Below are 56,770 nucleotides of genomic sequence, written 5' to 3'. Positions count from 1 at the left end.
CGTATATCTGGCGTGGTTCGGGCCCGGGATGGTGAAAGTCGGCATCACCGCCCTTGAGCGCGGCTCGGCACGGCTGCTGGAACAGGGCGCGGTCTGCTTCACCTGGCTGGGCGTCGGCCCACTGATGGCGGCCCGACGCGCCGAGGAGCTGTTGCGGGCGGCCCTGCGGGTGCCGGACCGGATCCCGTACGCCCACAAGCGGGCGGTGCGCTCCACGCTCCCGGCATCGCCGGCCGAGCGGGCGGCCGAGGTGGAGGACCTGCACGCCCGCGCCGTGGCCCTCCCCGGCTGGCCGGAGTCACTCGACCGTGAGCCCTGCCAACCGGTCGATCACGCCGGGGTGTTCGGGCTCGGGGAGCTGCCGGACGCGGTCGGGGAGGTGACCGAGCTGGTCGCGGGCGGGGTGGTGAGCGGGCGGTTGGTGGCGGCTGCGGGGCCGGATCTGCATCTGGTCGCCGGGGGCGGGGTCGTCGTGCTGGATACGCGGTTGATGCGGGGGTGGGAGCTGAATGCTGTCGAGGGGCTCCCGGGTGGGGGTGAACTCACCTTGCCGACAAAGGAGTTCAAGCATGAGGTGAGCGCACAGGACAGCTTGTTCTGATCCGGGAGGCGGACGGACGGGCGGGCAGGTAAAGAGTTGGATCCCTCCGGGATCCCTTTCGGCAAGGAACCTGGACGCCGCGCGGTGCGGGGCCCGACCGTAGACGACATGAGCGATCACCGCATTGCACCTGTCGTCCCTGTTCCTGCTCACGAACCTCCGTACTACGCCGTGGTGTTCACCTCCGTACGCACCGAGGGCGACGGCGGATACGGTGCGACCGCCCAGCGGATGGGCGAACTGGTCAGTGAGATCCCGGGCTTCATCGGCGAAGACTCCGCCCGCACTCCGGGCGGCCTCTCGATCACCGTCGCCTACTTCCGGGATCTCGCCGGCATCGAGCAGTGGCGCGACCACGCGGAGCACCGCGCGGCCAAGGCGCACGGGCGCGCCCACTGGTACGAGCGCTACTCGCTGCACATCGCCAGGGTCGAGCACAGCAGTGGGTTCGAGCGGGCGAGCACCCTGACCGCGGGGCCCTGCCAGGTCCTCTCTCCGGACGGTGTCCAGGAGTGAGGTGAGGTGGCTGTGGGCCGATCGACGGGGATCGGCCCACCGATCAGTCGCGGCAGCGATGAGTTCCGGCCGGTTCGGGAGTCTGTTCCGGTGAGTGTCGTAGGACGCGCATGACTGACGTCGTACGGCGCTGCCCGGCCCGAGACACCACGGAGGACACCATGACGACCACGCCGGACGACCCGACCACCGCGCTGCCCGGCCGCCCACCCGTGGTCGACCTGGCCACCTGGCAGACCGCCCGTGACGAGCTGCTGGTCCGCGAGAAGGCCCACACCCGTGAGGGCGACGCCATCGCGGCGGCCCGCCGCCGGCTGCCGATGGTGGAGTTCGACGGGGTGGTCGAGGTCGTCGGAGCCGACGGCCCGGTTCCGTTCCTGGACCTGTTCCAGGGGCGCGACGAGCTCGTGGTCTACCAGCACATGTGGTACGACGGCGCGCCGCACCAGGGGCAGTGCGAGGGCTGCACGACTACGGCCTGGCATCTGCAGGACGCCGTCTACCTCAACGCCCGTGGAGTGTCGTTCGCCGTCCTGACCACGGGCCCCTGGGACGAGGTGGCCGCCTACGTCGAGTTCATGGGTTACACCCAGCCCTGGTACTCGGTGCGCGACGTGGACGCGCCGGTCGGCGGCGAGATGGGTTACCTCACCTGCTTCCTGCGCGACGGTGACCGCGCCTTCCTCACGTACTCCACGACGGGCCGTGGCAACGAGCGGGTCAACGGGTCCCTCGGCCTGCTCGACATGACGCCCTACGGCCGCGGCGAGGCATGGGAGGACAACCCCGAGAACTGGCCCGAGGGAGGCAGCCCGTGCTGGTCCTGGCGCTCGGACGCGGACGGCAACGCCACCTGGGGCCCGACCAGCCGCCCCGTGCCGCAGTGGACCCGCCCCGGCGCGACCCCCGTCAAAACCCTCGGCCGACACGGCCACCACCACTGATGCGCCATGACCTGCGGGTTTCTGGGCGAGGGGGCTCCTGGAGCCCTCAGGGGCCCTCAGGGACCCGCAGGTCTGTCGTGTCGATCACCCAAGCGCCCCCTGAGAGTCTCCTGTGCGTTTCTTAGGAAAATCACAGCCTGCGGAAAGCGTGTTCTAAGAGGACACCGACAAAGTTTCCAGCATGACCACGACCTCGCCCCAGGGGCGCACCGAACTGCTGAGGCCGGACGGGAGCCCCGTCCGAGTGCTTGTGGTGGACGACGAGCTGTCGATCACCGAACTTCTGTCGATGGCCCTTCGCTACGAGGGCTGGCAGATCCGGAGTGCGGGGGACGGCCAGGGGGCCGTCCAGACCGCGCGCGAGTTCCGGCCCGACGCCGTCGTCCTGGACATGATGCTGCCCGACATGGACGGGCTGACCGTCCTCGGGCGGCTGCGGCGGGATCTGCCGGACGTGCCGGTGCTGTTCCTGACGGCCAAGGACGCCGTGGAGGACCGTATCGCCGGACTCACCGCGGGCGGGGACGACTACGTCACCAAGCCGTTCAGCCTGGAGGAGGTCGTCGCCCGGCTGCGCGGACTCATCCGCCGTTCCGGTGCCGCCGACCGGCGGTCGGACTCCGTGCTCGTCGTCGGGGACCTGACGCTTGACGAGGACAGCCACGAAGTCGCGCGGGCCGGGGAGAACATCCACCTCACCGCCACCGAGTTCGAGCTGCTGCGCTTCTTGATGCGCAACCCGCGGCGCGTGCTCAGCAAGGCCCAGATACTCGACCGCGTGTGGTCGTACGACTTCGGCGGGCAGGCCAATGTCGTTGAGCTCTACATCTCCTACCTGCGCCGGAAGATCGACGCCGGTCGCGAGCCGATGATCCACACCCGGCGTGGTGCCGGTTACCTGATCAAGCCCGCGGCGACATGAGCGGGCGACGACGACCGCGTACGCAGAAGAGGCGAGCGGGCCAGCCGCGCACCCTGCGGGCACGGCTCGTCGTCGCATCGGTCGTACTGATCGCCGTGGTCGCCGCGGTGATCGGCACGGTGACCACGCTCGCCCTGCGGTCCCATCTGTACGACCAGTTGGACAGCCGACTGCGCGAGGTCGGCGGACGGGCCGCAGAGGGCTTCCGCGGTCCTCCCGGGGGCAACCCCGACACGACGGGCACGACCGAGAAGCCGGACCAGAACTTCACCCTCGATCAGTTCGTCACGCGCGGACCCGACTCGAAGAACATGGTCGCCGCCAAGGTCCAGAACGGCGTCATCACCGAGGCCAAGGTCAGCAAGAAGTCGTCCGACAGCACCGACTTCAGCGGCATGAAGGCCGTCGACCTGAACGAGGCCCAGATCGCCGCGCTCAACGAGGTCACCCAGGACAAGGAAGAGCACACGGTCGAGCTCCCGGGCCTCGGGGACTACCGCGTCACGTACCGAAGCGGCGCCAACGGCAGCTACTACGTCGCGATTCCGACCACGGACGCCGACAACACGCTCAGCACCCTCATCCTGATCGAGGCCAGCGTCACCGCCGCCGCCCTCGTGGCCGCCGGCATCGCAGGCACCGTCATAGTCGGCGTGGCCACCCGCCCCCTTCGCCGAGTCGCGGCCACCGCCACCCGCGTCTCCGAACTCCCCCTCCACACCGGCGAGGTCAACCTCAGCGAGCGCGTCCCCGAGTCCGAGACCGACCCGCACACCGAGGTCGGCCGGGTCGGCGCCGCGCTGAACCGCATGCTGGACCACGTCCACGCCGCCCTGCACTCCCGCCAGCAGAGCGAGATGCGGGTGAGGCAGTTCGTGGCCGACGCCAGCCATGAGCTGCGCACCCCCCTCGCCTCCATCCGGGGCTACGCCGAGCTGACCAGACGCGGCAGAGAAGAGGTCGGGCCCGACACCCGGCACGCACTCGGCCGTATCGAGTCCGAGGCGGGCCGGATGACGCTGCTCGTGGAGGACCTGCTGCTGCTCGCCCGGCTCGACGCCGGACGTCCGCTCCAGTTCGAGCAGACCGACCTGATCCCGCTCGTCGTGGACACCATCAGCGACGCCCGCGCGGCCGGCATGGACCACAACTGGCGCCTCGACCTGCCCGACGAGCCCGCACTCGTGTCGGCGGACGCGGCCCGGCTGCAACAGGTCCTCGTCAACCTGCTCGGCAACGCCCGCAACCACACCCCGCCCGGGACGACGGTCACAGCCCGTGTCCAGCGGCGCGGACCATGGATGTGCGTGGACGTCGAGGACAACGGCCAGGGGATCCCGGCCGAGCTGCTCCCGCACGTCTTCGAACGGTTCGCGCGCGGCGACTCCTCGCGCTCGCGTGCCTCCGGCTCGACCGGTCTCGGCCTGGCCATCGTGCAGGCCGTGGCGACCGCGCACGGCGGCGCCGTGACCGTCGACAGCGTGCCCGGACGCACCGTCTTCACGGTGCATCTGCCGGCGCTGCCCGTGCCGCCGAGCCCCGAAATGAGCTGGCAACAGCACTCACAGGCACAGCACAGCGTCACCACATGGGTGGAACAGGGCGCCTGACAAAAGTCGGCGTCATGCGAACCGACTCTTCTCCCGGCACCCTGCCGGCGCGGGAGCACCTCCCGGCCGGCGACGCCGGTACGCCTGTCCTGGACGTAGTGATCCCCGTCTACAACGAGGAGAAGGACCTCCAGCCGTGTGTGCTGAGACTGCGTGATCACCTCAAGCGCACCTTCCCGTACGCGTTCCGCATCACGATCGCGGACAACGCGTCGACGGACACCACCCCCCACGTGGCGTCGCGGCTGGAGGCGGAGATACCGGAGGTCAAGTCCTTCCGGCTGGAGCAGAAGGGCCGCGGCCGGGCGCTGCGGACCGTCTGGTCCGCCTCGGACTCCCCGGTCCTCGCCTACATGGACGTGGACCTGTCCACCGACCTCAACGCCCTGCTGCCGCTGGTGGCGCCGCTGATCTCCGGTCACTCGGACCTGGCGATCGGCTCCCGGCTGGCCCGCACCTCCCGCGTCGTACGCGGGTCCAAGCGGGAGTTCATCAGCCGCGCCTACAACCTCATCCTCCGCGGCTCGCTCCAGGCCCGCTTCTCCGACGCCCAGTGCGGCTTCAAGGCGATCCGCCGCGACGTCGCCCAGGTGCTGCTGCCGCTGGTGGAGGACACCGGCTGGTTCTTCGACACGGAGATGCTGGTGCTCGCCGAGCGCGCGGGGCTGCGGATCCACGAGGTGCCGGTCGACTGGGTCGACGACCCCAACTCCACGGTGCACATCGTGAAGACGGCGACCGACGACCTCAAGGGCGTGTGGCGGGTCGGCAAGGCGCTGGCCGGCGGTTCGCTCCCGCTGGACCGGCTCACCCGCCCCTTCGGCGACGACCCGCGCGACCGCGAGATCAAGGACATACCCAAGGGCCTGGCCCGCCAGCTCGTCGGCTTCTGCGTCGTCGGCGGCCTGTCCACCCTGTTCTACCTCCTCCTCTACAGCGGCTTCCGGGTGTTCACCGGCTCGCAGATCGCCAACGCGCTCGCCCTGCTGGTCTCCGCGATCGCCAACACGGCGGCCAACCGACGCCTGACCTTCGGGGTGCGCGGCCGTGGCGGCGCCGTACGGCACCAGGCGCAGGGCCTGGTCGTCTTCGGTATCGGCCTCGCCCTGACCAGCGGTTCGCTCGCCGCTCTGAACGCGGCCAGCCCCAGCCCCGCGCACTCCACCGAACTGGCGGTCCTCATCGCCGCCAACCTCGCCGCGACGGTGCTGCGCTTCCTGCTCTTCAGGGCGTGGGTGTTCCCGGACCACGGCGACGGCGACTCCGGCTCGACGGCGGTCGCCTCGCACCACCCGTCCCACGCCCCGGCCCCCAATCCTTCCTCGCGGTCCTACTCCGCGGTCTCCGCCGCGCCCTGCGGCCACGACGGCCCGCTCCCGCAGCATCCGGTGGCCCGGCGCGCGCCCCAGTACACGTACGAAACCGCTCAGTTCCGCGCCGCTGAAGCCGCGGACGGCACCTGGCGGGACGCCACCCTGCAGCTGCAGCCGGTGCACCCGCACGACACCGACTCGAGGGACTCCCGATGACGACCCACTACGACCAGACCGCGCACGACAGAGAGGCGAGTCCCGACACCTGGGGCCGCCCCCCGACACCCCCGCCCGCCGCCCCGGTTCCCGACGCCGGTGAACCCAAGCAGCCCTTCGTACGGCGGCTGTGGCGCGGCCGCCCCGAGGACCCGCGCTGGGCGCGCCCGGCCTTCCTCGGCCTGCTCCTCGCCACGCTCCTCCTCTACCTCTACAACCTGAACGCCTCCGGCTACGCCAACTCCTTCTACTCGGCGGCCGTCCAGGCCGGCAGCCAGTCCTGGAAGGCCTTCTTCTTCGGCTCGCTGGACGCGGCCAACGCCATCACCGTCGACAAGCCCCCGGCCGCCCTGTGGCCGATGGCCCTGTCGGTGCGGCTCTTCGGCCTCCACTCGTGGGCGATCCTCCTGCCCGAGGTCCTCATGGGCGTCGGCACGGTCGCTGTCGTCCACGCCTCCGTACGCCGCCGGTTCAGCCCTGCGGCCGGTCTGATCGCGGGCACGGTGCTCGCGCTCACCCCCGTCGCGGCGCTGATGTTCCGGTTCAACAACCCGGACGCGATGCTGGCCCTGCTGATGGCCGTGGCCTGCTACTTCGTCATCCGGGGCCTGGACGACGGCCGTACCAAGTGGCTGGTGTGGGCCGGTGTGGCCATCGGCTTCGCCTTCCTCGCCAAGACGCTTCAGGCCTTCCTGATTCTGCCGCCGCTCGCCCTCGTCTACGGCGTCTGCGCCCCGGTGTCGGTGAAGAAGAGGATCGGCCGGCTCGCCGCGGGCCTCGCCGCGATCGTCGTCTCCGGCGGCTGGTGGGTCGCGATCGTCGAACTGTGGCCCGCCTCCTCCCGCCCCTATATCGGCGGCTCGCAGAACAACTCCTTCCTGGAGCTGACCTTCGGCTACAACGGCCTCGGCCGGCTCAACGGCGAGGAGACCGGCAGCGTCGGCGGCGGCGGTGGCAACGGTGGCGGCAGCTGGGGCGAGACCGGCTGGGACCGCCTGTTCAGCTCCAGCATCGGCGGCCAGATCTCCTGGTTGATCCCGGCCGCGCTGATCTTGCTGATCGCGGGCCTGGTGGCCACGCGCAAGGCCAAGCGGACGTCGGTGACGCGTGGTTCGTTCCTGGTCTGGGGCGGCGCGCTGATCACGACCATGCTGGTCTTCAGCTACATGCAGGGCATCTTCCACGAGTACTACACGGTGGCCCTCGCCCCCTACATCGCCCCGCTGATCGGCATGGGCGCGGCCAAGCTCTGGGAGGAGCGGGGCAAGATGTGGGCGTCGCTGTCCCTGGCGGCCGCGATGACGGCCATCGCGGCCTGGGGCTACGTCCTGCTCAACCGCTCCTCCGACTATCTGCCCTGGCTGAAGTGGGTCGTACTGGTCGGCGGTCTGGCCGCCGCGCTGGGCCTGGTCTTCGCCTCGAAGCTGGGGCGCCAACTGACCATGGGAGTCGTCGGGTTGGGCCTCGCCGCGGCACTGGCCGGTCCGACCGCGTACACCCTCACCACGCTGAGCGAGGGCCACACCGGCTCGATCGTCACCGCCGGCCCCGCGGTCGCGGGCGGCCGTGGCGGCCCCGGTGGCGGCATGGGTGGCCCCGGCGGGGGCGGCATGCCCGGCCAGAACCAGCAGGGTCAGCAGGGTCAGAACAACCGGCAGGGCGGCCAGAATCAGCAGAACGGCAACGGCTTCCCCGGTGGCGGCATGCCCGGCCAGCAGGGCCAGAACCAGCAGGGCGGCCTGCCCGGCGGTGGTCGGACCGGCGAAGGCGGCATGGGCGGCGGTGGCGGCATGGGCGGTCTGCTCAACGGCGCCGGCGTCAGCGACGAGGCCAAGAAGCTGCTGGAGACCAACGCCGACGACTACACCTGGGCCGCCGCGGCCATCGGCGCCCAGAACGCCGCGAGCTACCAGCTCTCCACCGGCGCCCCGGTCATGGCGATCGGCGGCTTCAACGGCACCGACCCGTCCCCGACGCCGGCGCAGTTCAAGGAGTACGTGGCGGACGGCAAGATCCACTACTTCATCTCCAGCGGCTCCGGTGGCGGCATGGGCGGCAGCAGCAGCGGTACGTCCTCGCAGATCACCTCGTGGGTCGCGGCCAACTTCAAGAAGGTGACGGTCGGTTCGGCCACCTTCTACGACCTCACGCAGAAGGCGAGCAGCTGACGGAGGTCTCGAGGCCGACGTAGGCCTTGAGGCTGGATGAAGAAGGGCGGCGTCCGCTTGGGTCGCCGCCCTTCCGGCTGTGGCGGCCCTTCCCGGCCGGCTCCGGCCGGAAACCGCGTTGTACAGCGTATGGGGACTGTTCTACGGTGTACGGCATGACCGCTCCCGTCTCCGTCACCGTCTCCCAGGGCCACCCCCAGCGCTGGCTGATACTCGGCGTCATCTGTCTCGCCCAGCTCACCGTGCTGCTCGACAACACGATCCTGAACGTGGCGATCCCCTCGCTGACCAGCGAACTCGGCGCCGCCACCTCGGACATCCAGTGGATGATCAACGCGTACTCGCTGGTGCAGTCGGGGCTCCTGCTCACCGCGGGCAGCGCGGCCGACCGCTACGGCCGCAAGAAGATGCTGGCCGCCGGACTGGTGCTGTTCGGTGTGGGCTCGCTGGTCGCGGGCCTCGCGGAATCCACCGGTCAGCTGATCGCGGCGCGGGCCGGGATGGGCGTCGGCGGGGCGTTGCTGATGACCACCACGCTCGCCGTGGCCATGCAGATCTTCTCGCCCGAGGAGCAGCCGAAGGCGATCGGCATCTGGGCGGCGGTGAACTCGCTGGGCTTCGCGGCCGGCCCCCTCCTCGGCGGCTTCATGCTGAACCACTTCTGGTGGGGCGCGATCTTCCTCATCAACCTGCCGGTCGCCGCGCTCGCCCTGATCGCGGTCGTGATCCTGGTCCCCGAGTCGAAGAACCCGCAGGGCGACCGCCCCGACCTGTTCGGCGCCCTGCTCTCCACGATCGGGATGTCCTCCCTGGTCTTCGCGATCATCTCCGGACCCGAGCACGGCTGGACGTCCGGCCGGGTGCTGGCGTCGGCGGCCGTCGCGGTCATGGTGCTGGCGGGCTTCGCGTACTGGGAGAGCCGGATCCCGTATCCCATGCTCGACATGCACTTCTTCACGAACCGTCGTTTCACGGGAGCGGTGGCCGGGGCGGTGCTGATCACCTTCGGGATGGGCGGATCGCTCTTCCTGCTCACCCAGCACATGCAGTTCGTGCTCGGCTACGGCCCGCTGGAGGCGGGGCTGCGCACGGCGCCGCTCGCGTTGATGATCGTGGCCCTGAACTTCACCGGTCTGTCGGCCAAGTGGTCGGGCAAGCTCGGAACTCCCGTCTCCATCGGGCTGGGCATGACGGCGATGTCCGCCGGCCTCGTCTCGATCGCGACGCTCACCGAGCACGGGTACCCGGGCACGCTGCTGGGTCTGGTGCTGATCGGCGCGGGCGCCGCGATCGCCAGCCCGGCCATGGCGCACGCGATCATGAGCGCGATTCCGCCGGAGAAGGCCGGGGTCGGCGCGGGCATCAACGGCACGGTGGCGGAGTTCGGGCAGGGGCTGGGCGTCGCGGTGCTGGGCGCTGTGCTGAACTCGCGGTTCGCGGCGTTGATTCCGGTCGCCGCGGTGTCCCTGCCGGGGGCGTTGGCGGAGGCGGGGTCGGATGCGGAGAGGGTGCGGATCACGGAGGCGTTCGCCTCCGGCTTGGAGGCCAGTCAGTTGGTGGGGGCGGGGGCTGTATTGGCTGGGGGGTTGGTCGCGGCGGGTCTGCTGCGCAGGGCTGAGCGGGCGGGCGCCTAAGAGCTCGGGGGCTGGGTAGTTGTGCGACTGCGGGCCTCGTTGTGGCTGGTCGCGCAGTCCCCGCGCCCCTGAAGGTGCGCCTAGCATGACCGGCATCAGAACGTCGAGGAAGGTGCGCCATGGCTAGGGCAGCGCGGCAGTCCGCGCGGACCAGCGTCTGGCTGGAGGGCAAGGAGCGGCGCGGCGGGCGCGGCGGGGGGCAGCCCTCCGGGCTCGATCGGGACCGGATCACCGCGGTGACCGTTCGGCTGCTGGATGCCGACGGGCTGGCCAAGTTCTCCATGCGGCGGCTGGCCGCCGAGCTGAACGTGACCGCGATGTCCGTCTACTGGTACGTCGACACCAAGGACGACCTCCTCGAACTCGCCCTCGACGCGGCGTTCGGCGAGCTGACCCTGCCCGATCCGGAGGCCGACGAGGACTGGCGCGACCAACTGCGCGCGCTGGCCCGCGGATACCGCGACCTGCTGGTCCGCCACCCTTGGCTGTCGCCGCTGATCGGCACCTACGTCAACATCGGTCCGAACAGCCTTGCCTTCTCCCGGGTCGTGCAGCGCGTCATCCGCGGGACGGGCCTGCCGGCGCACGGTCTGGTGGCCGCCATCTCCGCCGTCTTCCAGTTCGTCTACGGCTTCGGCACGATGGAGGGCCACTTCATCACCCGCAGCGCGGCGTTCGGCATGACCCCGGACGACTACTTCCAGCACGCCATGAGCACCGTCTCGCAGGCCCCCGACACCGACGACATCGTCCAGGACGCCTCGGAACTCATGGCGGCCCGAGGCGGCGACACGGTCGAGGAGATGTGGGAACGCGACTTCGAGTTCGCCCTGGACCTACTGGTGGCGGGCATCGAGGCGATGGTCCAACGCCCCTAGGGGCGGGACTCTGTTTCCGACCTGCGGCTGCTAGGCGTCACCCTCGACAAGCCGAGAAGGAAACCCTCCGGTCGCCACCGGTCCCCACTTCTCCGGCGTCACCCGAATGATCGACTTCCCCTGCTTCAGCATCGCCGCCCGGTACTCGTCCCAGTCCGGATGCTCCCCGGCGATGTTCCGGTAGTACTCCACGAGCGGCTCCACGGACTCCGGCGAGTCGATCACCTCCGCGGAACCATCGACCTGCACCCAGGGCCCGTCCCAGTCATCGCTGATGACCAGGACACTCACCCGAGGATCCCGCTTCGCGTTGCGCGTCTTGGCCCGCTCGGGATACGTGGAGACCACGATCCGCCCCGAGTCGTCGACCCCGCAGGTCAACGGCGAGGCCTGCGGGCTCCCGTCCGCCCGCCGGGTGAGCAGGATGGCGCGGTGACGGGGCCGTACGAAGTCCAGCAGCTCTTCGAGCGAGACTCGGGTATTCGTCGCGATGTTCGGTGCCATGGGGCTCAGCCTAGGGGCTGGCCGGCTCTCTCAGCGTGACCCTGTCGTGCGTACCCTCGCACCCGCCGCGACGATCTGACGTCAGCTTCCCGCCGGCGGGAGCGCTTCTCCCTGCACCGCCTGGATGTCCAGCTCCACCTTCAGCGTCGTACCGATGGCCGCGATGCCCGCCTGCACCACCTGGTTGTAGTTCATGGCGAAGTCGTCCCGATGGAGTTCCGCCGTGGCCCGGAACGCCGCCCGCGTGCCGCCCCACGGGTCGGCCCCCGTGCCGAGGTAGGCCAGGTCCAGGTCCACGGGTCGTACGACTCCGTGCATGCCCAGCTCACCGTGGACCGTCCAGCGGTCCGAACCCGCGGCCGCCGTCACCCCCGTCGACCGATAAGTGATCTCGGGGTACTGCTCCACATCCAGGAAGTCCGGCGACTTCAGATGCCCGTCCCGCATCCCATTCCCCGTGTCGATCGAGTCGGCCCGGATCACCGCCTCCACCCGGGACTTGGTGACGTCGTCCGGCGCGATCTCGATGGCGCCGGAGAAGTGGGTGAAACGGCCGTGCACGCTGGAGATGCCCAGGTGCTGGGCGACGGCGGCCACGCTGGAGTGCGCCGGGTCGATGGTCCAGGGCCCCGGCGGCGGCAGTTCCGTGCCGCCCTGCCGGGCCAGCGTCACCGTGCCGACCTCGGCCCGCCCGCTCGCCGTGACGATCGCGCTCGCGGCGGCCGGCGCGTAGCCGACGGCGGTGACGATGACGGTGTACGCGCCCGGGGGCAGGGGAGCGGCGTCCCGTACGGCCCCCTCCGCGTCCGCCTCCGCCCGCAGCACCTGCGTCCCGGTCATGTCGGTCACCGTGACGACCGCGTGCGACACGGCCCATCCGTCCCGCGTGCGGATCCTCGCGGTCAGTCCCATCCCGTCCAACTCCCTGCGAATACTTGCAAATTGCTCGTAAAGAGACCGACCCGTGGCGCGACGCACCTCCGCTCGGAGCGCGCCACCCGCCACGGGCCGGAGTTTCGCTACTCGCCCGGGTGGGCCAGTTCGATGTCGTGGTCGTCGACGCCGCCGCCGGTCACGGTCAGAGCCGTCGCCACCGGGGGGTAACCCGTCGCGATGACCGTGTACTCGCCGCTGTCCAGGTCGGTGAAGGCGTACGCCCCGTCCGCGCCGGTGGTGGCGGTGCCCACGACGTTGCCCGCCGCGTCGACCAGGGTCACGCGGGCGTCGGCCAGCGCGCCGTACGGTGCCCGGACCACGCCCTGGACCTGGGCGCCCGAGTCGAGGTCGACCTCGATCCGGGTGACCCCGGTGCCGCCGATCTCGACGGGCAGGGCGCGCGGCCGGAACCCGGCGGCGTTCACCGCGACGGTCACGGCACCCGGCACCAGCTCGGCGAAGCCGAACTCGCCCTGCTCACCCGTGGCGGCGGTGGCCAGCAGATCCCCGCGGACGTCGGTGACGATCACCATCGCGTCCTTCACGGGCAGCGCGCTCCCCGCGGCCCGGACCACACCGGTCAGGCCGCTCGTGCCGCTGAGCAGGACGTCGTACGACACCGGCTCGTCGCCGTTCACGACGACCGTGGAGGCCTGCGGCTGGAAGCCGTCGGCGGAGGCGATCAGGACGTACGACCCCGCGCCGGGGGCGTCGACGGCGTACGAGCCGTCGGCCCGCGCCACCGAGCGGCCGAGCTGCCGACCGGCGAGCGAGATCAGCGTGACCGCCGCCTGCGGCACGGGCGCGCTCTCGGCGCCCCGCACGAAGCCGCGGACCGGGACGCCGCCGGACGAGCCGGTGGACTCCTCGGAACGGGCCACCGTGGCCACGGCGGCGAGCCTCTGGGTGCCGTCGGGAGCGGCCTCGGTGTCCGACGAGGCGGCGGCCCAGCTCGGGACCCGCTCGTGCGCGGCGGCCGGCGCGGCAGCCTCGGCCGCCTGCGGCGCCTCGGACTCGGCGGCCTGGGCCAGGGCGCCCTTCGTCTTCAACGGGACCTCCTTGATGAACAGGGCGAACAGGAGGGCGAGGAAGGCGATCGGCGCGGCGTACAGGAAGACGTCCGCGACGCCGTGGCCGTACGCGCTCTCGACGACGGTGCGCACCGGGGCCGGCAGCGCGTCGAGGTCCGGGATCTCCCCGTGGCCCGAGGAGCCCTGCACACCGAGCTTGGCGAGGCCCTCCTCGGCGTAGTGCGTGATCCGGTGACTGAGGACCGCGCCCAGGGCCGAGACGCCCATGGCACCACCGAGGGAGCGGAAGAAGTTCACCACCGAGCTGGCGGCGCCCAGGTCGCTCGGGGCCACCTGGTTCTGCGTGGCGAGCACCAGGTTCTGCATCATCATGCCGATGCCGAGGCCCAGCAGCGCCATGAAGACGCCGACCTTCCAGTACTCGGTGTCGTAGCGGATCGTGCCCAGCAGGCCGAGGCCCGCGGTGACCAGGACACCGCCGGAGATCAGCCATGCCTTCCAGCGTCCGGTGCGGGTGATGACCTGGCCGGAGACGGTCGACGACACGAACAGGCCGAGGATCATCGGGATGGTCATGACGCCGGACATGGTCGGCGACTTGTCGCGGGCCAGCTGGAAGTACTGGCTGAAGAAGATGGTGCCCGAGAACATCGCGACGCCGACGAAGAGGGAGGCCAGCGAGGCGAGGGTGATGGTGCGGTTGCGGAAGAGGCGCAGCGGGATGATCGGCTCGCTCGCCCGGGTCTCGACGAGCACGAAGACGAGCAGCAGGGCGAGCGCGCCGCCGGTCATCGCGTACGTCTGCCAGGACAGCCAGTCGTACTTGTCACCGGCGAAGGTCACCCAGATCAGCAGCAGGCAGACCGCGGCGGTGATGAAGAAGGCGCCCGCCCAGTCGACCTTGACCTTCCGCCTGACGACCGGCAGGTGCAGGGTGCGCTGGAGCACGATCAGGGCGATGACGGCGAAGGGCACGCCGACGTAGAAGCACCAGCGCCAGCCGAGCCAGTCGGTGTCGGTGATGACACCGCCGATCAGCGGGCCGCCGACCATGGCGGTGGCGAAGGTGGCGCCGAGGTAGCCGTTGTAGCGGCCGCGCTCACGCGGGGCGATCATCGCCGCCATGATGATCTGGGCCAGCGCGGACAGGCCGCCCATGCCTATGCCCTGGACCGCGCGGAAGGTGATCAGCATGCCGGCGTTCTGCGACAGACCGGCCGCCGCCGAACCGAGGACGTAGATGACGAGGGCCAGCTGGACCAGCAGCTTCTTGGAAAACAGGTCGGCGAGCTTGCCCCACAGCGGGGTGGACGCGGTCATCGCCAGCAGCGACGCGGTGACCACCCAGGTGTAGGCGCTCTGGCCGCCGCCGAGGTCCTTGATGATGTCGGGCAGGGCGTTGGAGACGATCGTCGACGACAGGATCGCGACGAACATGCCGAGCAGCAGCCCGGTCAGCGCTTCCAGGATCTGCCGGTGCGACATCGGGGCGCCGTCGGCGGGGGCGCCTCCCGAGTGCTTGGCGTGGGCCCGCACACCGGCTGGTGTGGTCGTTGCCATGGGCTTCCTTCTCTTACAGGCTTCTACTGGGTGATCGCGGGTGTACGGCAGTCGTCAAAGCTGGCCCTGAGCCGAGCCATGAGCCGGGTGAGTTCGGCGACGTCGTGGTCGGTCCAGTCGCTCAGCCGCTCGGCGAGCAGCTGCGTGGTCCGCCGGGACATCTCCCGCACCCGGTCCTCACCGGCCGGGGTGAGGCGGAGGATGCGGCTTCGCTTGTCCGCCGGGTCGGGGGAGCGCTCGATCCAGCCGCGCTCGGCGACGTGGGCGACATGGCGGCTGGTGACCGACATGTCCACGGCGAGCAGCTCCGCTAGCTTGCTCATGCGCATCTCCCCGTGGCGGGCCAGCAACGTCAGTACGGCGGCGGAACCGGAGGGGCAGTCGGACGGCAGCGTCCGTCCCATCTCCCGTTTCACGGCGCCGAAGGCGCTGAACTGGCGCACCAGCTCCTCGTACTGCGCCTGCTCGGCCATCACACCTCCGTCGTTTGTTGCTTAGGGCAACCATAGGAGTTATTGGTTGCTACAGGCAAACAAAACGGGCTCGGTGTGCCGCAAAAACTTGGCAAAGGCAAGTATTGCGACCGTAAATGTGCAGGTGGGGTGGGTCCTGTGACCCCCTGTGCAGGGCGGGAGCCCCCACTTGGGCCGAACGGGCGGATTCGCTAGGGTCTCAGGCCATGGCTAACACCCAGGGCCCCCAGGGCAACCACGACCCCGCAGGCAGCACCCAGATGTTCCGCGCGTTCGTCGACGAGGGCCCGCAGGGCGGTCGGCAGCAGCAGGCCTCCTCGGGCCCGCGCATCGGTCTGATCGTCGGCGTGATCGCCGCCGTGGTGATCGTGGCGGCGGTGGCTTGGCTGGCGCTCAAGTAGTCACTGCCGGATCCACTTCCGGGTTCACTGCCGGGTTCACTCCCGGGTCAGTTCCATCGGACGGTGACGTCCCGCGTCTCGATGTGCATGCCCAGGGGCACGCGCCAGGCGTCCACACACACCGTCCAGGTCTTCTCCTTGCGTGCCCCGGCCCCGATCGGCGCCGGGAGTTCCTCCGTGGACTCGACCGTCGCCCAGTCGATGCCGAGCGCGCCGATGACGTGGGTGCCGAAGGTGACGGTGCCGGAGCGCACTGCTGTGCCACCCGCGTTGTGGAAGTCGAGGGTCACCTTCTCGCACCAGCGCTTGTCCGTGGGCTCCCGTTCGGGGTCGCTCACGGTGAGCTTCGCCGGCGCGGATGTCGAGGGGGCGGATGTCGAGGGGCTGGGTGAACCGCTGGGCGGGGCGGCCGAGGCGGACGGCGTGGCCGCTGGGCTGTGGGTGCCGCTGCCGCTCGGGAGGGGGGCAGGCCTCTCCGTGCCTTCGCGTTCTGTTCCCTGAGGGGGTGCCGGCGCCCGACTCCCGTCCCGCCCGGGGAAATCGCCGGAACCGCCACCTTCACCGCTGCCGCTGACGCCGCCGCTCTCCGGCCCGTCGAGCGGCACCAGCGTCACCTCGCCCGTCGGCGCGACAGCCGTACCGGAGACGCGGGGGGCTCCTCCCGCCGCCCCCGTGGCGACGTAGCCGTCACCGCTCCCGCCGCTCCCGCACGCGGCCAGTACCCCGCCCAGGCAGACGACGGCCGTCGACGCGCCGAGTAAGGCGCACCGACGGCCATGTGTCCAGGTCGTCCACGTCGACCATGTCGCGCGAAGCATCCGGCCATGGTGGCTGACGCTCCGTCAATTATGAAGGGGCCGGGCGGGATCAGTCGGAGATGAGTCCCTCACGCAGCTGCGCCAGGGTCCGGGTCAGCAGCCGGGAGACGTGCATCTGGGAGATGCCGACCTCCTCGCCGATCTGCGACTGGGTCATGTTGGCGAAGAAGCGCAACATGATGATCCGCCGCTCGCGGGGCGGGAGTTTGGCCAGCAGCGGCTTGAGGGACTCGCGGTACTCGACGCCTTCGAGGGCGGTGTCCTCGTAGCCGAGCCGGTCGGCCAGGGAGCCCTCGCCGCCGTCGTCCTCCGGGGCCGGGGAGTCCAGCGAGGAGGCCGTGTAGGCGTTGCCGACCGCGAGGCCGTCGACGACGTCCTCCTCGGACACGCCCAGCACGGTGGCGAGTTCGGTGACGGTCGGGGAGCGGTCCAGCTTCTGGGAGAGCTCGTCGCTGGCCTTGGTGAGGGCCAGGCGCAGCTCCTGCAGGCGGCGCGGCACGCGCACCGACCACGAGGTGTCGCGGAAGAACCGCTTGATCTCGCCCACGACCGTCGGCATCGCGAACGTCGGGAACTCCACGCCCCGTTCGCAGTCGAAGCGGTCGATCGCCTTGATCAGGCCGATGGTGCCGACCTGGACGATGTCCTCCATCGGCTCGTTGCGCGAGCGGAAGCGGGCCGCCGCGTAGCGCACGAGGGGGAGGTTGAGCTCGATCAGCGTGTCCCGGACGTATGCGCGCTCGGGGCTGTTCTCGTCCAGGGTGGCGAGCCGCAGGAACAGGGAGCGGGAAAGGGTGCGGGTGTCGATATTCGCCGTGGCCGGCCAGGCCGGGACGTCATCGGCCGGGACGGCCGGTGCCGGAACGGCCTCAAGGGCCGGTACCTCGTCGAGCGCGGCGTCGGGCGCGGACTCGCTCTTCGTGAGCGTGAGCACCTTCGAGCTGCCCTGATCTGCGGACATGCCACCCCCTTTGGGTCGCGGGACGGTCGCGGCGAACGCTCCGATCGAGGAACGCCAGCCTTCACCTGAATACCGGAGCCGAAGCCACGGCAAACGCGCTAGCCGAAGAATGTCACATGTCGGCAACACGCTGTAGTGACATGTCGACATGTGAGACCCGAATCCGCCCTGGATAAAGGGGGTCTGACGGTCTTTCAATGCAGAACTGTCGGGATCCGCCCTGGTGAGCGATTCGCTCGGGACGGTTACCGGTCGCTCGTGTTTGCGGTTAGGCGTCGATCCGGTTCGCCGAACGCAGTCGCTGGAAGCTACGCGCGAGTAGCCTCGAAACGTGCATCTGGGAGACCCCGAGTTCCGCACTGATTTGCGACTGGGTGAGGTTGCTGTAGTAGCGCAGAAGCAGGATTCTCTGCTCGCGTTCGGGGAGCTGCACCAATAGATGCCGGACGAGATCCCGGTGTTCCACGCCGTCCAGCGCCGGGTCCTCGTAGCCCAGCCGGTCCAGCAGCCCGGGCAGCCCGTCGCCCTCCTGTGCGGCCTCCAATGAGGTGGCGTGGTACGACCGTCCGGCCTCGATGCAGGACAGCACCTCGTCCTCGGTGATGCGCAGCCGCTCGGCGATCTCGGCGGTGGTGGGGGTGCGCCCGAAGGTGGTCGTCAGGTCCTCGGTCGCGCTGTTGACCTGGACCCACAGCTCGTGCAGCCGGCGCGGTACGTGGACCGTGCGGACGTTGTCGCGGAAGTACCGCTTGATCTCGCCGACCACCGTCGGCATCGCGAAGGTCGGGAACTGCACGCCCCGGTCCGGGTCGAAGCGGTCGATGGCGTTGATGAGCCCGATGGTGCCGACCTGGATCACGTCCTCCATCGGCTCGTTGCGGGAGCGGAAGCGGGCGGCCGCGTAGCGCACGAGCGGGAGGTTCGCCTCGATGAGCGCCCCGCGCACGCGGTTGTGCTCCGGAGTGCCCGGCTGCAGCTCCTTCAGCTCGCCGAAGAGCACCTGGGTGAGCGCCCGGGTGTCGGCGCCGCGACTGCGGGGCGGTGTGGGCGCGGGCGGGTCCGCGGGAGTGTCCTCCTGGGCCGGGGCTTGAGGCGCAGTACTGGCCGGCACGGTCAACTCCACCTCGTGATCCATCAACTCACATCAACTCATCCGTCAAAAGCGGTCATAGCATCACAAGACATGTCCACCGTGTGCAAGCACCGCATAAAGCCGTGTTGGGGATGGTTCCGGGGGCGGATCCGAGGGCCGGGCATGCGAAAGCCCCCCGCCGTTCCGGCGGAGGGCTCCGGGAGGACCGGGCGGATCCGGGTGGATCCGGGGCGCCGGGGCTCAGTATTCGTAGTCGGCGATCACCCAGGTGGCGAACTCCCGCCACAGTGTGACGCCCGCCTGGTGCTCGGGGTGCTCCGCGTAGGCACGCAGGGCGGCCACGTCGTCGAAGGCGGAGTTGATCGCGAAGTCGTAGGCGATGGGGCGGTCGCTGATGTTCCAGCCGAGCTCCCAGTGCCGGATCTCGGAGATCTTGCCCTCCAGCGAGCGGAAGGCCTCGACACCCTCCACGACCCGCGGGTCGTCGCGCTCGACGCCCTCGTTGAGCTTGAAGAGGACGAGGTGGCGGATCATGAGTACTCCCTCGGGCAGGACCTAGCTGTCGCCTCCGTTGGCGATCCACGTCATGAAGTCGCCGATGGCCTTGGCGGCGTCCGATATGCCCTCGAACCCTATCTGGACGTAGTCCGCGGCCTTGCTCGGGTCCGTGATGATCACGTACAGCACGAAGACCACGAGTACGTAGACGGCGGCCTTCTTCGAATTCACCGCCATCGCGGCCTCCCCTGTCACTTTTGCCCCATCGACCGCACATGATCGCACGAAGGGCCCCGTCTTTCGACGGGGCCCTTCGGAGAGCGGTAGCGGAGGGATTTGAACCCTCGGTGACTTGCGCCACACTCGCTTTCGAGGCGAGCTCCTTCGGCCGCTCGGACACGCTACCGAGGGAGACCTTACAGCACGGTAGGCCGTGCTCTGAAATCCGTTTCCCGACGAGGCCCCGGTCAGGAGCCCGGCACCGGGTCAGTGGCCGCCGCGGAAGAAGTCGGTAAGGATCTGCGCGCACTCGTCGGCGAGCACGCCCTCGATGACCTCGGGCCGGTGGTTGAGCCGCCGGTCGCGTACGACGTCCCAGAGGGAACCCGCCGCGCCGGCCTTCTCGTCCCGGGCGCCGTAGACGACCCGGTCGACCCGGGACTGCACGATCGCGCCGGCGCACATGGTGCAGGGCTCCAGCGTGACGACGAGCGTGCAGCCCGAGAGCCGCCACTCGCCGGTCTTCGCCGCCGCCCGCCGGATCGCCAGCACCTCGGCATGCGCGGTCGGATCGCCGGTCGCCTCGCGTTCGTTGTGGCCGACCCCGAGGACCGTGGTGCCGTCGGCGGCCAGCACGACGGCGCCGACGGGTACGTCCCCGCCCCGGACGGCCAGTTCGGCCTCGTCCAGGGCGAGCCGCATCGCGGCCCGCCAGCGGTCGCGTATCGGGTCGGGCACCTCGGGCGCCGACCCCTGGTCGAACGAGGTCAGCGGACGGTCTCCAGGACCTCCGAGGCGCCCAGCGCCTCGGCGATCGCGCCCAGCGCGTCGTCGGCGTCCAGGGCCTTCAGCTCCTTCTCGCTGACGCCGAGGTCGTCGAGGATCTCGGTATCGCCGACGGGGCTGTGCGGAACGGCTTCCGCGGAGCCGCCGTCCTCGTCGTCGTCGGAGTCGCCGTCCGGCTCCTCCGTGCCGTCGAGGTCGAGGGCGTCCAGGTCGGGGCCGTCGTCGCCGGGCTCCCTGCCGAGCAGTTCGTCGGTGAGCAGGATCTCCCCGTAACTGCTGCGGGCAGCGGCGGCGGCGTCCGAGACGTAGATCCGAGGGTCGTCCTCGCCGTCGATCCGGACGACGCCGAACCAGGCGTCCTCCTGCTCGATGAGCACCAGCACCGTGTCGTCCTCGGGGGAGGCTTCACGGGCCAGGTCGGCCAGGTCCGACAGGGTTTCCACATCGTCGAGCTCTGTGTCGCTCGCTTCCCACCCGTCTTCGGTGCGCGCGAGCAGTGCGGCGAAGTACACCGTGACTCTCCCACTGGTCATAGGCGTGCCGGTTGGGGGTCCCCCCGGCGGAGGTTGGGGTGGGGAGAGCTGTGCTCCGAGCCCACCCACTCGGAATCGTGGCAGAAACAAGGCGTTCAGGGGACGTCTTCGGCTCCCTGTGTCCGGCAGTTTTGATCGCGTTGTCCCGGGAGAGGCGCGAGCACCTCCGTAAAGGACCGACCAGCACAGTCGTTGCTGCCACGTGCGGATCGTACGCGGCTTTTCCAGGTGTCCACGCACGCCCACCGCCGCAACGCACCCGCGGACCGCAGATCTTCCCCGACGCCTCCCTCTACCAGCGGAACGTCCGCATACGCAGCGCGTGACGCAGGCGGGCCGCCTTGGCGCGCCTCGGCTGGACGCGGTCGCGCAGTTCGCGGGCCTCGGCGAGTTCCCGCAGGAACCGGTCCCGGCGCCGACGGCGCGCGACGTCGGTCTCCTCCGGCGTGTCCTGCGCGGGATCCGCTGGGGACTCAGGATCAGGCATCGGCTCACCACCCCCGGTACGTCCCTCCCACTTTCCCTCCGATGGGCGGTTTGACGCCAGCTCGGATTCAAGAGGGGCGAGGGCGGAGCCCTCTCGAGCAGGGCGGTGGTGGACGACGGGTGGGCGCGCGAGCACCGTTACTGTTGTGGACATGCGTCTCCACGTCGTCGACCACCCTCTGGTCGCCCACAAACTCACCACGCTGCGCGACCAGCGCACCGACTCCGCGACCTTCCGGCGGCTCGCCGACGAACTGGTCACCCTGCTCGCCTACGAGGCCACGCGGGACGTGCGCACCGAAGCGGTCGACATCACGACCCCGGTCACCGACACCACCGGCGTCAAGCTCTCCCACCCGCGGCCCCTCGTGGTGCCGATCCTGCGGGCCGGCCTCGGCATGCTGGACGGCATGGTCCGGCTGCTGCCGACCGCCGAGGTGGGCTTCCTGGGCATGATCCGCAACGAGGAGACCCTCGAGGCCTCCACGTACGCCTCGCGCATGCCGGAGGACCTTTCCGGCCGTCAGGTGTACGTGCTGGACCCGATGCTGGCCACGGGTGGCACGCTGGTCGCGGCGATCCGGGAGCTGATCAAGCGGGGTGCCGATGACGTGACCGCCGTGGTGCTGCTGGCCGCGCCCGAGGGTGTGGAGCTGATGGAGCGGGAGCTGGCGGGGACGCCGGTGACGGTGGTGACGGCCGCGGTGGATGACCATCTGAACGAGCACGGGTACATCGTCCCTGGGCTGGGGGACGCGGGGGATCGTCTTTACGGGGCGGCGGAATAGGGCCGACGAACGCCCTTCCGCCGTAGGCGTGCGGTTGTGTGGCGGCTGCGGGTTCGTCGTGGCTGGTCGCGCCCATGCGGCGGAGCCGCATATCGGCACAGCCCCGCGCCCCTTGAGGGGGCGCTTCAGCAGCTCTTCTTCTTCGAAGCGGCGGACGTCGGCTCAGGGCTGGCCAGTGCGGTCAGTGCCCTGTCGGCGTCCGTCTTCTTCGTCAGGCCCTTGAACTTGTCGCCGATGATCAGGTCGACGGCCGTGCCCTTGCGGGCGGCGTCGGTGCGGCTCTCGGCGTTGGCGAGCTGGGTGGCGAGGACGGGCAGCGAGGTGTCCAGGGCCGAGTCCGGGCCGAGCAGCAGCCCGGTGCCCCTGACCTTCTTGTCGAACTGCGTCGTCGCGTTGCCCACGTCACCGATCTTGAAGCCGCGCTTCTTCAGCTCGTCCGCGGTCTGCTTGGCGAGGCCGCTGCGGGTGGTGGCGTTGAAGACGTTGACGGTGATCTTGCCCGGCTCGGGGGCAGCCCCCGTGGCCGTGGGCGTGGCCGACGGGGTCGCCCTGGTCCCGCAGTCCGCCTTCGTGCCGGCCGCCGAAGCCCTTCCGCCGCCCCCGGTGAACAGGTCGATGAGCTGCAGTGTGCCCCACCCGATCATGCCGAGTACGGCGACGGAGGCGACGGCGGCGGCGACGAGCCTGCCGCGCCGCCGACGGCGTCGCATCCGCGGGTACTTGTCCCCCTTGATCCGGTACTGGCCGCCCATGCCGGGGGGAGTCAGCATGCTCATGGGCGCAGCGTAGTGCTCCTGGGCGGCAATGCCTACTAGATGATCATTCGATCCCGCTCAGTCCAACCCGAAAGGGCCAACTGTGCGGGCGTGGGGCGTCGGCCCCGGGTCAGTCCAGTTCCAGGACCCTCGCGTGCAGCACCTGGCGCTGCTGGAGCGCCGCGCGCACCGCGCGGTGGAGGCCGTCCTCCAGATACAGGTCGCCCTGCCACTTCACGACGTGCGCGAAGAGGTCGCCGTAGAACGTCGAGTCCTCGGCGAGCAGGGTTTCCAGATCGAGCTGGCCCTTGGTCGTCACGAGCTGATCGAGGCGGACCGGGCGCGGCGCGACGTCCGCCCACTGCCGGGTGCTTTCCCGGCCGTGGTCGGGGTACGGCCGGCCGTTTCCGATGCGCTTGAAGATCACACGGAAAGCCTACCGGTCAAGACCTTCCGGGCGCAGCCATGGCGACGGAGTGCGGCACTGGAAAAGATGCGACAAAAAGGGATGGAACGGGATGGGGTGGGGGAACGGCGGCCCGATCGGAAGCCGGAACGGACCCGAACGGACGCCGCGGACGGCGGCCGGGACCGGGCCGAACGCCTGATTCGCTCGAAAGGAGACGGCCTCTGCGCGGGCGGTATGCACAGGCTGTGGACAGGGAGTCGATCGGTACGCGGATCGGTACTGCGGATCGGCGTGAGATCACCCGGTCGGTCCTCGGGACGGTGTGGCGGAGGCAGGGGTCCCGTAGGAGGCCCGCCTCCGCCACGTCGGCGTCAGCCGCGCTGCCGTTCCTTCGGCGGCTGCTGCGGCTTCTCCTTCTGCACCTGCGGTTTCGGGGTGTTGCGTACGGCCTCCGCGCGCAGCAGGGCGCGCAGGACCGCGTAAGGGTCGGTGGGCATTGCTGTGCTCCTTGTGGTCGTGCCGGCTGACCTCGTCGCGGGGTCTGTCAGCAGCGCAGGACCACAGTGCGCAGGACGTGCGGGACGTACGGCGACCGCGGCGGCGCGGGGCGGGCAGGGCAGGCCCGGACGCCGGGCGGCGCCTGCTTCGGCAGGGGCGCGGGACGCAGCCGTACCGTGTTGCGCCGGTCGGGACGGGCCGGTGGCCGCAGGAGTGTGTCGAGGACGTCGTGCTCGGCGAGCTCGGCGGAGGCACCGGCCGCCATGGGCACGGCGTGCGCCTGCGTGTGCGTGCCCGGCACCAGCAGGGCGAGCAGCAGCACGAGGACACGCAGCCAGGCGTGGCTGAGCAGGGGACGTCGTGCGGTGCTCACGGAAGGTCATCTCCCCGGCGGCCGTACGGCGTTCATCGCGCCGGACGTGAGATCCGCCCGCACGGCGTACCGGGGCGCGGCGGGTATCACAGCTCGTGCGGGACCTGGCGGGCCCGCTCCCGCATCCGGAGGCCGGTGACGAGCTCGACGATGCCGACCGCCACGAGCCACCATCCGGCGAGCAGCATGAGCACGGTGACCGACTCGATCGGGGAGTCGATCAGCACGATGCCGCCGGCGAAGGTGATGACTCCGAGGAAGATCTGCCAGCCGCGGGCCGGCATGGACTTGTCGGAGGCGGCGGCCAGGGTCTGGGTGATGCCGCGGATGAGCCAGCCGATGCCGATCCACAGGGCGAGCAGCAGGATCGACTGCATCGGGCGGCGGAAGCAGAACAGGCCGAGGAGCACCGACAGGGAGCCGCTGATGAAGGCCAGCACCCGCAGCGAGGTCGTCCGGTGCGTGCCGAAGGCGGCGACCAGCTGGAACACGCCGCTGATCAGGAGGTAGAGGCCGAAGAGGACAGCGGAGACGAAGAGCGGGGCGCCCGGCCAGACCAGGACCAGGATGCCCAGCGCCAGGGAGGCGACGCCGGTGAGCAGAACGATCTGCCAGGCGGCGCGGGAGAGGGCGTGCAGCGGCCCCTCGAACGGCGGCTCGGGCTCGTGGGACGTCCCCGGCCCGGTTGGCCCGGGTGGGTGACCGGCGTGGACCCGGCGGTCGTCGTAGTCCCGGCCGTAGGGGGAGCCGGTCGGTGCCTCGCTCATGCTCCATGCTGCGAACGAGGCGACGGGCTCCGCCATCTGAAGCGGTCCACTCGACTGACGTCCGGCGTGGGGGTGTTTACGGGGCGGTCGGCTGCGGCCGGGCCGCCGCTCTCGGGCCGGGCGGTTGCCGCCGTTCCGATTTCCGCGCCTGATGCTGACGCTGGGCCGATTCCGGGGCCGTTGGCTACGGCCGGGCTGTCCTTGGGCGGGGCGGCGTTCGAGGCGTACGGCGAAGGGGGCGCGCGGGTCAGCGCACCCCCATGTCGTGCGTGCGCAGCCGGGGTAGCCGGGCTGCCGCTCCCGGGCCGTACGCCGGACCGTCGCCGGCAGGCCGGCGCTCGCGGGTCGGGTGGCCGGTGCTGGGTTACTTGCCGGAGGCCTTCGCTGCCTTCAGTTCCTGCTTGTGGGCTCGTACCTTGGCCAGGGACTCGGGGCCGGTGATGTCGGCGACGGAGCGGAAGGACTTTGGCTCGCCGTAGGGACCCGCGGCCTCCTGCCAGCCCTTGGGGCGTACGTTCAGTTGCTTGCCCAGGAGGGCGAGGAAGATCTGGGCCTTCTGCTTGCCGAAGCCGGGCAGGTCCTCCAGGCGGCGCAGCAGTTCCCGGCCGTCGTCGACGCCCTTCCAGACGAGCTCGGCGTCACCGTCGTAGTGCTCGACGAGGTACTGGCACAGCTGCTGGATCCGCTTGGCCATGGAGCCCGGGTAGCGGTGTACGGCCGGTTTCTCGGACAGGAGGGACGCGAAGGTCTCCGGGGACTGGGCGGCGATGTCGTGGGCGTCCAGGTCGTCCGTGCCGAGGCGGTCCGCGATCGTGCGGGGCCCCTTGAACGCCCACTCCATCGGAACCTGCTGGTCCAGCAGCATGCCGACCAGCGCGGCGAGCGGGCTGCGGCCGAGGAGTTCGTCGGCCTCGGGGTCCTGGGCGAGGTGCAGGGTGACGTCCATGACCCCGATCATGTCGTGGCCGGCGTCAGTTCTCCACGTGAGGACTGGTGAGGGCGGCGCCGAAGCCGGCCTCCATGCCCCGGACCGTGACGCCGGCACCCTTGCCGCACAGGTTGACCGAGCCGCTCGTGACCGGGCCGGAGGCCGAGCCGCGGGCGACCCAGACGCAGCCGTCGCTGTTCTCGCCGGGTGCGCCGACCACCGCCTCGGCCTTGCCGTCCCTGTTCAGGTCGGCGAGGTGGACGGTCCCGCCGAACTGGTCACCCGTCTCGACGGAGCCGGGCACACCCGCCGTGTCCTGGGTGTACCCGGCGGCCCTGGCGGTGGTCAGGCCGGTGGCGGAGCCGCGGAGGAGGACGGCCGTGCCCGCCGAGGCGCGCGAGCCGACGGTCTCCTCGGGGGAGCCGACCAGGACGTCGGCGTACCCGTCGGCGTTGACGTCGCCCACGCTCAGGGACTGGCCGAACCAGTCGCCCCACTCCGCGCTGCCGGGGACACCGGCCGTGTCCTGGTGGAAGACCTTCGGCTTCTGCTCGGGGGTGATGCCCTGGGCGCTGCCGTAGAGAACCTGGATCTCGCCCCCGCGACGGGCCGCCGGCGTGGGCGCGTTGAAGTGGGAGTCGTCGCCCGCGATACCGGTGACGAGATCGCCGTAGCCGTCGCCGTTGATGTCGCCGATCTGACCCGCGTGGCCGTCGGCGTACGGCAGTTCGACACCCTGGTTGACGAGGGGGTCCTCGGAGCCGGGGGCGCCGGCGTCGAGGGTCACCGGTCCGCGGATGTCGCCGTCGGTGGGGCCGGCCAGGTAGAAGCGCTCCGCCTTGCCGTCGCCGTTCACGTCGCCCATCACCACGCCACGGGCGTTCTCCCGCCATTCGAGGTAGCGGGAGGCGGCCTGGCCGGTGCGGGTGAAGGGGCCGCTGTAGGACGCGACGATGCAGCCCGAGCCGATGCCGACCTCCGGGGCGCCGTCGCCGTTCATGTCGCCGGTGGCGAGGGACATGCCGAAGCGGCAGTAGATCCGGTCCTCGCCGTACTCGGCCGGAGGGGCGATGTTCGCGCCGCCCTTCAGCCCGTTCGGCCCGCCCCACACCACGGTCACCGAGCCCCGCGACTCGGCATCACCGACATCCTCGCCCGGGGCGCCGACGAGCAGGTCGGCGTAACCGTCCCGGTCCAGGTCGGCGCTCGCCACCGTCCTGCCGAAGCGGTCGGATTCCTCGGCGGTGCCGGGGATCCCGGTGGTCGCCTGGGTGATGACCGTGCGGCGGGTGGTGCTCACCGAGGACGCCGAGCCGTAGAGCACGACGACCGAACCGGCCTCCTCCACCGTGCCGTTGGCGGCGCCCGGGGCGCCGACCGCCAGGTCGCGATAGCCGTCACCGTTGAAGTCGTCCTGCACAGCGGCCGTGTTGGCCCCCTTGAAGGGGGCGGCGGCGGAGGACGTCACGGGGGTGAGGGTGACGGCGACGGACGCGGTGAGAACCGCGGCGGCCGTGACTGCTCTGCGCAAAGGGGCTCCTTGACTCGTGCGCCGGATCGACTCGTGCGACGGATCGACTCGTGCGACAGACGCCCCCTTGACGCACCAGACGCACGAACGGTTGTACGTCCATGCCTCGCAGCCTGTGCCGGGTCAGGGACGCCAGTACCCCAGCGCGTTCACCCGCTGCTTCGGCAGGCCCAGCTCCTTGCGGACGTACGACGTCAGGGCGCGGGTCGTCGCCGTGTCGCAGGCGATCCAGACGTACGGGTCCGGGGTGCCGTCGAGGAGGGCGGGCAGGGCGTCCTTCACCTGGGCGACCAGGTGGGCGCCGGAGTCGCGGCGGGGGACCTTTCGCACCTCGTGGCGGGACGGTTCGGTGCGGAAGGGGAGGTCGTCCTGCTCGCCCTCGAACCAGACCGTGGCCGGCGCCGAGTCCAGGGTGGTGAGCAGGGAGTTGAGGGCGGGGAGGGAGGCGGGGTCGGCGACGGCGAAGATGTGGGAGGGGTCGGGGTCGGGGTCGGTGAACCCGGTGCCGTGGAGGGTCGCCTCGATCGTGTCGCCGGGCTCGGCCGCCCGCGCCCAGTCGCTGGCGCAGCCCTCGTGCAGGGCGAACTCCAGGCTGAAGGTGCCGGCCGCCGGGTCCGGGTCGACCAGGGTGTAGGCGCGCTGGTGGGGCTTGCCGGCGTTGTCGAACCACAGGCGGACCCACATGGTCGGGTGCACGCCCGTCGCGGCCAGCATGCCGCCGTCCGTGAGGTGGACGCGGCGGTAGTGCTCGGTGACGTCCTCGGCGCCCGTCACCGTGAACACGAAGTCCTTGGCGCGCAGCAGCTTCAGGACCGCGCCCTCCCAGCCGTGCCCCTGCGCCATGGTCTCTTCACCCTTCGCGTACGATTCCCCGCACCAATAACTTAGGGGAGCCTAACCTAAAGCAAAGGAGGGGCACAGGTGACCGGCGAGATCTTCCGTGATGCCTGGGGCGTTCCGCATCTCCGTGCGAACGGCGCGAGAGAGCTCGCCCGCGTCCAGGGCCGCGTCACCGCCCTCGACCGGGCCTGGCAGCTGGAGGTGGAGCGGCACCGGGCGCAGGGCACGTCCGCGTCCTTCCTCGGCGCCGAGGCCCTGCCCTGGGACCGGTTCGTGAGACGGGCCCGCCTCGACGACACGGCGAGACGCTGCTTCGCCGAGTTGGAGAGGCGGGATCCGGAGACCGCGGCGTGGGTGCGGGCGTATGCCGACGGCGTGAACGAGGGGCTGACGGAGGGGGCTCGTCGTACGCCGGAGTTCGCGCGGACCGGCGTGGCCCCCGGCCGTTGGGAGCCGTGGACCCCGCTCGGCGTCTGGCTCGCCGTCCACATCCTCTTCGCGGGCTTCCCGGCCAAGCTCTGGCGCGAGCAGGTCGTACGGCATCTCGGCGCCGACGCGGTGGCGTTGTTCGCCACCGACGGGCCGGGTACCTCCGGCAGCAACGGCTGGCTGGTGGGCGGGGAGCGGACCGTCACCGGGCACGCGATCATCGCGGGGGACCCTCATCGGTTCATCGAGGAGCCCGGCGTCTACCAGCAGATCCACCTCTCCTGCCCCGAGTTCGACGTCGTCGGCCTCGCCGTCCCCGGCATCCCCGGCATCGCCCACTTCGGCCACACCGGCACGGTCGCCTGGGCCATCACCAATGCCATGGCCGACTACCAGGACCTGTACCGGGAGCGGTTGCGGCGTACGGGGGCGGGGGTGGAGGCCCTCGGGCCCGACGGGGTGTGGCGGCGGGCCTCGCGGCACATCGAGGTCGTGGAGGTGGCTGGGGAGGAGCCGGTCGAGGTCGAGGTGATCGAGACGGAGCGGGGGCCGGTGATCATCGGAGGGCCGGACGGGTTGCCCGATGGTTCCGGTGGGTCCGGTGGCGCTGCCGACGGTCTGCAGGAAGGTTTCTCCAGTGGGCTGCCCGATGCGTTCCCCGACGCCCCGCAGGCAGACCTCGACGACGGCGCCCCCCTCGCCGTCGCCCTCCGCTACCCACCCCGCGTCACCGGCGACCTCGGCTTCAGCGCCCTCCTCCCCCTCCTCCGCGCTCGCCGCGTCGCCGACGTCGACCGTGCCGTCGAGCTGTGGGCCGAGCCCGTCAACGTCGTCCAGGCCGCCGACACCGAGGGCGGGCTGCTGCACCGCGTCGCCGGGAAGGTGCCGGTGCGGGCCGAGGCCAACCGGGTGCGGCTGGTGCCCGCCTGGGAGCCGGGGCACGACTGGCAGGGCTGGCACGAGACGCCCCGCGGCGGCCTCACCGACGGCATCGCCGCCATGGCCAACCAGCGCGGCCTCGCTACCCCGCTCGGCGTCGAGTTCGCCCCGCCGCATCGCGCCGACCGCATCACGGAACTGCTGGGGGAGAAGGAGCTCTGGTCGGCCGCCGACATGCCGGCGATCCACATGGACACGCAACTGGCCTCCGCGGCACCCCTGTTGGACCTCCTGAGCTCCGTCGGCACCCTCACCCCCGAGGCCGCCCGCATCCGGCGGACCCTCCTGGCCTGGGACCGCCGTATGGACGCGAACAGCGAGGCCGCGGCCGTGTACGCGGCGGTGCGCGGGGCGGTCGTACGACGACTCGCCGCACACCCGGCCTTCACCGCGCTGACGGTCCCGCCCGCCTACCCGGAGGTCCTCCTCCCCTGGCTGTCCCTGGTCCCGCGGGTCGGCTTCGCCCTCGAACACCTGCTGGGCGCCAAGGCGTTGGAAGAGACGTACGGCATCGACCGCGCCGAAGCCGTCCGCGCGGCGGTCGAGGACGTGGCCGCCCAGCAGCCCACCGGCGCCTGGGGCGACACCCACCGTCTGGCCCCCTGGCGGGCGACGGCCGCGACGACCCCTTACGACGAACCCGCCCTCTCCGGCGACCACGACTGCGTGCTGTGCACCTCCGCCGTACCCGGCCTCACCGACCTGAGCGCACGCGGCCCGGCCGCCCGCTACGTCTGGGACCTGGCCGACCGCGAGGCGAGCCGCTGGGTGGTCCCGTTCGGCGCCTCCGGCATCCCCAGGTCACCCCACCACCGCGACCAACTCCCCTTGTGGCTCAAGGGAGATCTGGCCCCGGTCGTCACCGATTTCACCCAGCTGGAGAAGGAGTCCGATGTCTGAGCCGACGATCGTGCGCGAACCCGTCCGCGAGCCCGTCCACGAGCAGGGCGTCGACGGCTTCGGCACCGTCCGCATCCGGCCCCTCGACCCGCAGGCCGACGCCGAGGTCGTGCACGGTTGGGTCAGCGAGGAGCGGGCCTCCTTCTGGGGCATGAACGGCGTGACCAGGGACCAGGTGGCCGAGATCTACGCCCACATGGACACCCTCGACACCCATCACGCCTTCCTGGTCCTGCGGGACGGCGACCCGGTCGCGCTCCTGCAGACGTACGAGCCGGAGGCGGACCGTGTCAGCGAGTGCTACGACGTGCGCCCCGGAGACATCGGCGTCCACCTGCTGCTCGCGCCGGCCGGTCCGGAGGGGGCGCGACCCGGCTGGACGTCGGCGCTCCTGACCGTCATCACGTCGTACGTCTTCCTCACCCTGGACCGGCAGCGGGTCGTCGTCGACCCCGACGTGCGCAACGAGAAGGCCATCGCCCGCTTCCTCAAGCAGGGCTTCACGGCGGGGCCGGTGGTCATGCTGCCGGAGGTCGACCTCCCGGACGTGTACATCCCGCGGAAGGAGGCCCAACTCGCCTTCCTCACCCGGGGGTAGCCTTCCGGCGTGACTCCCGAAGACCTCGTCGCGCACTACGAACTGGAGCCGATCCCGCGCGAGGGCGGGCTGTTCCGCCGTACCTGGGCGGGACCGGAGCTCGCCGACGGACGGCCGCAGGGCTCGGCGATAGTCGTCCTGCTCACCTCGGACGACTTCTCGGCCCTGCACCGCCTGCCGTCCGACGAGATCTGGCACTTCTATCTGGGCGATCCCCTGGAGATGCTGCTCCTCGCCCCCGACGGCACCTCGCGCACCGCCGTGCTCGGCCCCGGCATTCGGCGCGGCCAGCACATCCAGCTCACCGTCCCGGCCGGAACCTGGATGGGCGCCCGGGTGGTGACGGGCGGATCCTGGACCTTCTTCGGCTGCACGATGGCGCCCGGCTTCACCTACGAGGGCTACGAGCACGGCGACGTGGCGGACCTGACGGCGCGCTATCCCGCCGAAGCCGCCCGGATCGCGGGACTGTGCCGCCCATGAGCGGACTCAGCGGACTCAGCGGGCTCCTCGAAGGACAGGTCGCCCTCGTCACGGGCGCGGGCGGCGGTATCGGGCGGGGGATCGCGATGCGGTTCGCGCAGGAGGGGGCGGCGGTCGTACTGCATTGCCGTACGGCGGTGGAGGCGGCGGACGACGTGGCGTCCCGGGTCCGGGAGTCGGGCGGGCGGGCCGTGGTGGTGCGGGGTGATCTGACCGACGAGGACGCGTGTCGGCGGGTGGTGGGGGAGGCCGCCGAGTGGGGTGGCGGGCGCCTGACCGCGCTGGTCAACAACGCGGGCGTGCAACCGACGCAGGAGCTGTGCGGCATGAGCGCGGCGGAGTGGCGGGCGGTCGTGGACACCAACCTGTCGAGCGTCTTCGCGTGCACGCAGGCCGCGGCCGAGATCATGCGGGAGCAGAGCGGGGGCGGCTCGGTGACCCACATCGCCTCCATCGAGGCGAGCCGGCCGGCGCCCCTGCACGCCCACTACTCCGCCGCCAAGGCGGCGGTGGTGATGCACGCCCGCTCGGCCGCCCTGGAGTACGGGCGCTTCGGGATCCGCGTGAACTCGGTCTCGCCCGGGCTGATTCACCGGGAAGGGCTGGAGGAGGCCTGGCCGGAGGGGGTGCGCAGATGGCGTGCGGCGGCTCCCGTGGGGAGGGTGGGGCGGCCGGAGGACGTGGGGGACGCGTGCGTGTTCCTGGCGTCGGGGCTCGCGTCGTGGGTCACGGGGCACGATCTGGTGGTGGACGGCGGGGTGTCGGCTCGGCCGGCGTGGTGACCGGCGCCGCCGCCTGTCTGCACCGTCGAAACCACTCGTTGTCATGCGCCACAAGTATCTTGCGGCGCATGACAATGGCTGACTATCTTGTACCGCATGACAAAGGGGCTGCCCGCCGTCGGTGACCAGCGTCGTAGTCAGCTCCTGCGTGGAGTGCTCGACCTGTGCCTGCTCTCGCTGATCGCCGAACGGCCGCGCTACGGCTTCGAGTTCGTGGCGGCACTCGCCGACAACGGACTCGACCTCGTGAGCGAAGGCAGTATCTATCCGTTGCTCGCCCGGCTGGAGCGGGAGGGGTTCATCTCCTCGTACCGCGCCCCGTCGGCCAGCGGTGGCGCTCCGCGTAAGTACTACCGCCTGACCGAGGCGGGACGTGCCGAACTGGGGAGCGGCCGGGCCGTGTGGCAGGCCTTCAGCGCGGGTGTGGGGCGGATTCTGACCGACAGCGAACCCACGGGGGGAAGCGCACCATGACGGACCAGCGCACCATGACGGACCAGCAGATACTCGCGGTCTGCCGCAGCAACTGGGAGTACCGGGGCATCGACGAGGTGTCCGTCCGGGAGATGCTCGACGAGCTCTCCGCACATCTGGAGGACGCGGTGGCCGCAGGCCGCACGCCCCAGGACGTCGTCGGCGACGACGTCAAGGAGTTCGCCGCGTCCTGGGCGCGGGCCCGCGCTCCGTTCCCCCGCCGGCTGCTGCGCACGGCGGCGCTGGCCTGCTGCGCGATCGGCATGGTGATGCTGCTCTCGTGTCTGCTGCGCTGGACCACCGAACGGGTGGTGAGCGTGGACGATGTCGCCTTCCTCGCCATCGTCGCAGCGGTCACGGTCGCCTGGGAGCTGCGGCGCGGCAGCCTGGGGTTCGCCAGGAACCTGGCGGTCGGCCTCGTCGCCGGCCTGGCCGCGGTGCTGCTCGCCCTGTGGCTGGACGGCGACGGGGAGCTGTTCACCCTGCCACTGTGGACGGCCCTGGCACTGCTCCTGCCCGGGCTGCCGTACGCCGTCGCCGATGCGCGCGGGAGGAAGAGCTCCGCACCCGGCGTCGACCAGGACTCGTCCGAGTGATCCGGGACAGCGATTGGCAGATCTGCTGATCCCCGTGAGGTGCACCGGTGAGCGTGGAACCCTTCGCATCCGTACGTAGCGGCGAGGTGGCACGGACGACGACGGAGAAGTGGCGTGAGGTGTGATGGCGGCGGCCGACAACCAGGGTGTCGAAGGCAGCGGCGACTTCAAAGGCTGGTGCTGCTGGGCACCCTGCTGGTCCTGCTCCTCCTCGGCGTTACGGGACCGGCGTCGGCCCACGCAGCCCTCCGGGCCACCGACCCCGAGGACGGAACCCTCCTCAAGTCGGCCCCCCGCCACCTCACCATGACCTTCACGGAGTCCGTCGGTCTGCTCGACGACTCCTTCCGGGTCCTGGACCCTGACGGGCGCCGCCTGCGCACCGGCGAGCCGCAGCACGCGCAGGGCGGCGGCGACACGGCCAGGGTGACGCTGCCCGCGAAGCTGGCCCAGGGGACGTACACCGTCGCCTGGCGGGTGGTGTCGGCCGACAGCCACCCGGTCTCGGGCGCGTTCACCTTCTCCGTCGGCAAACGCTCCCTGACCACGGCCACCGTGGACACCGGCCCCACCGAGGACCCGGCGACCAAGGCCCTCTACGACATCGCCCGCTATCTCGCCTACCTCGCCGGCACCCTGCTCATCGGCACGGCGACGTTCATGGCGCTCTGCCGTCCGCCGGACGCCCCCGTGCTGCACAAGCTGCTGAAGGCGGGTTGGTGGGCGCTCCTCGCCGCCACCCTCGCCCTGTTGGTCCTGCGCGCCCCGTACGAGACCGGCGAGGGCCCTCTGGGAGCCCTGAGCGCCGACTCCCTCACCCGCACCCTGACCAGCCGCCCGGGCGCGGTCCTGCTGGCACGGCTGGGCCTCCTGGCGGTGGCCGCCGGCTATCTCGTACTTCTGTCCAGGCGCCGTCAGCCGTACGGCTGGTCGGGCGCCGCCCTCGCCGTCGGTCTCGCCATGACCTGGGCAGCCGGCGAGCACGCCTCCGCGGGCATCCAGGTGCCGGTCGCGATGACGTCCTCGGCGCTGCACCTGCTGGCCACGGCGGTATGGCTGGGCGGCCTCGCGGCTCTGGTCGTGACGCTGTACCGGGCAGACCGCCCGACACCGGCGACGGTCACCCGCTTCTCCCGCCTCGCCTTTGCATCCGTGACCGTCCTGGTCGTCACCGGCGTCTACCAGTCCTGGCGCGGCCTCGGCTCCTGGGACGCGCTCACGGGCACGACGTACGGCAGGCTCCTGACCCTCAAGCTGGCCGCGGTGGCCCTGCTCCTCGGGGCGGCGGCCGTTTCCCGCCGCTGGACGGCGCGCCTTGCGACGGCGGACACGGCGGATGCGGAGACGGTCGTACGGGAGCGGGAGCGGGAGCACGAGCGGGAACGGGTTCCGGAGCCGGTCGGTGGGCCGCCGTTGCCGGAGCAGCCGACGTCGGCCGACGTACCGCCCCCCACGGATCCCCACCGCCGCGCCCTGCGCCGTTCCGTTCTCGCCGAAGCGGCCGTCGGTGCCGCCGTGCTGGCGGTCACCACGATCCTCACCAGCACCTTGCCCGGCCGGGCGCAGGCCGAGGCGGCGGCGGGGGCGCCCGCGGTCGTCGGGGCCTCCGTCACCGCCGTCCCCTTCGACGTCGGAACCCCCGGCGGCCGCGGCAAGGTGCAGATCACCCTCGACCCCGGCCGGGTCGGCGACAACTCGATCGAGGCCCTCGTCTTCGGCCCCGACGGCGGCGTGGCCATCGTCCCCGAACTGCGGATCTCCTTCACTCTCCCGGCCAAGGACATCGGCCCCCTCGACGCCGAACTCACCGACAAGGGCGGCTACTGGGCCAACAGCTTCCTCAACCTGCCCATCGCCGGGACATGGGAGATGAAGGTCACCGTGCGGACGTCGGAGGTCGACCAGGTGACCGAGACCAGGTCGGTCGTCGTGCGCTAGGGGCGCACAGGCGGGTGCACAGCGGTAGCGGCGCGATCTTCACGGCGTGAGTTCGCCCCCCGGGGCGCTCAAGATCCGTTCGAGATATCGGTCACGTTTCCGAAACGGCGATCGACACCTCTTGACGCATGACCTGACATACGGCTGTTATTGCGCCACCGTGTTCGGTCAAGTTGATTTCTGGTCGATTGCGTCCGGCTTGATCGCGTTACCGTCACGGCCACCCCTTGCCTTCAGGAGCCGCAGATGCACCACACCTCCTCCCCCTCCGGTCTTTCACTCCCCTCGACCAGTCGCCGCACCGTGCTGCGTGGCGTGGGCGGCGCCGCCGTACTCGGTGCCGGCATCCCCCTGCTCAGTGCCTGCGGCGGCAGCGGTTCGGCGAGTGACCCGAAGACCGTCACGGTCGGGTCCAACGCGTCGGACGCGGTGCCGAAGAAGGCGTTCGCCGACATCTACGCGGCGTTCAAGAAGGAGTCCGGGCTCACGGTCGACGTGAACACCAAGGACCACAACACCTTCCAGGAGCAGATCAACTCCTACCTGCAGGGCACGCCGGACGACGTGTTCAACTGGTTCGCCGGCTACCGCATGCAGTTCTTCGCGGCCAAGGGACTGGCCACGCCGATCGACGACGTGTGGAAGACCATCGGGGGCAACTTCCCCGACGCGATGCACAAGCTCAGCAAGGGCGAGGACGGCAAGTACTACTTCGTGCCGCTGTACACGTACCCGTGGGCGCTCTTCTACCGCAAGAGCGTCTTCAAGGAGAAGGGGTACGAGGTTCCGACGAAGTGGGACGACTTCGTCGCGCTGTGCAAGCAGATGAAGAAGGACGGGCTCGTCCCGATCGCCTTCGGTGACAAGGACGCCTGGCCCGCGCTCGGCACCTTCGACCAGATCAACTTCCGTGCCAACGGCTACGACTTCCACGTCGAGCTGATGGCCGGCAAGGCCTCGTGGACCGACGCGAAGGTGCGCAAGGCCTTCGACCTGTGGACGGAGATCCTCCCCTACCACCAGGACGGTGCCGTCGGCCGTACCTGGCAGGACGCCGCCCAGACGCTGGCGTCCAAGAAGGCCGGCATGTATCTGCTGGGCACCTTCGTGGGCCAGCAGTTCACCAACGAGGCCGACCGCGAGGACCTGGACTTCTTCGCCTTCCCGGAGATCGACCCGGCGTACGGCCAGGACACCGTCGAGGCGCCCACCGACGGCTTCATGCTCTCCAAGGCCCCGAAGAACAAGGCCGGTGCCGTGAAGCTGCTGCAGTACCTGGGCTCCCCGGCCGCCGAGGAGATCTACCTCAAGTCCGACCCGAACGTCGTCGCCGCCTCCACCAAGGCCGACACCTCCTCGTACAGCGCCCTGCAGAAGAAGGCGTACGAGATGATCTCGGGTGCGAAGAGCCTGACGCAGTTCATGGACCGGGACAGCCGGCCGGACTTCACCTCCACGGTGATGCAGCCCGCGCTGCAGAAGTTCATCCGTGACCCCAAGCAGATCGACAGCCTGCTCTCGTCGATCGAGCGCCAGAAGAAGACGATCTTCGCGTCCGGCTGATCACATGACTACCGACATCACCAAGGAGACCCCGGAGGCGGCCGCCGAGCCGCCTTCGGGCGCTGCCCCCGCCAAGAAGGTGCCCCAGGGGCACCGCCGCCTGCTGACCCGCCGCGACCGGCTCACCCTCGGCCTGATGGCGGGCCTGCCGACGATCCTGCACATCGCCCTCGTGTGGGTGACGGCCCTCGCCTCGATCGCGCTGGCCTTCACCACCTGGGACGGCATCGGCTTCGACTCGATCAAGTGGGTCGGCCTCGAGAACTTCAAGGAACTGTTCAGCAACAACCCGCAGTTCTGGCCGGCCGTCGAGCACAACGTCATCTGGTTCGTCGTGCTCATCCTGATCCCGACGCCGCTCGGGCTGTTCCTCGCCGTGCAGCTGGACAAGAAGATCCGCTTCAGCCGCGTGTACCAGACCGCGTTCTTCCTGCCGGTCGTGCTGTCCATGGCCGTGATCGGGTTTGTGTGGCAGCTGATCTACAACCCGGACACGGGCCTGATCAACAGCCTCATCGGAGCCAACGAGCCCGGCAAGTACATCGACTGGATCGGCGACCCGGACCTCAACCTCTGGGCGATCCTCATCGCCGCGTCCTGGCGCCACACCGGCTACATGATGATCCTCTACCTGGCCGGCCTGAAGGGCGTCGACCCCGCTCTGCGGGAGGCGTCCGCCCTGGACGGCGCGGGCGAGTGGCAGACGTTCAAGAACGTCATCTTCCCCACCCTGCGCCCGACCAACACCATCGTCCTGGTTGTGACGATCATCGAGGCGCTGCGCGCCTTCGACCTGGTCTTCGTCTTCAACAAGGGCGCCGAGGGCACCGAGCTGCTGTCGATCCTGGTCACCAACAACATCATCGGCGAGTCCAGCCGCATCGGTTACGGCTCCGCGATCGCCGTCGTCCTGCTGCTGATCTCCCTCGCCGTGATCATCCCGTACCTGATCGCGACCTTCCGGAAGGAGCGGCGCGCATGAGCTCCGTGAGCGCGCTGGGCAAGCAGCGCACCCCCGTCCGCCCGGCCCGGATCCTGCTGCACGTCTTCCTCGCGTCCATGGCGCTGGCCTGGCTCGCCCCGCTGCTCTGGGCGATCTACGCGGCCCTGCGCCCGTACGGCGAGACCAGCGAGAAGGGCTATGTCTCCTGGCCCGACAAGCTGACGTTCGAGAACTTCACGAACGCGTTCACGCAGTCGGACATGACGCACTACTTCGGCAACACGATGCTGATCGCGATCCCGGCCGTACTGCTGACGCTGTTCCTGTCGTCGATGGTCGCCTTCTACGTCAGCCGCTTCGACTTCCGCGTCAACCTGTTCCTGCTGCTGGTCTTCACGGCCGGCAACCTGCTGCCGCAGCAGGTCATCATCACCCCGCTGTACCGGCTGTACCTGCTCGTCGACCTGCCCGGCATCACGATGAGCGGCAAGCTCTACGACTCCGCGCTGGGTCTGGTCCTCATCCATGTGGCGTTCCAGTCGGGCTTCTGCGCGTTCGTGCTGAGCAACTACATGAAGATGCTGCCCCACGAGCTGACCGAGGCGGCCCTCGTCGACGGCGCCTCGGTGTGGCGGCTGTACTGGCAGATCACCCTGCCGCTGTGCAAGCCGGCGATGGCGGCCCTCGGAACCCTGCTGTCCATCTGGATCTACAACGACTTCTTCTGGGCCCTCGTGCTGATCTCGACCGGTGAGAACATGCCGATCACGTCGGCGTTGAACAACCTCTCCGGGCAGTACTTCACCGACCCCAACCTGATCGCGGCCGGCGCCCTGATCACCGCGGTCCCGGTCCTGGTCGTGTACTTCCTGCTCCAGCGCCAGTTCGTCAGCGGTCTCACGCTCGGCGCCAACAAGGGCTGACGGCCCGCTTCCCGAAGCCGACGGCCCCTTTCTTGAAAGAGACACCCGTGCACGACCCCTTCACCCCCGTCGCCTCCGTGCCCGTGGACGAGGCCCGCGCCCGCGTCCACGAGGAGGGCTGGCAGTCCTGGAGCCCCAGCGGCGCCTACGCCCTCGGCGAGAGGCCGTACCGCCCGACCAACGCCAACTGGGCGACGGTCTGTTACCGGCCGGGCGTCACCGTCCCGGAGGGCACGTTCCAGGGCGAGGGCCTGCTGGCGCTCGATCCCGGCGACGGATCGCCGGTCCGCCTGTGGGCGGCGGTCGATCCGACACGTGAGGTCCCGTCGATCCGACTGGCCGTGGCAGACGGTCGGGCCGAGGTCAGTGCCGACGGCGCGGTGAAGGAGTGGACGGGCGCCACCGTGCAGTCGGTACTGGGCGACTGGGCCGACAGCCTCCAACTCCCGGCCCCGCGCCCGGCCCCGACGGTCTGGTGCTCCTGGTACGAGTACTTCACCGCCGTCACCGAGGACGACATCCACGAGAACCTCCGTGCGATGGAGACCCTCGACCTGCCCATCGACGTCGTCCAGATCGACGACGGCTACCAGAAGGCCCTCGGCGACTGGCTCACCCTCTCCGGCCGCTTCCGCTCCCGCGCCGGCATCGCGGACGCGATCAGGGCGCGGGGCCGCCGGGCGGGCATCTGGACCGCGCCCTTCCTGGTCGACCCGGCGAGCGACCTGGCCGCCGAGCACCCCGAGTGGCTGGTCCGGGACACGGACGGCGGCTTCACGCACGCCGGCCGCAACTGGGGCCACGACCTGCGCGTCCTGGACACCACGCACCCCGAGGCGGCGGCATATCTGACGGACGTGTTCCGGACGCTGCGCGCCGAGGGCTACGACTACTTCAAGGTCGACTTCCTCTACGCGGGCGCCCTGGACGGCGTACGGCACGACGGGGACATGGACGCGCTGACGGCGTACCGCGAGGGCATCCAGCTGATCCGCGAGGCGATCGGCGAGGACGCCTACCTGCTGGGCTGCGGAGCACCCCTGTTGGCGTCCATCGGCCTGTTCGACGCGATGCGGGTCAGCCCCGACACTGCCCCGCACCGCCGCCCCGAGGCCGGCGACTACAGCCAGCCCGGCCAGGACCCGGCCGAGTTCACCGGCGTCGGCCGTCAGTGGCAGCACGGCCGGCTCTGGGTCAACGACCCCGACTGCCTGATGGCCCGCCCGGCGGTGGAGACCCGTGAGCAGTGGGCGGCGCACGTCGAGGCGACGGGCGGCCTGATGGCGTCCAGCGACCGCCTGCTGTCCCTGGACGAGTGGGGCGTGGCCACCACCCGCCGTCTCCTCGGAGGAGCCGACCTGTGAAGCGCGAACTGTCCGTCCCCGGCATCGCCTACGGCGGCGACTACAACCCCGAGCAGTGGCCCGAGGAGGTCTGGGCCGAGGACATGCGCCTGATGCGCGAGGCCGGGGTGACCATGGTCAGCGTCGGCATCTTCTCCTGGGCGCTGCTGGAGCCGAAGGAGGGCGCGTACGACTTCACCTTGCTGGACCGCGTCCTCGACCTGCTGCACGCCCACGGCATCGCGGCCGACCTCGCGACCCCGACGGCGGCGCCCCCGGCCTGGTTCTTCCGCGCCCACCCCGAGGCGCTGCCCGTGGACAAGGACGGCAGGGGGCTGTCGTACGGCAGCCGCCAGACGTTCTGCCCGAGCAGTCCGGCGTACCGCGAGGCGGCCCTGCGCATGGCGGGGGAGATCGCCCGCCGTTACGCGGATCACCCGGCGGTGGCGATGTGGCACGTCCACAACGAGTACGGCTGCCACAACGCGGAGTGCTACTGCGACGAGAGCGCGGCCGCCTTCCGGCGCTGGCTGCGCAGGCGGTACGCGGACGATCTGGCCGCCCTCAACGACGCCTGGGGCACCCGCTTCTGGAGCCAGTGGTACTACGACTGGGACGAGATCCTCCCGCCGCGTCCGACGGGCGCCGTCCCGAACCCCACCCACCAGCTGGACTGGCGCCGCTTCTGCAGCGACGAGCTGCTGTCGCTGTACGAGGCGGAGCGCGAGGTCCTGCTGGCGGCGGCCCCGTCGGTCCCCGCCACCACCAACTTCATGGTGATGTACAACTTCGATGCGCTGGACTACTGGCGCTGGGCCCCGAAGCTGGACATCGTCTCCAACGACCACTACCTCCAGTCCGCCGATGCCGAGTCGCAGATCGACATCGCCCTCAGCGGCGACCTGGTCCGTTCCCTCGCGGGCGGCCCGTGGCTGCTGATGGAGCACTCGACGGGCGCGGTGAACTGGCAGCCGGTGAACCGGGCGAAGGGCCCCGGCGAGCTGCGGCGCAACGCGCTGGCCCATGTGGCCCGCGGCGCCGACGGCATCGCCTACTTCCAGTGGCGTGCGGCGAAGGCGGGCGCCGAACAGTGGCACTCGGCGATGCTCCCGCACGCCGGTACGGACAGCCAGATCTGGCGGGACGTCGTCCGACTGGGCGCGGACCTGCGGGCGTTGGCCGAGGTACGCGGCAGCGTCGGCACGGCCGAGGTGGCGATCGTCTGGGACTGGAACTCCCGCTGGGCGATGGAACTCCCCTCCCAGCCGAGCGGCGAGCTGCGCTTCCATGACCTGGTGCGCGCCTGGTACGAGCCGCTGTGGCGCGCGGGCGTCGCGGTGGACTTCGTACGCCCGGACGCGGACCTGTCCACCTACCGGGTGGTGTTGGCCCCCTCGCTGTACCTGGTGGACGACGAGGGCGCGGCGAACCTGGTGTCCTTCGCGTCGGGCGGTGGCACGCTGGCCGTCGGCTTCCACAGCGGGGCGGTCGACGAGAACTGCCACGTCAGGCTGGGCGGTTACCCGGGCGCGTTCCGGGAGGCGCTGGGGGTGCTGACCGACGAGCTGTTCCCGCTGCTGCCCGGCGAGTCCGTGGGGCTCAGCGGGGGCGGCACGGGGACGCTGTGGTCGGAGCGCGTGGGCCTGGCCGGCGCCGAGCCGGTCGAGTCGTACACGACCGGCCCACTGGCGGGCGGGCCCGCGGTGACGCGCAACGCCCATGGTCAGGGCACCACTTGGTACCTCGCCACACAGCCGGACCCGGCGACGCTGGCCGGCTTGCTGGACCGCGTCCGCGCGGAGGCGGGCGTGCGGCCGGTCCGCGCGACTCCCCAGGGCGTCGAGGCGGCCCTGCGGCGGGGTCCGGACGCCGACTATCTCTTCCTGATCAACCACACCGACCGGCCCGCCCATATCGCGGTCGCGGCGAACGCCACGGACCTGCTGACGGGCAGGGCGGTGCCGGGGGCGGTCAGCGTCGCGGCGGGGGAGATCGCGGTGGTGCGGGAGCCGCACGCGGGCTGAGTGACCAGGGACGCGTCAGACGATGAGCATCAGCACGAGTCCCACCAGTACGGCGCCCAGAACCAGGAGGCTTCCGATGAAGAGCCGGTCCGGGATGCCGCCGGGGTCCGAGGCAGGGTCGGTTCGCTGTGGGGGTGGCGCTGTGGGCGCTTGAACGGGGCGGGGCGGCTGCGGCGCGGCGGGCTGTCTGCCGTCGCGGTTCAGCGCGTTCAGCAGCAACTGCCTCCACAGCTCCGGCGGCAGGTCGGGGATCTGGTCGCTGTCCGGTCGGATGATGCTTCGCTGGAGCCAGGTGGACGCGGCCACCTCGGTGCTCTGGCTCATCAGGTTCAACACCTTGGACAGTTGGGCGAAATGGCGCGGGTCCCGGACCACCGGGGCGACCGCCCAGGTGAAGAGGTTGGCCGCCCGGATGGCCAGGGCCGTCTTCGACGTATCTTCCGGGCTCGGCTCCTCAGGCTTGAAGTACAGGCGCTTGCGGAGGACCTCCGCGCACAGTTCGTGCCGCGTCTGCGGATCACGATCCTCGATGCGGCCGGGCCTGCCCAGCTCATCCAGCAGCAACTCGACCGATTCGGCGGGCAGATCGCCGGAGCGCAGCTCATGCAGGAGCAGTTCGTCGGACTGCATGCGCAGCTCAGCCATCAGATAGCTGCGCCGACTGCCGTCCCCGTCCCCGCGCCGGTAGCCGCACAGCTTCAGGTGGAGGGCGTGGGCGTCGTGCGGCTCGTGGCCGTTCGGTGTGGGTGTGGGTGTGGGTGCGGGTGCGGGGACGGGTGCGTGCGGGGGCTGTGGGAGCGCGGGCGAGGGTGAGGGGGTCGGGTACGGCTGCCCGTACGAGTCCGCGTACGGGGCTTCCCGGTAAGTGTCCGCGTACGGGGCTTCCGGGTACGGGTCCGCGTACGGAGCCTGCGCGTACGGAGTCTCCGGGTACGGGTCCGTGGCGATCGTGGGCCCGGCCGGCTGCCCGGCGCGGTCGAGTTCCAGGGCGCGATCCCGCTCCTGATCCCGCTCCCGCTCCCGCTCCTGCTCCCGCTCGCCGGCCCGCTCCCGGGACCGGCCCCGTTCCGGTCGGTCGGGGCCGAGGATCTTCCTGAGCCGGTCGCGGCGTCGCTCCCAGTCCAGTGCGGCCCCGTCGGGGAGCTCCTTGACCAGTTGCGGTACGCCGGGGGCCGCCTGCGGGTGGGCGAGGACGTGGGCCACCAGCTGCGCCGCCGCCCTGTGCTCGAACTGGAAGGTGGCCGGTCGGCGGCCCACGACCCGGGCCAGCGGGCTGGAGCCACCCGAGTCCGGCTCCCAGCGCGGGACGGACATCAGCCGCAGGGGATGACTGTCCACCGTGTCGTACGTGGCGAACGTCCACTCCGTATCAAGCCACGACCCGAAGATCAGGAACAGTCCGAGATAGACCAGCGGCACCATGGCCGGGTCCGGCCAGCTCTCCGGTGTCTTCTCCTCCAGCAGCAGCGACACCCGCTGCCTCGGATCGCGCAGCAACTCCGCGCCGGCGAGGATCAGCGCGCGCTCGACCTCCGGCAGCCGCTCCACCATGCCGGGCAGACGGCCCCTCGACAGATCGTGGAGGTCCGTGAGATCGAACTTCGTCAGCCGGCCGGACTCCTGCTCGGCCCTCTCCTGCTTGCGCCAGCCGCCGTACGCGAGCCCGAGGCAGCGCGCGGGCGGCAGGGTCCCGCGATCGCCGACCAGCACATGGCTGACCGTGCTGGGCCGCCCGCCCCGGTCGGTCGTGGGCCAGCGCTGGACGAGCAGGACGTCGCCGTCGCGGGACAGGGTGCGCACGACGCTCGGGCGGGCGGCCGCCGCACCGGAGACCCACAGCAACGGGCCCAGTTCCCGGCCGAGTTCCTCGGCGCGCTCGGCCTTGCAGGAGTGGGCGACGGCGTTCATGCCGGTGCCCTGGCGGCCGTGGTTGCCGTCCCACCGGAAGACGACCTGGTGCACCGAGTCCCGGTCCTGGAAGTCGTTCACTGCTGTTCCCTTCCCTCGGATCCCTCGGGCTCCTCGGACCCGTCGGACCTCTCGAAAGCCCTCTCGAACCGCTCGGGTTGCTCGGCTTCGCCGGCGTCCGCGGCCTCTTCCCACGGCACCGCTTCGAGCGCCGGTGCCTCTCCCACCGCCAACGCCTCGGCGCCGCCCGGCACTTGGATCAGCCCGTGCATGGCCAGCAGCGCCAGCAGCGGCTCCAGGACGCGTCGGGGCCCCGCCCCGGCCGGATAGCGGCCGTGGTCCTCCTGGCCGCCGGTGGCGGACGCGATGTGCAGGGTGCAGCGGCGGATCGCGTCGAAGGGGCGCAGCCACGCCTGGCCCGCGTGCCGGCGCAGCAGCCCGTACAGGTCCCGGCTCTCCTCGCGGATCAGCTCGGGGTCCAGCGAGGTGGCCGGGGGGCGGCTCAGCCAACGGTCCACGGGCGGCTGGAACCTGAGCAGGTCGGCCTTGCCGAGCACCATCGCGGCCGGCACGTCCAAATACCCGCCGTTCTTCGGCAGCCGGTCCAGGACCGTGCCGAAGGCGAGGTCGCCGTCCCGGTTGACCTCCACCCCCCAGCGTTCCCTGGCGTGGTCCAGCTGCGGCAGCGGCAGGGCCAGCGCCGGGTCCACGACGAAGACCAGGGCGTCGACGCCGAGCAGGAACCTGAGCGCGGCGTCGGTTCGTACCAGGTCCTCGCCGCCCAGGTCGAAGAAGGCGACCGGGCGCACCTGCCCCCGGGCGTCGGTGATCAGCAGGGACTCCACGAAGTGGGCGAAGTCGTCCATGCCCAGGGCCGCCGTGTGGTCCAGCACCTTGCCGTTGCGTAGCGGCTGCACCCGGTCCCGTACATAGCGGGCGTGCTGCTCCGGATTGACGGACTGCCATTTCAGGCCGAACGGCTCCAGACCGCCGTCGGTGATGGCCGCGATCATCTGGGCCAGCAGATGACTCTTGCCGGTGGAGGACTGGCCGACCATCGCGACGGTCAGCGGCCGGCCGTACGTCAGGTAGGGAACCGGGATGTAGTGCGCGGGGAACTCCGGGTCCGCCGTGCACTTCTGGACGGCGCCGCGCATGATGTCGGTCCGCCGCAGGGGGTTCTTGATGCCGGCCAGGTCCAGCGGCTGGTACTGCATCCGGCTGTCGGTGACGAACAGCTTGGTGAGATCGAGCCGAATGGTCTCCAGGCAGTACGGGCAGAGCACCTCGCCGTCGGCCGAGTCCGACCCGGAGCCGCTTTGGGGCCGGGCCGCGGGTGCCTGCCGTTTGAGACGCAGCGCCTCCTCGAAGGCCTCGTGGTGCGGGCGCGTCTCGTCGGGGGGCACGGTGAGCCGGACGCGGCGCGCGGCGCCCGGCGCCACGAGGTCGAGCACCTGGGCGGGCGTCGGCCGGTCGGCCGCCCTCGGCGCGAAGGCGTTCCGCAACGTCTGGTCGAGCTTGCGGTGTTCGCCGAGGTCGGCGGGCGGCCGGTCGGCGGGGCCGGCCCGCCCCGTCACCAGCTGGTAGAGGACCTGGGCTGCGCTCCACACCGCGTCCCGGGAGTCGGCGAGAGCCTCGCCCCGGCGCTGTTCGGGCGAGCAGAAGGGCGAGCGGCCCCAGGGGCGCCGCGGCCGGCCGGTCCGGGTCACCGACTCCAGGCCCCACAGCTGAACCTTGGCGCCGTCCCAGAACACGGTGGCGGGCGAGATGCCGCGCGGCACCAGGCCCTGGCCCTCCAGCAGGCACAGGGCCAGCATCAGATCGCGGGTGAAGATCTCCTGGTCGGTCGCGGACATCACATGGATCCGCGCGACGGGCGTGCCGCGCGGCGGGTCGTACAGCAGATACGGCTCGGCGGTGTCCAGCTCGTAGCCGACGATCCTCGGGAAGAGGGCCGCGTACTCCGTGCCGCCCAGCAGCTGGTTCAGCTGCAGTGCCGTGCCCGCCTCGGTGTCCAGCAGGGCGCGCGCCGCCGGGTTCGCCGCCTCCTTGGCGCTCAGGCGTACCTGCACGCACTGCTGTCCCTCATCGTCGAGGACGGCCTTGCGGATCAGCTGGGGCAGCAGCCGGTCGCGGCGGAACTCGCGGCCGACCCGGACCGGGGTGACGCGCCGCCGTCCCGACGGCACGGTGAACGCGAGCTTGTCCGGAGCCGGTCCGCCCGGCCCCGGCAGCGGGGAATGCGTGGTGCTCGTCACCAGCGGTCGCCGTCCCCTCGGTCGTCGCTCTGCGTCCAGTCGCCCGAGTTCAGCCAGTCGCCGGAGTCCGTCCGGTCGTACGAGGCGGACGGTTCGTGAGAGGCGGGCGGTTCGTGCGAGGCGGTCCTCTCGTAGGGGTTCGCCGGCTCACTCCGGTCGGGCCGGTCGTACGGCCCGGTCCGGCCGTACCCGTCCGTCGAGCCGTACGCCTCCGTCCCGCGGTCCCTGGCCATACCCGTGGCCGTGTCCGTGCCCATGTTCCCGTCCATGTCCGTCCCGTCCGGCCCCGAGCCGTGCCGGGGACGGACGGTGTGCACCACGCCCATGCGCAGCGGGGTGAGCCGCACCAGGCCGGCGTACCGGCCCGAGGACGTCCACAGGACGTCCTCCGGGTGGACCGAACCGCTCGTCCGCCAGGCCTTCTCGACCTCGTCGCGTACGGCCCTCGGGGCGAATCTGAGCCACACCGCGGCCGACGGGTCGCGGCTGAGCAGGGTGCCCTGCTCGGGTGTGGACAGCTGCACCACGGACTGCCGGTCGGCCTCCGCGCCGACCAGTTCGGCCGGTCCGTGCGGGTCGGTGCCGAGCAGGTTCGCCGAGGTGGGGCGGACGCGGCGGGCGGCGGCGAACGGGGGCGGGGCCAGCACGCCGTTGTGCTGGAGGTGGTGGCGGGCCGTCGACAGCAGCTCGCGGACCCGTTCCTCGGTGCGCAGGACGGCGCGGGCACCGGCCTGGCCGCGTTCCACGGCACCCCAGTACTGCTTCATCGCCTCCAGGGCCGCGTCCGTCAGGTCGGCGGACAGGGTGGCGACCAGTTCGGGCCCGCCCTCCCCGCTCTCCCGCTCCAGCCAGCGCGGGGCAACTCCCTTGCCGCGCCGCCCGGTTGGGGCGATTCCCGACTCCCCGCCCGGCTCCTTCCCCTTCGCCTCCTCCGCCGGCTCGTCCTCCCAGGCGTACACGCTCGCCCAGTCACCGTCGTCGGAGTCGGCGAGGGCGTTGTCCGGCTCCAGGTCCCTGTCGTCGACGAGCCAGTCGTCCTCGACGGACGTCCCCGTGCCGGACGCGCCGAAGGCCGTGGACACCCCGGCGGCCACGAGGCGCTCCGGCTCGGGCACCGCCTCCGCCTCCGCCGCGGCCGCCGTCGCCCGCAGCATGCCGGCCACGGAACGGGCGGCGTCGGCGCAGTACAGCCGCTCCTCGACGGCCCAGTGCTCCTGGACCGCCTCGGCCAGCAGCGCGTCCAGGCCCTCAAGTGCCCTGCGCAGTACGGCGGTCGCGTGGCCCGGAGCCCAGGCGCCGGCCACCGCGCGCCACAGCCGGCGGACCGTCTCCTCCGCGACGCCAAGAGCGACCAGCAGTCCGATGGTGCCCACCCAGACCGGCGAATCGGTCGCGTACCCCACCGTCGCCCCGACCACCGTGCCGGCGATCGCCGCGACCGTGGGGGCCACGCCCCAGCGGCCCGGGCGTCCCGCGCCCTTCAGCCGGGCCGACCCGAGCATCGCCATCCCGACGAACAGCAGCGGCACGACGACCGCCAGCGCGAGGAACGGCCCCGACCACAGCGCACCGAGCAGCCCCGCCCCGGCCGCCGCCAGGGGGCCGGCCACCGCGATGCCGGGGACGTCGGTGCCCGCCGTGCCGGCCGCGCCCGTCTGCCGGGCCACGGCCTCGGCGGAGTGGGGGGCGAGCTTCGGCAGCAGCGCCGAGCCGGGGACCGGCTCCACCCGCCCGGCCAGGCCGGTGAAGCGCTGGGCCACCGACCGCAGGGCGAGCTGCTGGCCGAGCAGTTTGTGGGCGAACTCCCGCAGCCCCTCGCCGATCCGCTCGCCCAGGCCCTCGGCCGAGGGCACCCGCAGCCCGAGGGCCGCGAGCCGGGTCGCCGACTCGGCGGCCGACGGTGCGCTGCCGCCGCCGCTGCGCAGGGCCGTGGCGACGAGATCCCGGTAGGTGTCGAGGGCTTGGCGCGCCTGGTCGACGTCCGCCTCGAACGCCTCCCGGCGGGAGGACCGGAGCAGGCCGGGCAGGGTCCGCAGCCCGGCCAGCGCGTCCTCGGCGTAGTCGAGGGCGTCCGCACAGGCACGGTAGGCGTCGTCGGCCACGCCGCCGGGTTCCCGGTGCCCCAGGCCCCGGCCGCTCCGGCCCGCGACCAGGCCGCGCAGCGGCTCCGGCAGATCGGCTCCGGAGGAGGCGGTCAGCAACACGTCCGGGGCGAGTTCGGTGTCCGCCCCGGCGAACCGGGTGAGCGCGTCGCGCCAGGCCCGGTCACGTACCTCCGGCGGCAGGTCCTGCTCCAGCAGCCGTACACCGGGCGCGGCGACGGCGTCGGGCAGCGACTGGATGCGCTCCAGCACCTCGAGGTAGACGTCCGGGACCGACAGCACGTCCACCAGGACCGCCAGCGCGTCCGGGTCGTCGGGCTCGGGCTGCTCAAGGGCGGTGCGGGCGGAGCGCAGATCGCCGGCCCACAGCAGTGCGGTGCCCGAGGCGCGCAGCACCGCGGGCCGCAGCAGCCGGCGGTCGGGCTGGAAGCCGCCCTCCGCACCGGCGAACGCGCCCGGCGCGCTGCCGACCAGCAGCACCAGCAGCCTGACCTCGCCCACCGCCCGGTAGCCGGTGAGCAGCTCGTACTGCGGCTGGTGGTCGGTGAGCCCGGCCGGGGTGTCGACCACCAGGAACAGCGGTTCGTCCGGCTCCGGCAGCCCGGCCCGGCCCAACTCCTGGGCGACCCTGGCCCGCAGGGCGGACGGGCTGTGCAGCGCCGCCGCCCCGGCACGCAGGTCCAGATGAATGACCGTACTGAAGTCCTGGGACCGGCTCACTGCGCGTCACCGTCCCAGGGGGCGCGACGGCCGCCGGGCTCGTCGTCGTCCCACGACGGCCGCGGCACGTCGCCGCCGTCCCGGGCGGAGAACCGGCTGCCGCCGCCGTACTCCTCGTACTCGTCGGCGCGCGCTCCGCCGGCCTCGGTCTCCGCCGGGCGGGCGGACCCCCATCCCCGGTCGCCCCGGCTCTCGCGCCCTTCCCCGTCGTCCGGGTCGGGCCGGTCGTAGACGTCGTAGTCGTCGCGGCGGCTGTCGGCGCGGGCGCCGGTGTCGCTGTCGCGGCGGGCGCCCCAGCCGTCGCGGCTCTCCCGGTCCTCGTCGCCGCGTTCGTCGCCGTACGGCTTGTCGTAGTCGTCGTAACGGCCGCTGCTTCGCGGGGTGACCGGCGCGGTCCCCCAGTCGTCCTCGTCCGGTGCGGGGCGCCGGGGTTCCCTGAGCTCCTCGCGGGCGCGGGGGCGCGACGGCGTGCCGCCGCGGATGTGTTCCAGCAGGGTGCGCAGGGTCGGCTGGACCGCGCGCTGGTCGCCGAACTGGGTGTCCAGCGCGGCGGGGAGGGTCTCCGCCCAGAACTCCCACAGCGGGCGCACCCAGCCCTCGACCCGCTCGCCGCCCCGCTCCCGGCGCTCCGCCAGCAGCTCCAGCTGACGCGGGGCGACCTTCTCGACCAGGTCGACGAAGAGCGGATGCGGTTCGCTGCCGGTGCGGGCCAGGCCCAGCGGCTGGGCCCGCATCAGCTCCCGGCAGTAGTCCTCGACGATCCGCTCGTCGTCGAGGACCGTCCAGCGTTCGTACGAGCGCAGCAGCTCGGCCCAGCTCGACACGCCCCCGGGGTAGTCGCCCAGCCGCAGCCGCACGCCGGGGATGTCCGTGCCCTTGTCGGGGGACAGCCGCAGCCGCACCCGGTCCGGCGACGCCGGGTCGCCGTCCACCACGTCCACCTGGCCGTTCCACATGCAGCACAGGAGGCGGTGCAGGATGACCCGCCGGTCCTCCTCGCTGCTGACCATCCAGCTGTCCCGGTAGCCGAGCCGCTGCCGCCACCGCAGCACGTCCTGGGCCTGCTCGTTGTCCTTCGCGCGGGCCCACTGGCGCAGCACCTTGCGGGCCTCGGGCACCTGGGTGAGGCTCATCTCGCTGCGGAAGAGGACCACGGTGATCGAGTCGCTCTCCACACCCCGGTACTCCACGGAGTTCTTCGCGTCCGAGGGCAGCCGCAGCGTCTTGCCGAGGTACTCCTGCACCTCCTCCACGGCCTGCACCCGCGGATAGGTCACCAGGACCCGCAGCAGCCCGGTGCCCTCCGGGGTGAACCCCACCGGCAGCAGCCCGGCCAGCTTCCGGCCGAACAGGTCGAGCGCCTCCTTGCTGACCTGGTCCTTGGCGTCCGCGTCACCCGCGGCCGCGGCCAGCAGCGTGCCCATGGACGGCAGCAGCGGCCGCTCCTCCAGATGCGCCCCGCTCTCGGCGAACAGCCGGGTGATCCGGGCCTCCAGCTGCCCCTTGACCCGGGCCACCGAGCCCTCGGGGTCGCGTCGGCTGAGCCCGTGGACCTGGCGCCAGGTGTCCCCGTCGACCAGCTTGAGCAGCAGCGCCGCCTCGTCGTCGTTCTCGCGCAGCCCCTCCCGGCGGACCAGCCGGGTGACGACGTCCTCGTAGAAGTGGTTGAGGGTGCGCTGCGGCGGCAGCAGATACGAGATGCCGGTGCGGTCCTCGTACAGTTCCAGGCCCTTTTGCTGGGCGGTCTTGCGCTCCTGGTCGCTGTGCCTGCGGAAGGCGTTCACCAGCCGCCCGAGGTCGGTCCCGGCGGCGTCGGCCTGCGGCTGCCAGTGCTGTTGCTGGTCGCGCCAGGCCTCGTGCCACACCATCCGGCAGCGCCACTGGTACCAGGCGTCCTGCTCCTGGATGGCCGCCTGCACGTCGTCGTCGCCCCAGCGCGCCGGTGCCAGGCCGCCCAACTGGCCCTTGATGCGGGGGATCTTGGGCGGCTGCTCGGTCACGCCGGGCGGGCGCTGCGGATTGCGGGCGCGGTTCTCCAGCATGCCGAGGAAGCCGAGCCGGGCGATCTGATCCTCGCTGTCCGGGACGCCCCTGACGACGCGTTCGGCGAGGAAGGGGTCCACGGTCTGGAGCAGCTTGTCGATGGCGGGGCGCGGGGCGAACCGGTCGGCCATCGCGGCGGCCGCACGGTCCGCCTCGACCCGCAGGTCGGCCAGCAGCCGCTGCATGTCCCCGATGCGCTCGCCCAGCGCCTGCTCGATGTTGCGGCCGCCGCGCGGCAGCGGATCGGGCTCGGGCACCGCCAACTGCCTGCGTTCCCAGAGCTCTTCGAGGTGGGAGTCGGCGAACAGCTGCCGGATCATCGGCACCGCCCCCTCCCGCAGCAGCGCCCGCGGCCGCTCCACGAGGTCCGTGACCGCCAGTCGCAGCAACCGTCCGGCCACCAGGTCGGCGAGCTGGTCCATCGGCGCGGTCATGGAGGCGACCAGGCTGGTGGAGACGCCCTGCCGGCCGATGCCGGTGGGGGAGACCGCGCTGCGTTGCACGCCCCGGTTGATGAAGCTCGCGGCGAAGGTCTGGAAGTCGTCGTCGGCCGCCACCTTCCGGCCCCGGGCGCGGCCGTCGCCCAGCTCGGTGCCGATCAGCGACATCACCAGGGAGACGATGGAGCGGCGCAGGTCGTCCGCGCGGATGCCGGCGGTCGGGCTGAACAGGAACGCCGTCGGCAGGATGCCGGTGCGCAGCCGGATCGGCGTCGCGCCCGGGTAGCGGATGCCGAGCCCGAGCTCCTGGTCGAGATCGCCGATCTCGTGGCCCTCCGAGGGCGCGTTCTGCGTGTCCACCAGCCGGAACAGGTCGACCAGCGCCCGGGCGGCGTTGAGTTCGGCCTCGCGTCCGCCGCCGGTGGCGGACGAGAACGACGACGGCATGACGACCAGCGGGTAGATCTTCACGCCGTCGAAGCGGCGCAGCTGGAAGGCGTGGTTGATCAGGTGCAGATAGTCCAGGAAGATCCCGGCGCCCGTGCCGCCGGCCACCGAGAAGGCGACGAACACGTCACAGCCGTTGACCTTGCCGCCGCCCAGTTCGCTGAGCTCGCCCGCCGACTTGGCGATCGCGTCGATCGCCTGCAGCAGCGGCTCGAGGACCGGGGCGAGGCTGTGCCGGAGGGTGGCGAACAGGGCGGCCCGGCCGACGGTGGGCAGCTGGCCGGCGCCGGCGTGCAGCGGGGTGACCTTCGGCTCGTCGATGCGCGGCGGCAGCCAGTCGGCGACCTCGTCGCGCAGGACGGCCCGGAGCATCTTGGTCACTTCCGGGGAGGCGTCGAAGTTCGGCAGCAGGTCGTGGGTGGCCCGGGACGTGCGGGCGTACGCGGCCCGCAGGGACGGGTCCACGTTGAACTGCGGCAGCCGCTGCAGATCGCTCTCGCTGTAGTCCGCGTACACGAACTGCAGGCAGTCGGGCAGCTGGAAGGGGGCGTGGCCGCTCTGCCGGCTGAGCGCCATGCCGTCCGGACCGCACAGCTCGGTGCGCAGTCTGCGTTCCAGCTCGGCTCCGACCAGACCTCCGGTGCCGCCCAGGCCGACGAAAAGCATCGGCTGGAAGATCTTCATGGTTTCCTCCCCGCTTCACGGCCGACGCGGCCGCCGGTTCGTGCTCGGTACGTCTGTGGTGCCGCGCGACGGGACGGCCGCGCGGCGATGGGGTGCGGTGCGTTGTGGTGCGGTGCTCTGTGGCGCTGGTTCGGTGCGGTGCGGTGCGGTGCGCGGGGGCGGGCCGGGCGGTGACGTGTCCGGACCTCGCCCCACGCGTCACAGGAACTCGTCGTAGGCGCTGCCTTGGCTCGGGGACGTCTCGGGGGCGCGGCCGGCGTAGGCGCCCGAGTAGGTGCCCCGGCCGGTGCCGGACCCCGGGGTCCGGGGGGTCCCGCCGAGGGTGAGGCTCAGCGTGTCGGTCAGCTGGACCTGGCCGCGGACGGGCAGCGGGATCCGGTTGCCGCCCTTGCGCACCACCGCGCCGCCCTCGCGGCTGCGCCGGACCGCGTACGGGCCGTGCGCACGCCGCTCGATGCGCGGGCTGCGATGCGCCTCGGCGACGGCGAACTCGTACCACTGCTTGTTGTTGCCGTGCCCGGCCTTGTGCTCGTTGAGGACGGTGCCGTCCTCGGAGACGAGCTGCAGCACCAGCCCGAACGGGTCCCGCCGGCGCCTGAGCAGCCCCAGCCAGGCGACGACGGCTGCGGCGGCCAGCGCGAGCGCGACGGCGCCGGACACGAACGCCCACCAGTACTTGTCCCAGATCCCGGGCTCCGGCGTGACCCGCACCGAGACCGGGGCGCTTTCGAGCCGCCGGTCGTCGTCGGTGGTGTCGACGACGGTCAAGGTGCCGGAGAGGTCGAGGCCGTCGCCGAGGCGGTCACCGAAGGCGCTCGCCGGGGAGACCTTGACCGTGACCTGCCTGGTGCCCTGCTCACCGGGCTTGAGGGTGATCTCCTTGGGCTCGACGGAGAGCAGCCCGTCCTTCACGTCGGCGACGGACAGCCGCAGGGTGTGCGGGGTGTCGGTGGTGTTGCTGACGTCCAGGGTGCCGGTGACGGTGCCGCCGGGGTGGGTGTTGCCGGCGGGCAGTTCGAGCGGTGCCTTGACGGGCAGTTCGCCGGGCGCGACCTCGCCGGTCTCGCTGCGGGTGTCGGCGCTCAGGCCGGAGGCGGTCAGCGTGGCGCTCACCGTCAGCGCCCCGTCGGCGTCCTCGGGGATGGTCACGATGCCGGTGAAGGAGCCGTCGCTCGCCTCGGAGTCGGAGCCCTTGCCGTTGTCGGCGAGGTCGAGCGCGAGCGGCGAGAAGCCGTCCCCGGTCAGCTCGCTGCGCACGCGCAGCCCCTCGTAGTCGCGCGGGTCCTTGATCTCGTAGCCCTCGCGGGTCTGCAGCCGCATGGTCACCGTGACCTTCTCACCGGCCTGCGGTGAGGGCGGGTCCATGGTGATGGCGCCGCGCAGTTCGCCCTGCCACAGCACGCTGACGCCGACGGGCAGCGAGCGGTGGCCCTCCGGGGCCTCGGCCTTGACCTTCCAGGTGCCGGGCAGCGGGTCGATGATCTTCAGCGCCTCGACGGTGCCGGTGCCGCCCGCCAGCTCGAAGCGGGAGTTCTTGAACGTCCCGGAGGTGGTGGGGACCTTGTCGCCGGCCGGGTCGATGTAGGTGATCTTCACCTGGGGGTCGCCCTTGTCGACGACGATGCTGCCGACGGTGGCCAGCGGGGAGATGCCGATCTCCAGGGTGGCCGGCGGGCGCTTGCTGGGGCCCTCCTCGTGGCGCAGACAGTGGGCGGCGGCGAAGATCTTCTCCAGTGTGGTGCCGACGTCCTTGGCCCCGTCGACCTTGTGGGCCTTGGGAGTCGCCGAGGGGAGTGCGACGCAGCCCTTCTGGTAGCCGCCGGCGGCGATCTGGTCGAGCTGCTTCTTGTCCGGGTCGGAACCGAAGCCCAGCGGCCAGATCTGGACGTTCTGCGCGGCGGCTTCCTTCAGCGCCAGCTTCAACTGCCGTTCGCCCTCGGCCGCGCGGTGCGAGGGATCGCCGTACTTGAAGCTGTCCTCGACATCCATCTTCCCGTCGGTCAGCAGGAACAGCACCCGGGGCACCGAGGCGTCGGAGCCGTCGGTCAGGTCGTCCACGCCCTGCCGGATGGCGGTCGGCAGGTCGGTGCCGGTGCCCTCGCTCTCCTTGCGCTTGCGCAGCTTGTCCACGCAACCGCCGACCTCCTCGCGGCCCGCCGCGTCCAGCGTGGTGCGCGGGCACACCGGGTCCACCACGCGCTGGCCGGCCTTCTCGGCGGCGGCGAAACCGAACACCGTGACCTGCGACGACGAGGAGACGTCGCCCAGCGCGATCCGCTTGGCGGCGGCCTTCTCGGCCTTCATGTCCTCGGGTGCGAGGCTGGCCGACTCGTCCACGGCCACCGCGTAGTTGACCGCCGGGAACGCCGGTTCGGAATCCGCCGCGGGCACCGGATCCTGACCGGCCGGTGCCACCAGGGACACGAACACCGCGGCGGTGCCCAGCACCGAGATCGCGGCGCGGCGCACCCGGGCCCTTCCTGTCTGCCGTCTTCCCGTGACTCTTCCCACGGCCGTCCCCTAGGTCTCTGAGGTTCGTGCTTGAGGTTCGTACTGGTGGTTCGTGCTGGTGGTTCTTGATTCGTTCTTGCGACGTGTACGTGGTGACGCGTGTGCCTCGTGCTTGGTGCGCGCCGATGTCGTGTGCGGTGGTGCGTTGGCGTGTGTGCGGTGGTACGCCGGTGTCGCGTGCGCCCTCTGGATCACCCCGCGGTCAGACCCCAGGCCACGGCCAGGCCCGCCGACGGGGCGAGCGAGGCCACGCCCCAGCGGATGGCCCGGTACTTGGCGGACAGGATCGAGCTGACGTCCACGGCCTGGACGAGCAGCCACCCGGCGGGGTCGCGCGCCGCCTCGGTGACCCGGGCGGACAGCCTCGCGATGTCGCGGGCGCCCACCAGATCGCCGAAGTAGGTCACCTCGTCCCGGCCGCGGACCGTGCCGGTGCGCGGCAGCAGCGCCGCGACCAGCGCGGCCACCGCCACGGCCCAGAGCACCCCGGAGAGGATCAGCGTCACGTCGGCGAGCCCGTCCCACCCGGGCGTGCCGTGCCAGCCGACGAGGAACGCGGGCAGCGCGAGCGTCCCCGACAACAGCACGGCCGCCTTGGAGTCGGCCCGGCCGAGGTCCTCGCGGACCGTGACCAGCAGCCGCTCGGCGATGCGCTCCCCCGCCCGGTCGTTGCAGTGCCGACCCCCGTCCGGCACGGGCACGACCGAGGCGGGGGAGGTCTGTGCCGCCCCGTCGGCGGTCATCGGTCCTCTTCCGCCCAGGCCCATCCGTCGTCCTCGTCTCGTCTGCGACGCCGCGGCCGTTCCCATTCCCGCTCGCCCTCCGGGTAGTAGGGCTCCGGCCGGTAGGTCCGGGGCCGTTCGCCGGAGCGCGACTCATCCTCGGGGTCGTGGTCGGGGACCGGTCCCGTGGAGCTGAGCTCCGGCCGGCGCGGGGGCCGCCGCACTCCGGCACGACGGTCGTCGTAGGGGGCGTCGTCGTCCTGGGCGTACGGGCCGGGCCGGTGGGTCCGGTCCCGGGTGCGCGGGTCGTCGTAGTCGAGGCCGCCGCCCTCGTCATAGGGCTCGGACCGGCGGGTCCGGTGGCGGTCGCGGGTGCGCGGGTCGTCGTAGTAGGGGGCGTCGCCCTCGTCGTAGGGCTCGGGCCGGTGGGGCCGGTGGCGTGGGTCGTCGTAGTCGGCGTCGGCTGCCGGGGAGTACGGATCCGGGCGGTGCGTCCGGCGCCGGGGGCCGGGTGCGTATCCGTCGTCGTCCGCCGAGTAGGGGTCCCGGTGGGGCCGGCGTCGCGGGTCGGTGTCCTCACCGGCATACGGCTCCCTGCGGCCGGGCCCCGGCCCGCGGGGCTCGCCCCGGGAGGGCTCGGACCGGTGGGGGCGCCGTCGGGGCGGTTCGTCCGACACCCAGTCCGGGGTGAACTCCCCGTCCGCGGAGGCCTCCAGCTGGCGGGGCTCGCGGCGGGGCGGCAGCGTGCCGAGGGGGCCCTGGATGGGGCGGCGCCGGTCCGGGTTGATGAGGTTCAGGACCTGTGTCTCCACGTCGGTGGAGGCGAGCTCTCCGCTGAGCGCCATGGTGTAGAGCCGGTCGATCCGCTCCCGCTCGTCCTGCCTGCCCTCCTGGCGGATCTTCTCCAGGAAGTCCTTGGCCCCCTCGGGATCAGCGGCCAGCATGAAGCTGAGCTGCGCGAGTTCCCCGCCCTGCAGCATGCGCCGGAACGCGTCCTGACGCTGCCCGGT

50 protein-coding genes and 1 tRNA gene (2 of these 51 cut by a window edge) are annotated in these 56,770 nt (G+C 71.5%); 23 read left to right on the top strand and 28 right to left on the bottom strand.

Annotated features, from left to right (window positions below; all coding sequences use genetic code 11):
* The 9 genes from ACTMVF_RS00755 to ACTMVF_RS00715 form a co-directional block, all read left to right on the top strand.
* A protein-coding gene (locus ACTMVF_RS00755) for a DUF2797 domain-containing protein (protein WP_441268991.1) crosses the window boundary here: on the top strand, positions 1–601 show its 3' portion. It extends 284 nt beyond the left edge of the window; the window shows 601 of its 885 coding nt (coding positions 285–885); the start codon falls outside the window, past its left edge; the stop codon is at positions 599–601.
* 108 nt (positions 602–709) lie between these two features.
* Positions 710–1,117 carry an antibiotic biosynthesis monooxygenase family protein gene (locus ACTMVF_RS00750; RefSeq protein ID WP_441268990.1) on the top strand — a complete coding sequence of 136 codons (408 nt, stop codon included), beginning with the start codon at positions 710–712 and terminating at the stop codon, positions 1,115–1,117.
* A gap of 161 nt (positions 1,118–1,278) precedes the next feature.
* Entirely contained in the window at positions 1,279–2,061 is a 783-nt protein-coding gene (locus ACTMVF_RS00745; RefSeq protein ID WP_441268989.1) for a DUF899 domain-containing protein, read from the top strand.
* A 181-nt stretch (positions 2,062–2,242) separates the two neighbouring features.
* Entirely contained in the window at positions 2,243–2,983 is a 741-nt protein-coding gene (locus tag ACTMVF_RS00740) for a response regulator transcription factor (RefSeq protein WP_441268988.1), read from the top strand.
* Entirely contained in the window at positions 2,980–4,593 is a 1,614-nt protein-coding gene (locus tag ACTMVF_RS00735) for a sensor histidine kinase (protein WP_441268987.1), read from the top strand. The genes ACTMVF_RS00740 and ACTMVF_RS00735 overlap by 4 nt, the downstream gene beginning before the upstream one ends.
* A 14-nt stretch (positions 4,594–4,607) precedes the next feature.
* Positions 4,608–6,122: a glycosyltransferase gene (locus tag ACTMVF_RS00730; RefSeq protein WP_441268986.1), complete on the top strand. Its 1,515-nt coding sequence runs from the start codon at positions 4,608–4,610 to the stop codon at positions 6,120–6,122.
* Positions 6,119–8,290 carry an ArnT family glycosyltransferase gene (locus ACTMVF_RS00725; protein ID WP_441268985.1) on the top strand — a complete coding sequence of 724 codons (2,172 nt, stop codon included), beginning with the start codon at positions 6,119–6,121 and terminating at the stop codon, positions 8,288–8,290. Before ACTMVF_RS00730 ends, ACTMVF_RS00725 begins: the two co-directional genes overlap by 4 nt.
* Positions 8,291–8,445: 155 nt before the next feature.
* Positions 8,446–9,924, top strand: coding sequence for an MFS transporter (locus tag ACTMVF_RS00720; RefSeq protein ID WP_441268984.1), 1,479 nt, complete (start codon positions 8,446–8,448; stop codon positions 9,922–9,924).
* 119 nt (positions 9,925–10,043) lie between these two features.
* Positions 10,044–10,802, top strand: coding sequence for a TetR/AcrR family transcriptional regulator (locus ACTMVF_RS00715; RefSeq protein ID WP_441268983.1), 759 nt, complete (start codon positions 10,044–10,046; stop codon positions 10,800–10,802).
* Positions 10,803–10,832: 30 nt separating this feature from the next.
* On the opposite strand, the gene ACTMVF_RS00710 is transcribed toward ACTMVF_RS00715, so the two are convergent.
* The 4 genes from ACTMVF_RS00710 to ACTMVF_RS00695 all read right to left on the bottom strand — a co-directional run bounded on the left by ACTMVF_RS00710 (position 10,833) and on the right by ACTMVF_RS00695 (position 15,306).
* On the bottom strand, positions 10,833–11,306 hold the full coding sequence (locus ACTMVF_RS00710) for a PPOX class F420-dependent oxidoreductase (protein ID WP_441268982.1): 474 nt from the start codon (positions 11,304–11,306) through the stop codon (positions 10,833–10,835).
* Between the two features lie 81 nt (positions 11,307–11,387).
* Positions 11,388–12,218 carry a YceI family protein gene (locus ACTMVF_RS00705; RefSeq protein WP_441268981.1) on the bottom strand — a complete coding sequence of 277 codons (831 nt, stop codon included), beginning with the start codon at positions 12,216–12,218 and terminating at the stop codon, positions 11,388–11,390.
* 107 nt (positions 12,219–12,325) lie between these two features.
* Entirely contained in the window at positions 12,326–14,833 is a 2,508-nt protein-coding gene (locus tag ACTMVF_RS00700; protein ID WP_441268980.1) for an MFS transporter, read from the bottom strand.
* A 23-nt stretch (positions 14,834–14,856) separates the two neighbouring features.
* Positions 14,857–15,306, bottom strand: coding sequence for a MarR family winged helix-turn-helix transcriptional regulator (locus ACTMVF_RS00695; RefSeq protein WP_441268979.1), 450 nt, complete (start codon positions 15,304–15,306; stop codon positions 14,857–14,859).
* 206 nt (positions 15,307–15,512) lie between these two features.
* On the opposite strand from ACTMVF_RS00695, the gene ACTMVF_RS00690 reads away from it, so the two are divergent.
* Positions 15,513–15,707, top strand: a complete 195-nt coding sequence (locus tag ACTMVF_RS00690; protein ID WP_301999382.1) for a hypothetical protein — start codon at positions 15,513–15,515, stop codon at positions 15,705–15,707.
* Positions 15,708–15,754: 47 nt separating this feature from the next.
* Here ACTMVF_RS00690 and ACTMVF_RS00685 read toward each other — a convergent pair whose 3' ends face one another.
* The 9 genes from ACTMVF_RS00685 to ACTMVF_RS00645 form a co-directional block, all read right to left on the bottom strand.
* On the bottom strand, positions 15,755–16,525 hold the full coding sequence (locus ACTMVF_RS00685) for a hypothetical protein (protein ID WP_441268978.1): 771 nt from the start codon (positions 16,523–16,525) through the stop codon (positions 15,755–15,757).
* Positions 16,526–16,574: 49 nt separating this feature from the next.
* Entirely contained in the window at positions 16,575–17,486 is a 912-nt protein-coding gene (locus ACTMVF_RS00680; RefSeq protein ID WP_441268977.1) for an RNA polymerase sigma factor SigF, read from the bottom strand.
* Between the two features lie 268 nt (positions 17,487–17,754).
* A complete protein-coding gene (locus tag ACTMVF_RS00675) occupies positions 17,755–18,621 on the bottom strand; it encodes an RNA polymerase sigma factor SigF (protein WP_441268976.1) in 867 nt (288 codons plus the stop codon).
* 198 nt (positions 18,622–18,819) lie between these two features.
* On the bottom strand, positions 18,820–19,113 hold the full coding sequence (locus ACTMVF_RS00670; RefSeq protein WP_441268975.1) for a Dabb family protein: 294 nt from the start codon (positions 19,111–19,113) through the stop codon (positions 18,820–18,822).
* Positions 19,114–19,134: 21 nt separating this feature from the next.
* Complete coding sequence (locus tag ACTMVF_RS00665; protein ID WP_441268974.1) at positions 19,135–19,314, bottom strand: hypothetical protein; 180 nt, start codon at positions 19,312–19,314, stop codon at positions 19,135–19,137.
* 84 nt (positions 19,315–19,398) lie between these two features.
* A tRNA-Ser gene (locus tag ACTMVF_RS00660) sits at positions 19,399–19,483 on the bottom strand.
* An 80-nt stretch (positions 19,484–19,563) separates the two neighbouring features.
* On the bottom strand, positions 19,564–19,998 hold the full coding sequence (gene tadA, locus ACTMVF_RS00655; RefSeq protein WP_441269513.1) for a tRNA adenosine(34) deaminase TadA: 435 nt from the start codon (positions 19,996–19,998) through the stop codon (positions 19,564–19,566).
* A gap of 65 nt (positions 19,999–20,063) precedes the next feature.
* Positions 20,064–20,594, bottom strand: coding sequence for a tRNA adenosine deaminase-associated protein (locus ACTMVF_RS00650; protein ID WP_441269512.1), 531 nt, complete (start codon positions 20,592–20,594; stop codon positions 20,064–20,066).
* 313 nt (positions 20,595–20,907) lie between these two features.
* Positions 20,908–21,102 carry a hypothetical protein gene (locus ACTMVF_RS00645; RefSeq protein WP_403343404.1) on the bottom strand — a complete coding sequence of 65 codons (195 nt, stop codon included), beginning with the start codon at positions 21,100–21,102 and terminating at the stop codon, positions 20,908–20,910.
* Positions 21,103–21,253: 151 nt separating this feature from the next.
* On the opposite strand from ACTMVF_RS00645, the gene upp reads away from it, so the two are divergent.
* Positions 21,254–21,889, top strand: coding sequence for a uracil phosphoribosyltransferase (upp, locus tag ACTMVF_RS00640; RefSeq protein ID WP_301999392.1), 636 nt, complete (start codon positions 21,254–21,256; stop codon positions 21,887–21,889).
* 125 nt (positions 21,890–22,014) lie between these two features.
* Here the strand turns inward: upp and ACTMVF_RS00635 are convergent, their stop codons facing one another.
* The 8 genes from ACTMVF_RS00635 to ACTMVF_RS00600 all read right to left on the bottom strand — a co-directional run bounded on the left by ACTMVF_RS00635 (position 22,015) and on the right by ACTMVF_RS00600 (position 27,993).
* Entirely contained in the window at positions 22,015–22,665 is a 651-nt protein-coding gene (locus ACTMVF_RS00635) for a LytR C-terminal domain-containing protein (RefSeq protein ID WP_441268973.1), read from the bottom strand.
* A gap of 109 nt (positions 22,666–22,774) precedes the next feature.
* The gene (locus ACTMVF_RS00630) at positions 22,775–23,071 is read right to left on the bottom strand and encodes a type II toxin-antitoxin system VapB family antitoxin (protein WP_003999914.1); all 297 of its coding nucleotides are present in this window, start codon (positions 23,069–23,071) and stop codon (positions 22,775–22,777) included.
* Between the two features lie 353 nt (positions 23,072–23,424).
* Positions 23,425–23,550: a hypothetical protein gene (locus tag ACTMVF_RS00625; protein ID WP_441268972.1), complete on the bottom strand. Its 126-nt coding sequence runs from the start codon at positions 23,548–23,550 to the stop codon at positions 23,425–23,427.
* Positions 23,551–23,597: 47 nt separating this feature from the next.
* On the bottom strand, positions 23,598–23,924 hold the full coding sequence (locus ACTMVF_RS00620; protein WP_441268971.1) for a hypothetical protein: 327 nt from the start codon (positions 23,922–23,924) through the stop codon (positions 23,598–23,600).
* Positions 23,925–24,010: 86 nt separating this feature from the next.
* Positions 24,011–24,691, bottom strand: coding sequence for an HdeD family acid-resistance protein (locus tag ACTMVF_RS00615; RefSeq protein WP_441268970.1), 681 nt, complete (start codon positions 24,689–24,691; stop codon positions 24,011–24,013).
* 364 nt (positions 24,692–25,055) lie between these two features.
* Positions 25,056–25,637 (bottom strand): HhH-GPD-type base excision DNA repair protein, encoded by a 582-nt coding sequence (locus ACTMVF_RS00610; protein ID WP_441268969.1) that lies wholly within the window; start codon positions 25,635–25,637, stop codon positions 25,056–25,058.
* A 25-nt stretch (positions 25,638–25,662) separates the two neighbouring features.
* Complete coding sequence (locus ACTMVF_RS00605) at positions 25,663–27,150, bottom strand: hypothetical protein (protein ID WP_441268968.1); 1,488 nt, start codon at positions 27,148–27,150, stop codon at positions 25,663–25,665.
* Positions 27,151–27,273: 123 nt separating this feature from the next.
* Positions 27,274–27,993: a siderophore-interacting protein gene (locus tag ACTMVF_RS00600; protein ID WP_441268967.1), complete on the bottom strand. Its 720-nt coding sequence runs from the start codon at positions 27,991–27,993 to the stop codon at positions 27,274–27,276.
* A gap of 78 nt (positions 27,994–28,071) precedes the next feature.
* Between ACTMVF_RS00600 and ACTMVF_RS00595 the strand changes: the two genes are divergently transcribed.
* The 12 genes from ACTMVF_RS00595 to ACTMVF_RS00540 all read left to right on the top strand — a co-directional run bounded on the left by ACTMVF_RS00595 (position 28,072) and on the right by ACTMVF_RS00540 (position 41,925).
* The gene (locus ACTMVF_RS00595; RefSeq protein WP_441268966.1) at positions 28,072–30,258 is read left to right on the top strand and encodes a penicillin acylase family protein; all 2,187 of its coding nucleotides are present in this window, start codon (positions 28,072–28,074) and stop codon (positions 30,256–30,258) included.
* Positions 30,251–30,856 carry a GNAT family N-acetyltransferase gene (locus tag ACTMVF_RS00590; protein WP_441268965.1) on the top strand — a complete coding sequence of 202 codons (606 nt, stop codon included), beginning with the start codon at positions 30,251–30,253 and terminating at the stop codon, positions 30,854–30,856. The genes ACTMVF_RS00595 and ACTMVF_RS00590 overlap by 8 nt, the downstream gene beginning before the upstream one ends.
* A gap of 9 nt (positions 30,857–30,865) precedes the next feature.
* Positions 30,866–31,339, top strand: a complete 474-nt coding sequence (locus ACTMVF_RS00585; protein ID WP_441268964.1) for a cupin domain-containing protein — start codon at positions 30,866–30,868, stop codon at positions 31,337–31,339.
* Complete coding sequence (locus ACTMVF_RS00580) at positions 31,336–32,121, top strand: SDR family NAD(P)-dependent oxidoreductase (protein WP_441268963.1); 786 nt, start codon at positions 31,336–31,338, stop codon at positions 32,119–32,121. Before ACTMVF_RS00585 ends, ACTMVF_RS00580 begins: the two co-directional genes overlap by 4 nt.
* Before the next feature lie 96 nt (positions 32,122–32,217).
* On the top strand, positions 32,218–32,595 hold the full coding sequence (locus tag ACTMVF_RS00575; RefSeq protein ID WP_441268962.1) for a PadR family transcriptional regulator: 378 nt from the start codon (positions 32,218–32,220) through the stop codon (positions 32,593–32,595).
* Positions 32,592–33,191, top strand: a complete 600-nt coding sequence (locus ACTMVF_RS00570) for a hypothetical protein (RefSeq protein ID WP_441268961.1) — start codon at positions 32,592–32,594, stop codon at positions 33,189–33,191. The genes ACTMVF_RS00575 and ACTMVF_RS00570 overlap by 4 nt, the downstream gene beginning before the upstream one ends.
* A gap of 177 nt (positions 33,192–33,368) precedes the next feature.
* Complete coding sequence (locus ACTMVF_RS00565; RefSeq protein ID WP_441268960.1) at positions 33,369–35,129, top strand: copper resistance CopC/CopD family protein; 1,761 nt, start codon at positions 33,369–33,371, stop codon at positions 35,127–35,129.
* 246 nt (positions 35,130–35,375) lie between these two features.
* Positions 35,376–36,692, top strand: coding sequence for an ABC transporter substrate-binding protein (locus ACTMVF_RS00560; RefSeq protein WP_441268959.1), 1,317 nt, complete (start codon positions 35,376–35,378; stop codon positions 36,690–36,692).
* 4 nt (positions 36,693–36,696) lie between these two features.
* Entirely contained in the window at positions 36,697–37,674 is a 978-nt protein-coding gene (locus ACTMVF_RS00555) for a carbohydrate ABC transporter permease (protein ID WP_441268958.1), read from the top strand.
* A complete protein-coding gene (locus ACTMVF_RS00550) occupies positions 37,671–38,558 on the top strand; it encodes a carbohydrate ABC transporter permease (RefSeq protein WP_403343364.1) in 888 nt (295 codons plus the stop codon). The genes ACTMVF_RS00555 and ACTMVF_RS00550 overlap by 4 nt, the downstream gene beginning before the upstream one ends.
* A 47-nt stretch (positions 38,559–38,605) precedes the next feature.
* Entirely contained in the window at positions 38,606–39,922 is a 1,317-nt protein-coding gene (locus ACTMVF_RS00545) for a glycoside hydrolase family 36 protein (RefSeq protein WP_441268957.1), read from the top strand.
* Positions 39,919–41,925 (top strand): beta-galactosidase, encoded by a 2,007-nt coding sequence (locus ACTMVF_RS00540; protein ID WP_441268956.1) that lies wholly within the window; start codon positions 39,919–39,921, stop codon positions 41,923–41,925. Before ACTMVF_RS00545 ends, ACTMVF_RS00540 begins: the two co-directional genes overlap by 4 nt.
* Before the next feature lie 15 nt (positions 41,926–41,940).
* On the opposite strand, the gene ACTMVF_RS00535 is transcribed toward ACTMVF_RS00540, so the two are convergent.
* The 7 genes from ACTMVF_RS00535 to ACTMVF_RS00505 form a co-directional block, all read right to left on the bottom strand.
* Complete coding sequence (locus tag ACTMVF_RS00535; RefSeq protein WP_441268955.1) at positions 41,941–43,914, bottom strand: hypothetical protein; 1,974 nt, start codon at positions 43,912–43,914, stop codon at positions 41,941–41,943.
* Positions 43,911–46,091: a hypothetical protein gene (locus ACTMVF_RS00530; RefSeq protein WP_441268954.1), complete on the bottom strand. Its 2,181-nt coding sequence runs from the start codon at positions 46,089–46,091 to the stop codon at positions 43,911–43,913. The genes ACTMVF_RS00535 and ACTMVF_RS00530 overlap by 4 nt, the downstream gene beginning before the upstream one ends.
* Positions 46,088–48,913, bottom strand: coding sequence for a hypothetical protein (locus ACTMVF_RS00525; protein ID WP_441268953.1), 2,826 nt, complete (start codon positions 48,911–48,913; stop codon positions 46,088–46,090). Before ACTMVF_RS00525 ends, ACTMVF_RS00530 begins: the two co-directional genes overlap by 4 nt.
* Entirely contained in the window at positions 48,910–52,527 is a 3,618-nt protein-coding gene (locus ACTMVF_RS00520) for a tubulin-like doman-containing protein (RefSeq protein ID WP_441268952.1), read from the bottom strand. The genes ACTMVF_RS00525 and ACTMVF_RS00520 overlap by 4 nt, the downstream gene beginning before the upstream one ends.
* Before the next feature lie 198 nt (positions 52,528–52,725).
* Positions 52,726–54,996, bottom strand: coding sequence for a VWA domain-containing protein (locus ACTMVF_RS00515; RefSeq protein WP_441268951.1), 2,271 nt, complete (start codon positions 54,994–54,996; stop codon positions 52,726–52,728).
* Between the two features lie 233 nt (positions 54,997–55,229).
* Complete coding sequence (locus ACTMVF_RS00510) at positions 55,230–55,781, bottom strand: Pycsar system effector family protein (RefSeq protein WP_403343344.1); 552 nt, start codon at positions 55,779–55,781, stop codon at positions 55,230–55,232.
* Positions 55,778–56,770: the 3' portion of a hypothetical protein gene (locus tag ACTMVF_RS00505; RefSeq protein ID WP_441268950.1), read on the bottom strand. 624 nt of this gene lie beyond the right edge of the window; only the last 993 of its 1,617 coding nucleotides appear in the window; the start codon falls outside the window, past its right edge; its stop codon occupies positions 55,778–55,780. The genes ACTMVF_RS00510 and ACTMVF_RS00505 overlap by 4 nt, the downstream gene beginning before the upstream one ends.

Origin of the sequence: Streptomyces sp. SD31 (genome assembly GCF_052068475.1) — a bacterium.
Taxonomy (GTDB): domain Bacteria; phylum Actinomycetota; class Actinomycetes; order Streptomycetales; family Streptomycetaceae; genus Streptomyces.
This window is presented reverse-complemented; position numbering and strand designations above follow the sequence as displayed.

Excerpts from the sequence above, each read along its gene's own strand:
- ACTMVF_RS00750 (WP_441268990.1), top strand. The coding sequence starts at position 710 with ATGAGCGATCACCGCATTGCACCTGTCGTCCCTGTTCCTGCTCACGAA.
- ACTMVF_RS00745 (WP_441268989.1), top strand. The coding sequence starts at position 1,279 with ATGACGACCACGCCGGACGACCCGACCACCGCGCTGCCCGGCCGCCCA.
- ACTMVF_RS00740 (WP_441268988.1), top strand. The coding sequence starts at position 2,243 with ATGACCACGACCTCGCCCCAGGGGCGCACCGAACTGCTGAGGCCGGAC.
- ACTMVF_RS00735 (WP_441268987.1), top strand. The coding sequence starts at position 2,980 with ATGAGCGGGCGACGACGACCGCGTACGCAGAAGAGGCGAGCGGGCCAG.
- ACTMVF_RS00730 (WP_441268986.1), top strand. The coding sequence starts at position 4,608 with ATGCGAACCGACTCTTCTCCCGGCACCCTGCCGGCGCGGGAGCACCTC.
- ACTMVF_RS00725 (WP_441268985.1), top strand. The coding sequence starts at position 6,119 with ATGACGACCCACTACGACCAGACCGCGCACGACAGAGAGGCGAGTCCC.
- ACTMVF_RS00720 (WP_441268984.1), top strand. The coding sequence starts at position 8,446 with ATGACCGCTCCCGTCTCCGTCACCGTCTCCCAGGGCCACCCCCAGCGC.
- ACTMVF_RS00715 (WP_441268983.1), top strand. The coding sequence starts at position 10,044 with ATGGCTAGGGCAGCGCGGCAGTCCGCGCGGACCAGCGTCTGGCTGGAG.
- ACTMVF_RS00710 (WP_441268982.1), bottom strand. The coding sequence starts at position 11,306 with ATGGCACCGAACATCGCGACGAATACCCGAGTCTCGCTCGAAGAGCTG.
- ACTMVF_RS00705 (WP_441268981.1), bottom strand. The coding sequence starts at position 12,218 with ATGGGACTGACCGCGAGGATCCGCACGCGGGACGGATGGGCCGTGTCG.
- ACTMVF_RS00700 (WP_441268980.1), bottom strand. The coding sequence starts at position 14,833 with ATGGCAACGACCACACCAGCCGGTGTGCGGGCCCACGCCAAGCACTCG.
- ACTMVF_RS00695 (WP_441268979.1), bottom strand. The coding sequence starts at position 15,306 with ATGGCCGAGCAGGCGCAGTACGAGGAGCTGGTGCGCCAGTTCAGCGCC.
- ACTMVF_RS00690 (WP_301999382.1), top strand. The coding sequence starts at position 15,513 with ATGGCTAACACCCAGGGCCCCCAGGGCAACCACGACCCCGCAGGCAGC.
- ACTMVF_RS00685 (WP_441268978.1), bottom strand. The coding sequence starts at position 16,525 with ATGCTTCGCGCGACATGGTCGACGTGGACGACCTGGACACATGGCCGT.
- ACTMVF_RS00680 (WP_441268977.1), bottom strand. The coding sequence starts at position 17,486 with ATGTCCGCAGATCAGGGCAGCTCGAAGGTGCTCACGCTCACGAAGAGC.
- ACTMVF_RS00675 (WP_441268976.1), bottom strand. The coding sequence starts at position 18,621 with ATGGATCACGAGGTGGAGTTGACCGTGCCGGCCAGTACTGCGCCTCAA.
- ACTMVF_RS00670 (WP_441268975.1), bottom strand. The coding sequence starts at position 19,113 with ATGATCCGCCACCTCGTCCTCTTCAAGCTCAACGAGGGCGTCGAGCGC.
- ACTMVF_RS00665 (WP_441268974.1), bottom strand. The coding sequence starts at position 19,314 with ATGGCGGTGAATTCGAAGAAGGCCGCCGTCTACGTACTCGTGGTCTTC.
- tadA (WP_441269513.1), bottom strand. The coding sequence starts at position 19,998 with ATGCGGCTCGCCCTGGACGAGGCCGAACTGGCCGTCCGGGGCGGGGAC.
- ACTMVF_RS00645 (WP_403343404.1), bottom strand. The coding sequence starts at position 21,102 with ATGCCTGATCCTGAGTCCCCAGCGGATCCCGCGCAGGACACGCCGGAG.
- upp (WP_301999392.1), top strand. The coding sequence starts at position 21,254 with ATGCGTCTCCACGTCGTCGACCACCCTCTGGTCGCCCACAAACTCACC.
- ACTMVF_RS00635 (WP_441268973.1), bottom strand. The coding sequence starts at position 22,665 with ATGAGCATGCTGACTCCCCCCGGCATGGGCGGCCAGTACCGGATCAAG.
- ACTMVF_RS00625 (WP_441268972.1), bottom strand. The coding sequence starts at position 23,550 with ATGCCCACCGACCCTTACGCGGTCCTGCGCGCCCTGCTGCGCGCGGAG.
- ACTMVF_RS00615 (WP_441268970.1), bottom strand. The coding sequence starts at position 24,691 with ATGAGCGAGGCACCGACCGGCTCCCCCTACGGCCGGGACTACGACGAC.
- ACTMVF_RS00610 (WP_441268969.1), bottom strand. The coding sequence starts at position 25,637 with ATGGACGTCACCCTGCACCTCGCCCAGGACCCCGAGGCCGACGAACTC.
- ACTMVF_RS00600 (WP_441268967.1), bottom strand. The coding sequence starts at position 27,993 with ATGGCGCAGGGGCACGGCTGGGAGGGCGCGGTCCTGAAGCTGCTGCGC.
- ACTMVF_RS00590 (WP_441268965.1), top strand. The coding sequence starts at position 30,251 with ATGTCTGAGCCGACGATCGTGCGCGAACCCGTCCGCGAGCCCGTCCAC.
- ACTMVF_RS00580 (WP_441268963.1), top strand. The coding sequence starts at position 31,336 with ATGAGCGGACTCAGCGGACTCAGCGGGCTCCTCGAAGGACAGGTCGCC.
- ACTMVF_RS00575 (WP_441268962.1), top strand. The coding sequence starts at position 32,218 with ATGACAAAGGGGCTGCCCGCCGTCGGTGACCAGCGTCGTAGTCAGCTC.
- ACTMVF_RS00570 (WP_441268961.1), top strand. The coding sequence starts at position 32,592 with ATGACGGACCAGCGCACCATGACGGACCAGCAGATACTCGCGGTCTGC.
- ACTMVF_RS00560 (WP_441268959.1), top strand. The coding sequence starts at position 35,376 with ATGCACCACACCTCCTCCCCCTCCGGTCTTTCACTCCCCTCGACCAGT.
- ACTMVF_RS00555 (WP_441268958.1), top strand. The coding sequence starts at position 36,697 with ATGACTACCGACATCACCAAGGAGACCCCGGAGGCGGCCGCCGAGCCG.
- ACTMVF_RS00550 (WP_403343364.1), top strand. The coding sequence starts at position 37,671 with ATGAGCTCCGTGAGCGCGCTGGGCAAGCAGCGCACCCCCGTCCGCCCG.
- ACTMVF_RS00520 (WP_441268952.1), bottom strand. The coding sequence starts at position 52,527 with ATGAAGATCTTCCAGCCGATGCTTTTCGTCGGCCTGGGCGGCACCGGA.
- ACTMVF_RS00510 (WP_403343344.1), bottom strand. The coding sequence starts at position 55,781 with ATGACCGCCGACGGGGCGGCACAGACCTCCCCCGCCTCGGTCGTGCCC.